The sequence below is a fragment of the Xanthomonas melonis genome (genome assembly GCF_020783655.1).
Classification (GTDB): Bacteria; Pseudomonadota; Gammaproteobacteria; order Xanthomonadales; family Xanthomonadaceae; genus Xanthomonas; species Xanthomonas melonis.
This window is the reverse complement of the sequence record NZ_JAJGQH010000022.1, coordinates 1-57298: the sequence shown is the minus strand read 5'-3', so window position 1 is coordinate 57298 and position 57298 is coordinate 1. Positions and strand designations below refer to the sequence as shown.

The window sequence follows — 57298 nt, the reverse complement described above, 5'->3', positions numbered from 1 at the left end:
CGGATCTCGTCCAGCGGCACCTTGGAGACGGCAGCTTCGTTGGCTTGCGGATCGTCTGCGGCGGCCTGGGTGGCAGCGGCGGCAGGACGGTCGGTCTGCGCCCAACCAGGCGACGCGAACAAAGCCAGCGACAGGGCAACGGACAGGACGGCTACGCGCATGAAGCACTCCGACAAAGAGACGAGATGCTCCGCAGCGCGGAGCCGAGCGATTATGCGCGAAGCGGCGGTAAATCCGCGTTGAATCGCCGCCGTGCGCCGTGGCGACGATCGAGCGTCGATCCGCGGTCGGGCGATCGCGCATGCCGCCGCAGGCCGGCCTGGCTTGCGGGCACGGAGACGCCGCTCATGCCACGGCGCCGATGACAGACAGCGCCGCATCCGCGGCCGTGGCGCCGGGCAGCTGCCGAAGCTGCGCGCCCATGCGCCCGGCATGCGTGGACTAGCGCCGCTGCAACCAGCTCGATGGATCCACCGGCTGCCCGTTGCGGCGCAGTTCGAAATACAGCGCAGGCACGCCCTGCCCGCCAGAGCTGCCGACCTTGGCCACCGCGTCGCCGCGCTTGATCGACGCGCCGGCATCGCGCAACAAGGTGTCGTTGTGCGCGTACAGGCTCATGTAGCCGTTGCCGTGATCGACGATCAGGATCATGCCGTAGCCGGTCATCCAGTCGGAGAACACCACGGTGCCGTCGGCCACCGCGGTGACCGTGCTGCCCTTGGGCGCGCCGATCAGCACGCCCTTGCTGGTGTGGCCATCGGGCAAGGTGGCGTTGAAGCGTGCCAGCAGATTGCCGGCCACCGGCCAGCTGAGTCCGCCCACCTTGGGCGCTGGCGCGCTGGCGACGACCTTGGGCGGGGTCTTGCCGGCGCGCTCGGGGCGCTCGGACTTGCCGCGCTTGGCCTGCGCGGCGGCTTCGGCGGCGGCGTGTCTGGCGGCAGCACGGCGTTCGGCTTCGGCCTTGGCAGCGGCGGCGCGCAAGTTGGCCAGTAGCTGCTCCAGTGCCTTGGCGTCCTGGCCCAGGGCTTTCTCGCGTTCGGCGCGTTGCTTGTAGCGGTCGTCCAGCTGGGCGACGGTGGCGGCCTGTTGCGAGCGATCCTTCTGCAGGGTTGCCGCCTGCGCCTTCTGCTGCGCGCGTGCGGCATCCAGCGCCTGACGGCGGCTAGCGATGTCCTGTTCCACCTTCGCCAACGCATCCAGCTGGGTGGTGAGCGCGTGGATCTGTTGTGCACGGGCGTTCTGCACATAGCGGTGATCGGCCAGCATGCGCGTGGCATCGCCAACCGTGTCCTGCGACAGCAAGACCTTCAGCGGCGCGTTGCGGCCGACCTGGTCGGCGGCGCGCAGCAGAGCTGCCAGCTGCGCGCGCTGGCGCTGCAGGCCCTGCTGCAGGCGCGCACGATCCTGCTGCAGCGTGGACAGGTGCTGTTCCTGCGTGCGCATCGCCGCTTCGGTCTCGCTGAGCGCGCGCGCGGTCCTGGCGACCTTTTCGTCGGCCTGCCGCAGTTGTTTGGCGGCGGTGCCGCGCTTGCCTTCCAGCTCGCGTCGATCGGCGCTGATGGTCTTCAGCTCATCGCGCAGCTGCTGCAGCTTGCGTTCGGTCTCGCGCTGGCTTTGCGCCGTGACAGCGGCGCTGCCCAGCAGCAGGCAGGCCAGCACGGCCGCCGACAACCACCGGCGGCCATGGCCAGTGGCACGGACGAGCGGCAGGTGCGGCAGCGGTGCGGGCGAAGGGGGCAACGAAAGGTCCAGTGACTTCAGGCAGATGCGCGATTGTAGCCAAGCGTGATGTGATCGCCGCCACGTCCCCGAACGCCACTGCCGCACGAGGTTCAGCATGAAGTCCCCGCATCTTCTCCTGGCGTTGTCCCTGGTCTGCACGAGCGCCTGGGCCGACGACGACATCAGCAAGGTCAACGGCCGCATCGGCGCCGAGGCCGGCAAGGTCTACGGCAACCTGGAAACGGTCAACGGCTCCATCGAGGTCGCCGCCGGCGCGCAGACCAAGGATGTGGAAACGGTGAACGGCGGCATCCAGATCGGCAACGGTGCACGCACTGGTGGCGTGTCCACGGTCAACGGCGGGATTTCCGTCGGCCAGAAAGTGATCGTGTCCGGCGGGCTGGAAACGGTCAACGGCAGCGTGCTGGTGGAGCGCGGCAGCCGAATCAGTGGCGGCGTGGAAACGGTCAATGGTGGTATCGGGCTGGTGGGTACCGACCTCGGCAAAGGCATCGAGACGGTCAACGGCGACATCACCGTGGGCGTCGATTCGCACGTCCACGGTGGTATCCAGGTCGAAAAACCGAACTTCAGTTTCGCATTCAAGCCGGCGCGCAAGCCGCGGGTGGTGATCGGCCCGAATGCCGTCGTCGACGGGCCGCTGCAGTTCGAACGCGAGGTGAGCCTGTACGTGCACCGCACCGCCAAGATCGGTGCGGTCAGCGGCGCCACCGCGCGCAGCTTCGACAGCGACGTGGCACCGCAGGACTGAAGCCCTCGCCCGCGCATGCGGGCAACGGTGCCCGGCATGCACGCTACGCAGGGCCCATCGTGGCGTGCGGCGCCCAGACAGGCGCCAGCGCCGCCCTGCGTGCGCGTCGCCAGCCGGCCGCCGGCCAGCGCCGTAATGGCCGGGCTGCCCTGCCCGACCGCGCGTCCAGCCGGTGATCGGCGGTACGTCCGGGGCGGCCAATCCCATGCTCACCTCGCCCTCCGTCGCACGTTCTAAGATCGGGGCCTGGTTGCACGAGGAATTCCGATGCCCCGCAAGATCCTGTTGTGCCTGTCCGCGAGCCTGGCCCTGGCCGGCTGCCAGCGCGACGCTGCCGATGCGCCGGCTGCACCGACGGCGCAGACGCCGGCCGAGACCGCGCCCAGCGCACCGCCGAGTCGGCATGCGTTCTCGCCCGAGCTGACCCAAGGCGACTTCGCCGAGCTGGTCAAGACACTGGCTTCGGACGATTTCGAAGGCCGCGGTCCGGGCACTGCCGGCGAAGAAAAGACCGTCACCTATATTCGCGACCAGATGCAGCGCATCGGCCTGCAGCCGGGCAATGGCGACAGCTGGTACCAGGAAGTGCCGATGGTGGAGACCACTGCCGATGCCGCCACCGCGCCCAGCCTGCGCAGCGGTGAGCGGACCCGCACGCTGGCCTTCGGTCCCGACATCGTGGTGGGCACCCGCACCGGGCAGCCCGAGGTCAAGCTGGACAACAGCGAGCTGGTGTTCGTCGGCTATGGCGTGGATGCGCCCGAGCAGCAATGGAACGATTACGCCGGCCAGGACTGGAAGGGCAAGACGGTGGTGATGTTCGTCAACGACCCGGGCTTCCACAGCAATGATGCCAAGCTGTTCGACGGCAAGCGCATGACCTACTACGGGCGCTGGACCTACAAGTTCGAAGAAGCTGCGCGCAAGGGCGCGGCGGCGGCGTTGATCGTGCACGACACCCCTGGCGCCAGCTATGGCTGGGACGTGGTGAAGAACTCCTGGTCCGGTCCCCAGTACGACCTGCCAGCCAAGGAGGATCCGGATCCGCGGTTGCCGGTGCAGGGCTGGATCAGCGCCGAGACGGCCAAGCAGCTGTTCGCCGATGCCGGGCTGGATCTGGCGCAGGCTTACAAGGACGCCGGCAAGCGCGGCTTCAAGCCGGTGCCGTTGAAGGCCAGCTGGTCGGTGGATCTGAAGAGCAGCATCGCCGAAAAGACCTCGCGCAACGTGGTCGGCGTGCTACCCGGCACCACCCATGCCGACGAGGCGGTGCTGTACATGGCGCACTGGGATCACCTGGGCAAGCATCCGGGCGAAAGCGGCGACAACATCTACAACGGCGCGGTCGACAACGCCACCGGCGTGGCCGGGATCCTGGAGATCGCCGACGCCTTCGCCCATCAGGAGCCCAAGCCGGAACGCTCGGTGGTGTTCGTGGCGGTCACGTTGGAGGAATCGGGCCTGCTCGGTTCCAAGTACTACGTCGCCAATCCGAGCTTTCCGCTGGACAAGATCGCCGCGGTGATCAATCTGGACGCGATGTCGGTGGCGGGGCGCGCGCGCGATGTGACCGTGGTGGGCATGGGCAGCTCGGAGCTGGAAGACATCCTCAAGCCGATCGCCGCGATGCAGGGCCGCAGCCTGCATGCCGAAGCCACGCCGGAAAGCGGCTCGTACTTTCGTTCGGACCACTTCAATTTCGCCAAGGCCGGTGTGCCGGCGCTGTATGCCGACGGCGGCGAGGACCTGCGCGAAGGCGGCACCGCTGCCGGACGCGCGGCGGCGCAGGACTATGGACGCCACCGTTACCACGCACCCGGCGATCAGTACGATGCGGCCACCTGGAAACTCGACGGCACCATCGAAGACCTGCAGGCCATGTATGGCGTGGGCAAGGAAGTGGCGGTCGGCGGTCGTTGGCCGAACTGGTATGCGGGCAACCCGTTCAAGGCGGCACGCGATCGCATGATGGCCGGCAAGCCGGGAACGGGCGCACATGCCGCGTCGCAGCCAAGCGGGACGGACAACGCAGCGCAGCGTAGCGCTCCGGCAAAAAGATCTGTGCCGCAGACTCGCTGAGCGAATCGATCGCCCAGCTTCGCCCTGCGGCGGAGCAGCCGGTGAGCGTTACGGTACGACGGCAGGGCGATGACACAGCGGGCCTCCCTGGGAGGCCCGCTGTGTTCGTGCGTTGCGCCGCCTGCCATCCAATGCCCGGCAGCAGGTTATGTGCGCTGCCACCAGGCCGACAGCGACCGGCCGGGCAAACAGTGGCAGCACCGCCTCGGAGGCTTTCGCCAATGGCACGCGCCGTCACGCAGGACAGCACGCACCCGCGCATCAATCCTGTTCGGCGCTGACCACGTGGCCGTCTTCCGGGTCCACATGCAGTTCCACCTTCCGCCCGTCGCGCTTGGCATCGGCCTTCCACAGACCGTCCTTGAACTCCAGGTCGTGCACCTCGGAATAGCCGCCGGTGGAGAGGGCGGCGCGTACGTCCGCTTCGGTCAGGCGCGAGGTGGTCTGATCGCCATAGATGCGGCCGGTGACCGGATCGATGTGCACGTCGACATCCTTGCCATCTCCGCTGCGTGCGTCTGCCGTCCACACGCCGTGTTCGAACTTGACGTCGTGCACCTTGGTGTAGCCCTTGGCGGTCAGCATGCGGGTGACCTCGTTGCTGGTCAGCGCTTTGGCCGGCTTGTCGGCCGCCTGCGCGACCATCGCGTACGAGGCCAGCGCCAGCGCCCCGACCAAGGCGGTTTTCATCAATCGCTGCGTCATCGTCGTGCTCCTCACAGTGAAGTGCGCCGATGCTGAGCCCGCCGTAATCGATGGCAGGTGAAAAACGCAGAACGGCTGCAGAGGAAGTTCATGCACCTGAAATCGGCGTGATCCTCGCTGTCGTCCTCTGCGTGGTGATGACATGCAGGTCCAGGCATCCAAACCGGTACCGCCAGTTTGTCCTGCGCCTGCAGGGATGGGCCACCGCTGCGTGGCCACGACCGAAGAGCCGCCTTGCGGCGGCTCTCCTCGTTCTGCATCACTTGTCCTCAGCGCTTGGAACGCATGACGCCGGCTGCGCGTGTCGTTCGCGTCGCCTGCGGCGACAGGATCGACATCTGCGGCTTGGCGGTCCCGTCCTTGTTGGGGTGCACGTTGTAGGCGTAGGAAAGATTCCACCACGAGCCGGCCGCCCACCAGGTCCAGCCCAACCACACATCGGCGTTGGTCTCCAGGAAGGCGAGCATGCCCTGCAGTGCCTGGTTGCACACTGCATTGTTGGCGGTACCGAACTCGGCCAGAAAACCGCGCTTGTTGTGGATGCGCAGCCACTGGGTGAAGTTGCGCAGGCGATCGGCACCGATGGTGGGGCTGACGCAAACGCTGCTGGTACCGCTGGAATCGGCGTCCAGATACTGATGCACTTCGAAGGCGTACCGATTGAGCGGGTCGTAGATGGAGGCCAGTGCAACGGCGTTGGAGTACCCATCGCTGGTCGGCGAGTACCAGCTGTGCGCACCGGTCCACGACGCCCCCGGCACCAGGATCAGATTGTCGGCACCGGTGGCACGGATGGTGTCGATGGCTGCCTGTGCGGCGCCGGCCCACTGACTGGACGAGATGTTGTAAGGCTCGTTCATCAGCCCGAAGATCACAGCGTTGTCGCCTTTGAACACCAGCGCCAGGCGACGCCACAGATCGGTGAAGGTGGCAACCGGAACTTCCGGCCCGCCGATCAGGTAGCCGTAGTACTTGGCGTAGTTATGGATATCCAGCACCAGGTACATGCCCGATGCCTTGGCGCGTGCCACCGCCTGTTGCACCAGCGCCAGTTGCGCCGGATCCAGCTCGCCGCGCGCGCTGGGCTGCAGGCGTTCCCACAGGATGGGAAGGCGCACGGTATTCATGCCGACGCCGGCGAAATAACTGTAATCGCTGGCCGAGGCGTACATGTAATCCTTGTTGAGGACCCCGGGTTTTTTCGAGGAAGCGAACTCCGCGCCGGACAGATTGACGCCGGCATACGTGAGCGCGCGGGTTTGTGCCTGCACCTGCGGCAACATGCCGAGCAGAAGCAGCAACAGGACGCAGCGAACGATGCCGCGTGGCGGGACAGAAACGACAGACATGGAAAGACTCCTGGCGACGAGGTGGGGGATGCGTCGCAGCTGATTGCGTACGATCTGCGCGCAGTGCGGCGCATCGATGCACAGCAGTGCATCGGCCGTGCCTAAACGCCGTCTTCACTGAACGCGGCTGAATGTGTGGATTCATCCGCAGTCATGAAGTGCGTAGAGCACGCTTGTCGTAAGGCGCTGGTACGCTCGAGGCGAATGGCGCGATGCCACGTCAGCGGCATCGCGGCAAAGGCCGTACCTGCGTCAGCAACCGGGCGTATGGATGCGCCTGCTGTCGGTGCGGTGACGCCGGCCTACCGACGCGCGGCGCAGGCGACCATCGGCGACCGCCGCATGCGACAGGCGCGGTGGTCACCGCGCCTGCGTGTCCCCGGAACGTGTCGTCTACTTGGCGCGTCGCGCGGCGCGCGCGCTCAGCAGTGCCATCTGCGGTTTGTCGCGCCCCTGGGCGTCGGGATGCACGTTGAACGGATAACGTGCCCTCCACCATGCGCCAGCAGCCCACCATGTCCAGCCCAACCAGACATCGCCATTGCCCTCCAGATACCCCAACATGCCTTCCAGTGCGCGATTGCAGGTGACGTTGTTGGCGGTGCCGAATTCGCCCAGAAAGCCGCGCTTGCGGTGGATGCGCAGCCATTGGGTAAAACTGCGCAAGCGCTCCACGCCGACGGTGGCGCTGACGCAGCCGGCGGTGGTGCCGCTGGAATCGGCATCCAGATACTGATGCACCTCGATGGCATAGCGGTTCAGCGGATCGTTGATGGACGCCATGGCCACCGCGTTGGATTGGCCGGCAACGGTCGAGTACCAACTGTGCGCCCCGCTCCACAGCGCGCCCGGTACCAGGATCAGGTTATTGGCGCCGGTCTTGCGAATCGTGTCGATGGATGCCTGTGCGGCGCCGGCCCAGGCGCGTGGATCGATACCGTAAGGCTCGTTCATCAGGCCGAAGATCACGCTGTTGTCGTTCTTGAAGGCGAGGGCCAGCCGCCGCCATAGATCGGCGAAGGTGGCGATCGGTACGCGCGTGCTGCCGATCTTCTGCCCGTAGTACCTGGCGTAATTGTGCACGTCCAGGATCAAGTACATCTTGGACGCCTTGGCGTTGGCGACGGCCTGCCGGATCGCGGCCAGCTGCGCTGGATCCAGTGCACCGCCGGCTCTGGGCTGCAGGCGCTCCCACAGGATGGGCAAGCGGATCGTGTTCATCTGCTTGCCGGCGAAGTAGTCGTACTCATCGGCGTCGGGATAGCGGTAGTCGACGCCGGCGATGCCGGGTTTTTGCGAGGATTTGATCTCTGCGCCAGAGAGATTGACGCCGACGAACTTCAGCCGGTTGCCGCTCTGTGCCTGCGCCAACGGCATGAGGACGAGCAACAGCAGCAGCAACGACATGCGCGCGCAGCTAAGCAGCCGGCGCAACCGGGTGGGGGAAGAGAACATGGGCACTCCTGATACACGCGGGGGGAGATGCAGCGCCGTGGCCTGGATCTGCACTCGGCATCGCGACGCCGCACTACCGCTCAGCCTAAGCGCACGCGCATCGGCAAACTACGCATGCGAGGTATCGCAGCGGCAAGCTGTGCAGCACTTCTCAGTCGAACTGCCGACGCCGTGCGGTGATGCATGCAGGCCGCGCATGGCAATACCCGATGCGCGCAGCAAGTCTGGAGTCGATCGCAGGTCGCGGCGCCGTGGCGGATACCGCTGGCTCGATAAGGCGTGTGTCGGTGCGCAGATGCGCGGTGCGTAGATGTGCCGTCGCGTCCTGCCACTGGCCGCGTGTCGCCCGTCGCAGCCGCAGCGGCTAGGCTGCGGCCAGTCAGACGGGCAAGGCGACGGGTTATCTGGCGGCGCGCTGCGCGTACTTGCTCAGGATCTTCATCTGCGGCTTGTCGCTGCCGTCCTTGCCCGGCTGTACGGTGAAGGGGTAGTCGGGCTTCCACCACGCGCCGGCCGCCCACCAGGTCCAGCCCAGCCACACATCGCTGTTCTTTTCCATGTAGGTCAGCATGGCTTCCAGCGCCTTGTTGCAGACCGGATTGTCGGCAGTGGCGAATTCGCCCAGGAAGCCCTTCTGCTTGTTCTCGCGCAGCCAGGCGGTGAAGCCACGCAGTTTCTCCTCGCCCACGGTCTCGCTGGTGCACACCGGCTTGGTGCCGCTGTAGTCGCCATCCAGGTACTGGTGCGCCTCGAATGCCAGATGATTGCCGGGATCCTTGAGTACCTGCAGCGCCTTGGCGTTGGAGACGCCATAACTGGTGCTGCGCCAGCTATGCGCACCGGTGTAGGCGGTGCCGGGCACCAGGATCAGGTTGTTCGCGCCGGTCTTGCGGATGGCGTTGATCGCCGCCTGCGCGGCGTTGGCCCAGTCCGGCGCGGAAATGCCATTGGGCTCGTTCATCAGCCCGAAGATCACCGCCTTCTCGCCCTTGAATTCCAGCGCCAGCCGTCGCCACAGGTCCGCCACGGCGGTCGCCGGCGCCTCGTCGCTGCCGATGCGCTTGCCGTTGTACTTGGCGTAGTTGTGCAGATCCAGGATCAGCACCTGCTTGTTGGCCTTGGCGGCGGCGAGCGATTTCCTGATCAGCCCGAGCTGGGTCTGATCCAGCGGGCCGTTGAGCGTGGGCTGCACGCGTTCCCACAGAAATGGCAGGCGAATCGTGTTCATGCCCTTGCCGGCGAAATAGCTGAAATCCGCGGCGCTGGGGTAGGTGTAGTCCTTGAACAGGGTGCCGGGCTTCTTGCGCGAATTGAATTCCGCACCGGACAGGTTGACGCCAACATATTTCAGGCCGGTAGACGCCTTGTGCGGGCTATCGGGCTCCTTGGCGTGGACCAGCGGCACCGCCGCCAGCAGCGAGAGCGCCAGTGCAGCAAGACGCAGGCGGGCAAGGTGTGGGGGAGCGCGGAACATGGAAGCCTCCTTCGGCATCGACGTGGGGCCGCGGGGGGAGGGCACGGCCAGGGGGGATGGTGCAGCGCGAACCGCACCTTCGTCAGCCTAGAAGCTCCGGCGTTAGCGCGTCATTCACGCGGGCGTGCCTGCATCGGGTCGTGCGCGCCCTGCACACGCCGTGTCATGCCGCTACGCTAGCGTTCGCAAGAGGATGCGCAAAACGCACTGTCGCAGGAGTGCGACGCCAGCGTGCTCTAACCTAGCGTGTCCTAACGTATCGCCCTTCGTCATCTTGCCGTGCGTGGCGTTTGCAGCTGCTGCCCACGGCCCTCATCCCGGAGTCTCCCATGAGCCAAGCCCACGCATACGCCGCCCAGGCCGCAGACCAGCCGCTTGCCCCGTTCGTGTTCGAGCGGCGCGCGCCCGGCCCCAACGACGTGCAGATCGACATCGCTTATTGCGGTGTCTGTCACTCGGACCTGCACACCGCACGCAACGAATGGCACAACACGCTGTACCCGTCCGTTCCCGGCCACGAAATCGTCGGCCGTGTGACGGCGGTCGGCAACGCGGTGACCGGCTTCAAGGTCGGCGACCTGGCCGGCGTTGGTTGCATGGTCGACAGCTGCCGCAGCTGTGCCTCCTGCCAGGAAGGCGAGGAGCAGTACTGCGAAGCCGGCTTCACCGGCACCTACAACGGCCCGATGTTCGGTGGCGGCGAGAACACCTACGGCGGTTACTCCGACCATATCGTGGTCGACCAGAAATATGTGCTGCGTATTTCGCACACCGACAACCTGGCCGCGGTGGCGCCGCTGCTGTGCGCCGGCATCACCACCTACTCGCCGCTGGCACACTGGAAGGTGGGCCCGGGCCAGAAGGTGGGTGTGGTCGGTCTCGGCGGCCTGGGCCACATGGGAGTCAAGATCGCCAAGGCGATGGGCGCCACGGTGGTGCTGTTCACCACCTCCGAAAGCAAGCGCGCCGATGCGCTGCGCCTGGGCGCCAGCGAAGTGGTGATCTCCAAGGACGAGGCGCAGATGGCGGCGCAGTACAACACCCTGGATTTCATCCTCAACACCGTGGCCGCGCCGCACAACCTGGACCCGTTCCTCAACGCGCTCAAGCGTGACGGCGCGATGGTGCTGGTGGGCGTACCCGAGCAGTCGCACCCGTCGCCGGCGGTGTTCAACCTGGTGATGAAGCGCCGCACCCTGGCCGGCTCGCTGATCGGCGGCATCCGCCAGACCCAGGAAATGCTGGATTTCTGCGCCAAGCACAACATCGTCTCGGACATCGAAACCATCCGCGCCGACCAGATCAACGACGCCTACGAGCGCATGCTCAAGAGCGACGTGAAATACCGCTTCGTGATCGATATGGCGACGTTGGATAAGGCGGCTTGATTAGTTAGCGCATCAGCCGTGCTGCCATTGCCTGTGTCGCTGTCGGACATAGGCGATGGCGCGCGGCGCGCAGCAATGTGTGACACACGCAGCCAACCAAATTTGTGCATGTCAACGTTAACCGGATGCTTGCTGGATGACCTCTTTACAGAGCACCACCCACTCACCTGAGAAATTCGCGTAGTTGGTCAGGGCATCATAGAAGGCTCGCAAATCCATCTCTGAGAACGTATTGAGATGTGCAACAAACGAGGGGTCGTAGTGATGACCAACCTTATTGCGGAAGTCCGCAAAGGCTTCGATGCCGTCTAATGGATAGCTTCTCTTAAGAGCCTTAATCTTAGCTAGGAGTGTGGATGTGTTTGCGCCGCTCGAGGCTGCGATGCTCCGCAAGTTTGCGTTGCCAGTGTTATAGAACCATGTCCTGGCTTCATAAAGCATAGAGACGATATCACCCATCCAAAGCAAACGAACCAGCCCTTCTCTGGTTGAGTTTTCGAAGGTGACGACATACCGAAGAATGTCACAGTGAAGAATTGCAGCTGCGGCCCATGTGTGTCGCTGAACTTCTGGATAGTGAGCATTTTTAGCAGACACCGCAGCCTTAAAAGCTCGTTCGGCGTTGATTGATGCCGTCGTAATTCCTTCGAAGTGGCGAGTTGACTGATTCAAGGCCTAGCATCCCCTCACGCCGCGGCCGGCTCCTTGACCTGCGCTTTCACGCCCAGCAGCTGCACGATGCTGCCGGCCGCGTCGCGGCCTTCGGCCACTGCGGTCACCACCAGGTCGGCACCGCGCACGCAGTCGCCGCCGGCGAACAGGCGAGGGTTGCTGGTCTGGTAGGGCAGGCGGCCATTGCCGTCGGCCGGGGCGACGATGCGGCCATTGCTGCCGGCTTCCACGCCTTGCGATGACAGCCAGTCGGGCAGGGTGGGCGAGAAGCCGAAGGCGATGATCACCACGTCCGCTTCCAGCAGCGATTCGCTGCCTTCCACCGGCACCGCGTTGCGGCGGCCACTGGCGTCGGGCTCGCCGAGTTTGGTTTCCACCACGGTCACGCCGATGGCTTCGTCGTCGGCGCCGGATTCGATCGACAGCGGCTGGCGGTTGAAGAGGAAGCGCACGCCTTCTTCGCGCGCGTTGGCCACCTCACGCGCCGAGCCGGGCATGCTGGCTTCGTCGCGGCGGTAGGCGCAGGTGACTTTGGCCGCGCCCAGGCGAATGGCGCTGCGCACGCAGTCCATGCCGGTGTCGCCGCCGCCCAGCACCACCACGCGCTTGCCGCTGAGGTCGGGCAGGGCGAGCTGGTCTTCCCAGCCGGCGATCGGCCGGCCGTGCGGGTCGTTGCCGCTGACGATGCGGCTGTTCTGCACCAGGAACGGCAGCGCCGGTAGCACGTTCTTCAGATCCTGCCCGGGCAGGCCGCCGTCGGTGTAGCGGTAGGCGCCGGTGCCCAGGAACACCGCATCGTATTCGCCCAGCAATTGTTCGATGCCGATGTCGCGGCCCACTTCCACGCCCAGGCGGAACTGCACGCCCATGCCTTCGAGGATCTCGCGGCGCTTGCCGATCACCGACTTGTCCAGCTTGAAGCTGGGAATGCCGAACTGCAGCAGCCCGCCGATCTGCTCATAGCGGTCGTACACCACCGCTTCGACACCGGCACGCGCCAAGCGATCGGCGCAGGCCAGACCTGCAGGACCGGCGCCGATGACCGCGACGCGGTGGCCGGTCGGCTGCACGTTGCCCAGGTCCGGGCGCCAGCCCATCTTGAAGGCGGTGTCGACGATGTATTTTTCCACCGCACCGATGGTGACCGCGCCGAATTCCTCCAGTGTGCAGCTGCCTTCGCACAGGCGGTCCTGCGGACACACGCGCCCGCACACTTCCGGCAGCGGATTGGTGGAGTGGCACAGCGCGGCGGCTTCGGTGATGCGGTTTTCCTGCACCAGCTGCAGCCACTGCGGGATGGCGTTATGCACAGGGCACTTCCAGCTGCAGTACGGATTGCCGCAGTCCAGGCAGCGGCCGGCCTGATACTGCGCATCGGCCTTGTCGAACTTGCCGTACAACTCGCCCCAGTCGCCGGACGTGCGCAGCTCCACCGGAATGCGCGTGGGCATGGTCCGGGGCAGGTCGAGGAATTGGAAGGCTTGCTTGCGGCTCATAAGAAAATCCGTGGCTGATTCCCTTCTCCCGCGTGCGGGAGAAGGTGCCCCGAAGGGGCGGATGAGGGGGGCAGGCCACTGCCCTCACCCCCAGCCCCTCTCCCGCGCGCGGGAGAGGGGGGCAAAAACTCAGGCGGCCCGCCTGAGCGACTCCGTCAGCGACTCGATACTGGCGGCCTTGGGTTTGACCAGCCAGAACTTGCCGATGTAGTCGCGGAACTCGTCCAGGATCTGCTGCGCCCAGATGCTGCCGGTCAGCTCGCGGTGGCGGCTGATCAGGGTGTGCAGGTGCTGGCGATGGTTCTCGAAGCCTTCGGCCGAGACGCGGTGGATGTCGATCAGCTCGTGGTTGTAGCGGTCCACGAAGTCGCGTTCGATATCCAGCACATAGGCCAGGCCACCGGTGAAACCGGCGCCGAAGTTCAGGCCCACCTTGCCCAGCACCAGCACCACGCCGTCGGTCATGTATTCGCAGCAGTGGTCGCCGGCGCCTTCCACCACCGCCAGCGCGCCGGAGTTGCGCACCGCAAAGCGCTCGCCGGCGCGCCCGGCCGCGAACAGCTCGCCGCCGGTGGCGCCGTACAGGCAGGTATTGCCCACGATCGGCGTGTTGCGCGCCTCGAAGCGCGCGCCGCGCGGTGGGCGTACCACCAGCCGGCCGCCGGCCATGCCCTTGCCGACGTAGTCGTTGGCTTCGCCTTCCAGTTCCAGCTGCAGGCCACCGGCGTTGAACGCGCCGAAGCTCTGCCCGGCGGTGCCGCGAAAGCGCAGGTTCAACGGCGCATCGCTCATGCCGTGGTTGCCATGCACGCGCGCGATGGCGCCGGACAGGCGTGCACCGATCGAGCGGTCGGTGTTGTGGATCAGGAAGCGATGATCGCCGCCGGTCTTGTTGGCGATGGCATCGGCGAGCAAGCCATCCATCTGCGTGGCCAGGCTGTCCGGCGATTCGTACAGGCGCTGGGCGGCGCAGTGGCTGCCGTCGTACTGCGCATGGGTGAGCAGGCGCGAGAGGTCGACCTTGACGCCCGGACGCGGGGAGACGTCCAGCTGTTCGAGCAGGTCGGTGCGGCCGACGATCTCGTCCAGCGAGCGCACCCCCAGGTAGGACAGCCACTGCCGCACTTCTTCGGCCAGCAGGCGGAAGAAATGCTCCACCCGTTCCGGCAGGCCGGTGAAGTAGCCGGCACGCAGGCGCTCGTCCTGGGTGGCCACGCCGGTGGCGCAGTTGTTGAGGTGGCAGATGCGCAGGTACTTGCAGCCCAGCACGATCATCGGCGCGGTGCCGAAGCCGAAACTGTCGGCGCCGAGCAATGCGGCCTTGACCACGTCCAGGCCGGTCTTCAGGCCGCCATCGGTCTGCAGGATGGTGCGCGCCCGCAGGTCGTTGGCCACCAATGCCTGGTGCGACTCGGCCACGCCCAGTTCCCACGGCACGCCGGCATAGCGGATCGAGCTGACCGGGCTGGCACCGGTGCCGCCGTCATGGCCGGACACGGTGATCAGGTCGGCGCCGGCCTTGACCACGCCAGCGGCAATCGTGCCGACACCGGCATGGGCCACCAGCTTCACCGACACCAGCGCGCTCGGGTTGACCTGCTTGAGGTCGTAGATCAGCTGGGCCAGGTCTTCGATCGAATAGATGTCGTGATGCGGCGGCGGCGAGATCAGGCCGATGCCGGGCTTGGCGTAACGCAGCCGGGCGATCAGCTCGTTGACCTTGTGGCCGGGCAACTGGCCGCCTTCGCCGGGCTTGGCGCCCTGGGCGACCTTGATCTGCAGCACTTCGGCATTGACCAGGTACTCCGGGGTCACGCCGAAGCGGCCGGAGGCCACCTGCTTGATCTTGGAGCGCTTCTCGGTGCCGTAGCGGGCCGGGTCTTCGCCGCCTTCGCCGGAGTTGCTGCGTCCGCCCAGGCGGTTCATCGCAATGGCCAGCGCCTCGTGCGCCTCGGGCGACAACGCGCCCAGGCTGATCGCGGCGCTGTCGAAGCGGCGCAGCACGTCCGATGCAGGCGCCACCTCGTCCAGCGGGGTCGGGGTGGTGGCACGCTTGAGCTGCACCAGGTCGCGCAGCGTGGAAGCCGGGCGCGCATGCACCGCGTCCACGTACTTCTGCCAGTCGCCGGCGTCGCCGGTGCGGGTGGCGCGCTGCAGCGTCATGACCACGTCGGGGTTGTACATGTGGTACTCGCCGCCGTGCACGTACTTGAGCAGGCCGCCCACTTCCGGCTTGAGCTGGTCGTTCCAGGCGCGTGCGGTGAGCTCGCGCGCCTCGGTGTCCAGCCGCGCCAGGCTCACGCCGCCGATGCGCGCGGGCGTCTCGGCAAAGCACAGTTCCACCACGTCCGGGTCCAGCCCGACGATTTCGAACAGCTGCGCGCCGCGGTAGCTGGCGATGGTGCAGATGCCCATCTTGGAGATGATCTTGGACAGGCCCTTGTAGATACCCTTGCGGTAGCGGCGGCCGATCTGCGACTGCTCGCCGCCCTTGCTCAGCTGCAGGATGCCGCGCCGGCCCAGGTCGAACAGGGTCTGGTAGGCCAGGTACGGATACACCGCGGTGGCGCCGACACCGAGCAGGCAGGCCATGTGGTGGGCATCGCGCGCGGTGCCGGTCTCGATGATCAGGTTGACGTCGCAGCGCAGGCCCACCTTGCACAGATGGTGATGCACCGCGCCGGTGGCCAGCAGCGCATGCGCCATCGGCCGGTCCGGCACCGGGTAACGGTCGGACAGCAGCAGCATGACCGCGCCATCGCGCGCGGCGGCCTCCACTTCCTGGCAGATGCGTTCCAGCCCGGCCTTGAGCCCTTCCTCCACGCTGTAGGACAGGTCGATCAGGCGGTTGCGCTCGACGTACTGCTCCATCTTGAGCAGCTGGCGCAGTTTGCGCTGGCTGAGTACCGGCGAGTTGAGGATGACGTGGTTCACCGTCTCCGCGCCGGCATGGAAGATGTTGGTCTCCTTGCCGAGCTGGGTGGTGAGCGACATCGCGATGCCTTCGCGCAGCGGGTCGATCGGCGGGTTGGTGACCTGCGCGAACGCCTGGCGGAAGTAGTCGTACAGCGGCCGGGTCTGGCGGCTGAGTACCGCCATCGGGGTGTCGTCGCCCATCGAGCCGGTGGCTTCCTGCTCGGTTTCGGCCAGCGGACGCAGCACCTGCTCCACTTCCTCGGTGCTGAGCTGGAACAGTTTGTGATAGCTGCGCAGGGTCTGCTCGCTGAAGGGCTCTTCCACCAGCGAGGGGTCGATCAGTTCGGTCTGCAGATAGGTCACGCCCTGCTGCAGCCATTGCTTGTATGGCGCGCGCGCGCGGTTGATGCGGTCGATGGCGTCCGAGTCCAGCAGGTCGCCGCGCTTGAGGTCGATCGCCATCATCTCGCCCGGGCCGAGCTTGCCCTTGCGGGTGATGCGCTCGGCCGGCAGTTCCCACACACCGGCCTCGGAGGCGACCAGGAAATGGCGGTCGGAGGTCAGCATCCAGCGCGCCGGGCGCAGGCCGTTGCGGTCGAGCATGCAGGCCGCATAGCGGCTGTCGCAGGCCACGATGCCGGCCGGGCCGTCCCACGGCTCGGTGTTGAGGCCATAGAACTCGTAGAACGCGGCCAGGTCGGCGTCCTTGAACTCCAGCGACTGAGTGGCCGGCGGCACCAGGATGCGCAGCGCCTGCAGCAGGTCCATGCCGCCGGCGATCAGCAGCTCGAGCATGTTGTCCAGGCTCTGCGAGTCCGAGCCATGCATGGAGATCACCGGATCGAACTGCGCGATATCGAAGCGCGGGGTCTGCCACACCTTGCTGCGCGCCTGCGCCCAGCGGCGGTTGCCTTCGATGGTATTGATCTCGCCGTTGTGGGCGAGCAGGCGGAACGGATGCGCCAGCGGCCAGCGCGGCAGCGTGTTGGTGGAAAAACGCTGGTGGAAGACAATTGCGCTGGAGGACAGGTCGCTGCGCTGCAGGTCCGGGTAGAACGTGCTCAGTTTGTCCGGCAGCACCATGCCCTTGTAGCTGATGCCATTGGGCGACAGCGTGGTGACGTAGAAGTCCTGCACGTCCTGCAGCTGCTGTTCGGCGCGGCGGCGCGCCAGGAACAATGCCAGGGTGAAGGCGTCTTCGGTCTGTTCCGCACCGGCGTCGACGAAGACCTGCTCGATGCGGGGCAAGGTATCGCGCGCCAGCTGGCCGCACACGCTGTCGTCGGTGGGCACCACACGCCAGCCACGCAGCTGCGCGCCGGCGCTGAGCAACTGGCTTTCCAGCTCGGCGCGGCAACGCGCGGCCTCGGCGGCGTCCAGCGGCAGGAACACCACACCGGCCGCGTAGCGCGTGCCCACAGGGATGCCGGCATCGCGGGCCAGCCCGCGCAGGAACGCATCGGGTTTGCGGATCAGCAGGCCGCAGCCGTCGCCGGTGAGCCCGTCGGCGGCCACGCCGCCGCGGTGGGTCATGCGCGAAAGCGCTGCAATCGCGGTGTCCACCAGCGAGCGGGAAGGCTGGTCGTCCAACTGGGCGACCATGCCGAAACCACAGGCGTCGCGCTCGTCGCGTACGCCGTTGTAGAGACCGTAGTCGTTGAGCCCTTGGCGAGTGCGGGGGGCCATGTCTGCCTCGTTGCGATCTTGGGAGAGCGGCGACGACGTTGCACCGCTCGATCCGTGGAGCGTTTCGAAGAGGTCACCGGACGATCGACTAGACCACAGTTGATGCGGTGCCGCAATACACCGTTACAGCTGCAACGAGACCTGCCTGAATCCCTTGTGCCAGCTGGCTTGGCGCCGCTCCGGCGAGCGACGCCAGGCGGTGCCTAGCCGCAGCGAACCGAGGTGACGATGTTCTTGGCATCCACTTCCAAGTTGAGCCGTTCGCCATTGAATTCCATGGTCACCATCTGGCCGGGTTTGAGCACGCGCACCGACTTGGCGCCGGCATCGTTGCGCGCCTGTTCGCCCACGGCGTCGGTCATGGGCTGGCCCACCAGCGACTGCACCTGGGTGGCATCGCAGCTGCCGATCGGCGGCGCTTCGGGTGCGGTGGCCGGTGCCGGTGCGGAGGCCTGCTCGGCAGCCTGCTGCGCCTTGGCGGTGACGGCTTCCTGCTCGTCCGGCTGCGGCTTGTTGCAGGCACTCAATGCGGCCAGTGCGAGCAAGCTGCAGGCCACGCGGGCGATAGGCGGGACAGTGCGCATCGATGACTCCAGCGAAGGGGAATGGCCAAGCATAAGCACAATTCGCACCACCGGCATGGCTTGCCCACACGGCGTTGGCGTTACGTTGACGCAGCCTAGTCCTGCCGCGCCCAACAATCGGGCCAACGCCTTCGACCCAGATGCAATGAAAGCCAAACGTGTTCTTCGCAATGCCGCCGCAACGGCCACCACCGCCGGCAAACTCGCTGGCGCCGCCACCGGTGCGGCAGTGGCCACGGCTGCAGTTGCGAGCGCTGCGGCGGTGGCGCAGGCCAAGGCCACCGCGCGTGCAGCGGGATTGACCTATGTCAACGACCAACAGCCGGGCATCAGCCGGCGCCGCGCCGGGAAGAGCTTCAGCTACCGCAGCGCGGACGGCCAACGCATCGCCGACGCCGACACCCTGCAACGCATTCGCGCGCTGGCGATCCCGCCGGCCTATACCGAGGTGTGGATCTGCGCCAAGCCCAATGGCCACCTGCAGGCGACCGGCCGCGATGCGCGGCGGCGCAAGCAGTACCGTTACCACCCGGATTGGGCGCAGGTGCGCGGCGAAGGCAAGTTCGAACGCGTGATCGCTTTCGGTACCGCGTTGCCAACACTGCGCAGGCGGCTGCGCCGCGATCTGGCGCTGCCCGGTTTCCCACGCGAGAAGGTGCTGGGCATCGTGGTGGCGTTGCTGGCCGACACCCTGGTGCGCGTGGGCAATGCCGAGTACGCGCGCAGCAACCGTTCCTACGGGCTGACCACGCTACGCAACCGGCACATGGAGTTTCTCAAGGGCGGGCGTGCACGGCTCAAGTTCCGCGGCAAGAGCGGGCAGGAGCACGATATCGAGGTGGACGACAAGCAGCTGGTCAAACTGATCCGCCAATGTCAGCAGCTGCCCGGGCAATCCCTGTTCCAGTATCGCGATGACGATGGTCAGCTGCAGCCGGTGGATTCGGGCGAGGTCAACGACTACCTGCGCGAGGCGATGGGCGAGGACTTCACGGCCAAGGATTTCCGTACCTGGGGCGGCACCCTGGCCGCCCTGCAACGCCTGGCCCGGCTGCCGTTGCCCGAGCGCAGCAGCGAACGTGCGCTCAAGCAGGTGCAGAACGATGTCATTCGCGAAGTGGCCGACGCCCTGGGCAACACGCCCTCGGTGTGCCGCAAGGCCTATATCGACCCTTGCGTGTTCGAGGGCTGGCGCGCCGGCGAGCTGCAGGCCATGGCAACCGGCGTGCGCGGCGAGCGGCAATGGGAGGCGGCCACGCTGAAATTTCTCACCGCCTCGCGTGCCAAGCTCAAGACAGCGGCGAAGGGAACTTCCAGACGCAAGTGAGTGCGGGAGCCGGGATCGAGCAGCCGCGACGCTTTCGATTCCCGATTCCCGATTCCCGATTCCCGATTCTCAGCCGCAATAGACCGCAGTGATGTTGTTGGTGGGGCCGGTTTCGATGCTGAGATGGTCGCCGCCACTTTCGCTGGCGCCCTGCGCCGGATCGGCCAGCCCGCTGGCGGTGGTACCGCCGGTGGCGCGTTCGCCGCGACGCACGCTGACCTGCAGGCTGTCGCTGTCCACGCGCGCGCGTTCGATGGTCTGTTTTGCCGCAGCGAGGCCGACGATGCCGCGCACTTTTTCGATGTGGCACTGGCCGGAGATGACGCCGTCGATCGGCTGCACCTGTGCTACCTGGTTGGAGGCGCAGGCCGAGAGCAACAACACGGCAGCGAGCGGAACAAGAGTGCGGATCATCGGGGATCTCCAGCGGAAGAATGGGGCAAGCGTGAAGAACCCGTTGTTGGTGTGGCATGAAGACATGGCGGCATGTGGGCCGCACCGGGGGCGGCAACGCGGCCGATGTTCTGACGGACACAAGTGGTGACTATCCTAGAACCCATGTGTCGAGCCGGGATTCGGCCGATGTGGCCGCCATTCGTTCTGCGCGCCCGGGGTTCCGCTGCACACCAGCGTGGGCAGCGCAGGCCCGGCATGCTGTTCCCAGGTGCATGCGTGAGCATGGCGCGCACCACGCGTATGCATGGCGAACGTGGCCGATCGGAGGCGCCGAGTGTCGGCATCGTGGTCGCCGCCATCGCTCACCTTCCAACGCGGCGGCTTCATCCAGCGCATCACCGCAGTCATCCACCAGGATCGTCCCGCATGTTCGCTGCTTCGTTACGGCTGGCCTGGAGTGTCGTCATCGGCTCGCTCGCGTTCGCCAGTGCCGCCACCGAACCACCCCGTACCACACTGACGGTGCCCGGCCTGCAACAACCGGCGCAGATCCGCGTGGACCGCTGGGGTGTGGCGCATATCTACGCCAGGACCGATGACGATGCCTTTTTCGTGCAGGGGTTCAACGTCGCGCGCGACCGCTTGTTCCAGCTGGACTTGCTGCGTCGCAAGGGCCTGGGTCACCTGTCCGCCGCGTTCGGCCCGGGCTATGTCGACCAGGACCGTGCATCGCGGCTGTTCCTGTATCGCGGCGACATGGCCGCCGAATGGGCCAGCTACGGGCCAGACACGCGCCGCGATGTCGGCCGCTTCGTCGCCGGCATCAACGCCTACATCGCGTGGCTGGACAGCCACCCGCAGGCGCTGCCCTACGAATTCCGCACGCTCGCCTACCGTCCGGAACGCTGGGCGCCGGAAGACGTGCTGCGCATCCGCACCACGGGGCTGAGCCGCAACGTCAAGAGCGAAGTGGCGCGCGCGCAGGTGGCGTGCAAGGCGTCGTTGAAAACCGATGCGATCCGCGTGATGTTGCAGCCGGCCTGGACGCCCGCGCTGCCGGACGGGCTGGATCCCTGTCTGCCGGAGCAGGTGTTGAAGGTCTACGAACTGGCCACGCAGTCTCCCAGGCTCACCGCCGAGACACCGCTGGCGGCGCGCGAGCCGACGCGCGCTGCCAGCGACGACGAGGCCAGCGCCGAAGGCAGCAATAACTGGGTGATCGCACCGTGGAAATCGGCCACCGGCCACGCGGTGCTGGCCAACGATCCGCATCGGGCCTACACCGTGCCCAGCCTGCGCTACTTCGTGCACCTCAGCAGTCCCGGCCTGGACATCATCGGCGCCGGTGAACCCACCGCGCCGGGCATCGCGATCGGGCATAACCGCACCAGTGCCTTCGGTCTGACCATCTTCAACATCGACCAGGAGGACCTGTACGTCTATCGGCTCAATCCCGACGACGATGCGGCGTACTGGTACCAGGGCAGGTGGGAGCCGCTGCGCACCGAACGCGAACGCATCGCCGTGCGGGATGCGGCGCCGGTGGAGGCGACGCTGCAGTTCACCCGCCACGGGCCGGTGGTGTACGTCGATCGCGACAGGCACCTGGCCTATGCGATCCGCTCGGCATGGAGCCAACCCGGCACCGCGCCGTACCTGGACTCGCTGCGCTATCTGCGCAGCGCCACGTTCGCCCAGTTCCGGCAGGCGCTTGCGCATTGGGGCGCGCCCTCGGTCAATCAGGTGTATGCGGACGTGCACGGCACCGTCGGCTGGGCCACCGCAGGCATGGCCCCGCGCCGCGACCACGGCGATGGCCTGTTGCCGGTGCCGGGCGATGGTCGCTACGAATGGAATGGATTCTGGAATAGCGCCGCACTGCCGTGGTCGACCAATCCCGCGGCCGGTTTCATCACCACCTCCAACGAAATGAATCTACCGAAGGACTATCCCTACGCGCAGCGCAAGCTCGGCTTCGAGTGGGCCAACGGCGCGCGCCATGCACGCATCACCCAGGTCCTGTCGCAGCTGCCCAAGGTGAGTCTGCAGGATTCGGAGAACCTGCAGAACGACCAGGTGTCGCTGCCGGCCCAACGCCTGCTGGCCCTGCTCGAGCCGCTGCAGGCGCAGGATGCCGACACACGCGCCGCGCTCGACCTGCTGCGCGCGTGGAATGGCGAGGTGGCCGCAGGTTCTGCCGCCGCCGCACTGGAAGAAGTCTGGTTCACCCGCTATCTGGGCGCCGCCTACAAGGCACTGGCGCTGCAGCCGGCCGAGGCAGCCAGCTTCGGTGCACCCGACGCCGAAGTGCTGTTGCAGGCGCTGGAACGACCCGGCGCCGTCTTCGGTGCCGCGCCGGCGGCGCGCCGCGACCAGTTGCTGCGCGAGTCGCTGCGCAGCGCCTACCAGGCGCTGGTGGCCCTGCAGGGGCCCGATCCGGCGCACTGGCAGTGGGGCAGGCTGCACACCAACACCGTTGCGCATGCGATGAGCGCGGTGGCCGGCGCCGATCGCGCGCTGCTGGATGTGGGCCCACTCGCCAAGGGCGGCAGCCCCTACACGCCCAATCAATCCAGCTACGCCCCGTCCAGCTTCCGGCAGACCATCGGCCCCTCGGCACGCCTGATCATCGACCTGGGCAACTGGGACAACTCGCGCGCGATGAATCATCCAGGCCAGTCCGGCGACCCTGCCAGCCCGCATTACCGCGATCTCGCACCGTCGTGGCTGCAGGGCAGCTACTTCCCGCTGCTGTATACGCGCGCTGCGGTCGAAGCGGCCACCGAGCAGGTGTTCGATCTACTGCCCGCTGCGGCGCATTAGCTGTCGCGCGGTGCGGCAGCTGGGTGCAACCTGCGTCTTGAGTGACGTCGAACCCCCTGGCGTATCGGACCCTAGGGGACGCCCCCCCCTGCCATCCGACCTATTGACTACAGCTGTCGTCACGCCTACGTTAGCGACAACTGTAGTCATGGAGGTCGATATGCGCGGCAAGACGATCGGGGACCAGGAGCTGGCCCTGCTGCAATACATCGAAGAACACGGCACCGCCAGCGTCGGCGAGGTGGCCGCGGTGTTCGGCGAGGCGCGCGGATTGGCGCGCTCGACCGTGCTGACCATGATGGAGCGCCTGCGCACCAAGGGGTTCCTGCGACGCAAGCAGGTCGCGGGGATGTACCGCTACAGCGCCACGACCGGTCAGGACGATGTGGTGCGCTCGGCAGTGGGGCAGTTCGTGGAGAAGACCCTGCAGGGCTCGGTGTCGCCGTTCGTGGCCTGGATGTCGCAACGTGCCGAGGTCAGCGATACCGAGCTGGCCGAACTGGAAGCGTTGGTTGCCAAGCTGCAGTCGCAGCGCAAGGAGGATTGAGCCATGTTCCCCTCGATCGAAGCGGTGTTATGGACGCTCGGCGCCACCAGTCTGCAGACCGCCGTCCTGGTGCTGGCGGTGTGGGGCCTGTGCCGGGGCGTGCGGCGGTTGCCTGCCGCTACCCAGGCGTGGCTATGGTGGCTGGTGGGCGTGCAGGCGGTGGTCGGCCTGGTGTGGCGCAACCCGGTGCAGCTGCCGGTACTGCCGGCGCACGCGGTGACTTCGGCGCTTGGCTCGACCGACAGTCTGGCGCCGATGGCGACCGCCACCGCTGCGGCGGCCACGGCGGCGCATGCCGGCGCCAATGCGCAGGCCATGCAGGTCTCCTCCTGGCCCACCTGGTCTGCGGCCCTGCTGGCGCTATGGGCGGCGGGTGTGGTGTTGCTGGCGACCGGCACGGTGCGCGCGTATCTACGCAGCCGTGCCCTGGCGCGTTCGGCGCAGCCCTGCACCGATCGCGGCCTGGTGCAGGCCCTGCAACTGGCGTCCGAAGCGCATGGCCTGGCCCGCGCGCCTGCGTTACGCGTCTCGTCGCAGATCGATTCGCCGCAGTTGATCGGCCCGTGGCGGCCGGTGCTGTTGTTGCCTGCCGCGCGCTTGCCGCACATGGCCGACGACGATCTGGACATGGCGCTGACCCACGAGCTGATCCACCTGCGGCGCCGCGATCTGTGGTGGGGATTGTTGCCGGCGCTGGCCCAGCACCTGTTCTTCTTCCATCCGCTGGTGCATCTGGCCGCGCGCGAGTACGCCATTGCCCGCGAAGCGGCCTGCGATGCGGCGGTGGTCGCCGGACACCGGCACTGTCGTCATGACTACGGGCGGCTGCTGCTGCAACTGGGTGTGGCCAAGCGCCCGCATGGCGGCGTGGCAAGCGCCTCGCCCTCGTTCCTCAGCCTCAAGCGGCGGTTGTCGATGTTGCAGGACACCGGCACGTTTCCGCAGCTGGGCGCGGCCATGATCCTGGCACTGGTGGCGGTCTGCGGTGTGCTGCCGTTGCGCCTGGTCGCCATGCCGGTGCCGTCGTCGCCTCCCAGCCTGCGGCCGACCGTGGTGAGTGCGCCGGCACTGCCGGCACGCGTGCAGGCTGATGCGGCCATGGCCGATCCGATGCGCGTGGTGCCTGCACCGGCGCAGCCGGCCATGCCGGCGGCCGCGCCGGCTCCGGCGACGCAGGGCATCGTCGCCACGGTGCTCGATACGGCGCCACTCCATGGCGACGCTGCAGACCTCTTGCCTGCGGACTGGGATGCCTATGTGGAGCGGGTCACGCGCGAGGCGCTCGCCTCTGCCATGCCGCAGGCGCGCGCCGCGTTGCACGAGGCGTTCGACGCCAGCAACCGTGATGTCGAGCTGCAGCAGGACCGCATGCAGGAGGCGCAGGACGCGCTGCAGGAAGCACGCGAACAACTCGCCGCGCTCGGTCCCGAACTGGCGCAGGCCAGGCAGGACGCGCAACAGCAGACGCGTAACGCCGAGCAACAGGTTCGCGAGGCGGCGCAGCAGCAGCGCGCGGCGCAATACGCGTATGCCGCAGCAGTACGCCAGGCCGCCGAACTGACCCGGCACCAGGCCGAACTCGACAAAGAGGCGGCGCGGCAGGAGGCACGGCAGGCACGCATCGAGGCAGCGCGCGCGCGGCACGAGGCGGCGCAGGAGCAACAGGACGCCGCCGACATGCAGAACGACTAGACGGCTGCCTCCGGCGCGCCGGCTGCGCTGCGTCCAAGCCCAGGCAGCGCCGCTGGTGTCGGTAGCCACCCACTGCGTCCAGCAGGCCGGCATCGCGGGCTGGACGTCATGCAGTCAGGTCTGGCCGTGCACGGCCGGCCGGCTGGATAGACGCCGCCGCTCGCCGCGCAGCTGATCCCGCGCGAGTGTGTCCGCTCGCGGACAGCCGCTGGCATGGCAGCGCGGCCCACCCAAACTCCTTGTGTTCGCGGACAGACGACGCCAGCGGCGTCGGCAACGCCGTGGCCGTGTGACTGCTGTTTCCCTCCGCCTGCACGTCCTGCGCAGGCGGCAACCACCGTCCTGTGCCTCTTTGTGGAGATCTCCGATGATCCAGACCACGTCGTCGTTGTCATGCCCGCGTCAGCCGCTGTTGCTGGCGCTTGCTGCCGTCGCTATTCCACTCTCGAGCCTCGCTGCCTGCGCTTGGGCGGCTACGGTGCCGCCGCTGGCGCCGTTGCCGCCGACAACGGCTGCTTCACCGATCGCGCCTGCAACGCCGTCGGCGCCGGGCGTGTTCGATCTGGCTGGTGCATCGACCGCGCCACGTCGCCATTGCGGTGTGGCCGCTGCCTCCGGCGCCGACGCCTCTGCTGCAGCCCAGGGCGATGCCTATGTGCTGGTCTACGGCGACCGCCAGACGATGCATGGCTCGCTCGACGACCTGCAGACCGCGCGCAGCTATCAGCGGCACGGGGAGCGACTATTGTGGTTCCGCGCCGATGGGGTGGACTATCTGGTACGCAATCCCACGCTGTTGTATCGCATGGCGGCTGCGCACGCGCCCGTCCGCCAACTGGACCAGGCGCAGGCCGCACTGGACGCACGTCGGCAGGCGCTGAGCGAGCAACAGGCCGCCTTGGCCGCACAGCTGTCTGCGCAGGCGCGGCCGCGCCTTTTGCACGCCTCGACCGGCACGTTGCCCGCGCCGGTCGCTGCGGACGAACAAGCAGCCATGGCGCCGGCCGCACTGCAGGGATTGGCGCGACAGCAACGCACCCTGGCCGACCGCCAGGCCCGCCTGGCCGCCAGGCAAGCCGCCGCTTCCACACGGGCAACACGCCAGGCGCTGCAGGTGCTGCGTGATGCATTGAAGAGCGGCCTGGCCACGCGGGTCGCCGGCCAGTCGTAGTGACCGGTTTCATCATGGCAGGGCGCTGATGCCGCCGCGCTCGCCGATACTGTGCGGCAGGCAGACGGTGAGCAGGCATGACGTACCGGGTGGTGGTGTTGGGAGGGTTCGGGCATTTCGGCGCGCGTATCGTGCGGGCGTTGGCGGCCACGCCGACGATCCATGTGATCGCCGCTGGCCGGCATCCGGGGGAGGTTGCCGTGCACTGGCCCGATGCCGCACCCGGACGTATTTCGACGTGCCGGCTGGATATCGATGCCGGGGATTTCATGACGCGGCTGGCGGCCACCGGCGCCGATGCGCTGGTGCACACGGCCGGACCATTCCAGGGACAGGCCTATGCGGTGGCACGTCGCTGCCTGCAGGCCGGCATGCATTACATCGATCTGGCCGATGGCCGCGCCTTCGTGCGTGATTTTGCCGCGGCGCTGGATGCGCCCGCGCGTCAGGCGCAACGGGTCGCCATCAGTGGCGCCAGTACCCTGCCCGCGCTCTCCAGCGCAGTGGTCGATGCCTTGCTGCCGCAGTTTTCGGCCCTGCACGAGATTCGCATGGTGATCGCGCCTGCGCAGGCGACGCCGCTGGGGCTGGCCACCGTGCGCGCGGTGCTGTCGTACTGCGGCATGCCGTTCTCGTGGTGGCACGATGGCCGTTGGCAACAGGTGGTGGGCTGGGCGCAACCGGAGCGGGTGCGCTTTGCGCACCTGGCCGGGCGGCTGGCCGCGCCCTGCGATGTGCCCGACCACGATCTGCTGCCGCAGCGCTATCCCGGCGTGCGCACCGTGCAATTCCGTGCCGCGCTGGAAGTGGCATTCCTGCAGCGTTGCCTGGCTGCCATCGCCTGGCTGCGGCAGCACGGCATGCCCTTGCCGATGGAGCGGCTGGCCGCAGCGCTTGCCCGCGCCGGACGCTGCTTCGATCGCTTCGGCACCGAGCTGGGTGGCATGCGCGTGCGCTTGCGCGGCGTCGGACAGCAGGGGCTGCCGCTGCAGCTTGACTGGGACCTCACCGCGCCGATGTTGCATGGCCCGGAGATCCCGTGCTTCGCCGCCATCCTGCTGATCCGCAAACTTGCCGCCGGGCAGCCGCTGCCGGTGGGCGCACATGCCTGCATGGGGTTGTTGACGCTGGACGACTTCGAAGGCGCCTTCTCGGCCTGGCAGATGACCACCGCGGTGACACGCACGCCCGAATGAGCGCGCAGCGTACGGCGTGACGACGGCGCGCGCACGATCTCGACGCCATGCCGCCATGCCGAGGGAAGCTGCCTGCGCGACATGCGCCGCCATCCCGGCCTGCATGCCGGCGGCGTTTCACCCAGGCGCCGGATCCGACGACCGCCGCGCCCCGGCCGATGGCATGCGCGGCGGCGGCGCGTTGGCACGTATGGCGTCCGAAAACAGGGTGTGACGCAGGCCGATCAAACCCAGCAGCGCCGCATCGTGTTGCGGCCCGGGCGGCAGTGTGCCCATGCGTGCCAGTGCACTGTCCAGCCGTTCGCGCAAGGCCACCGGGCCGGGTAGCGCGCGTCTGTGCAGCGCCTGCTGCCGGTAATGCGCCGCCACATCGGCCAGGATCGCATCGATCGCTTCCACGCGCGCGTGCGGCAGGCCGTGGCGGGCACCGCGCAGCTGCAGGATGTTCAAGCCCACGCGCACTTCGCCGAGCATGTCCAGCGCCGCCAGTGCGCTGCCCTGCGGCGCCAGGGCCAGTCGCGGCGCGAGCAGGTCGAGCATGCGCGCGGCGAACTGGTGGCGGTTCTGCGTACCGTGTCCGTCTGCGGCATCGGCCAGCGTGCGCCAGGTTTGCCGTACCAGACGGCGGGCGCTCCATTCGGCGCCGACCGAGCGAAACAGGCGCGTTAGCACCACCGCGAAGACCACCCCGAGCACCGTGCCCACCGCCGCGTTGACGAAGCCCTGGAAGTCGGCGCTGTAGGTGTTCTGCAGGTTCAGCAGGATGGGGATGTTCACCACCAGCGGCAGCGCGATCATGGTGGTGGCCGGCCGCTGCAGCAAGGCGCCCAACGGCAGCAGCACCACCGCCAGCAGCAGGACCAGCACCGGGAAGTCGTGGACCGCGGGGAAGATGCCGAACAGGTAGATGCCGGCGATCGCGCTGGCCACCACCGACCACAGCAGGAACGACAACATGCCGGGGGCGGGGTCGTCGTGCGAGGCGAAGAAGGCGGCGGTGACCGCGGCCATCATGGCGCCGCTGCCACCGCCTTCCCAGCCGATGCCGATCCACAGCACGCAGTAGGCCAGCAACGCGACCCCTGCGCTCGCCGCCGCGAACGCGATCATGCCCAGGTCGACATGCCGTGCGGACGGGTCGGGCTTCGCACGCGCTCCGCTGCGCCGCCGCGCCCAGCCGATGTGCTGCAGCAGCGGCCGGCGCGCCTGCGTCCGCTGCGTGGCGGGCTGCGTCGGTTCCGGCGAGGCGGTGCCGATGTCAGCGATCGCATGCAGCGCCGGGGGCGTGCCGCCGCTCACGACCGCCTGTTCCAGCGCACGGCAGTCCTGCCAGAGATCGAGCAGCTGCTCCAGGCGCAACAGCAGGCTGGTAAGCAGCAGATGCTGCAGGCGATCGTCCACCACCGGGCGGAATGCGGCCATGCGCGCGCGCAGCTCGGCCAGCGCGGCAGCCTCGTCGGCCGGTCCGGGCCGTTCCACCCACGTGCCCAGATCGCGCAGCAATTGCGTCAGCGCAGGCGTGGCGGCAGCCGTGGACGCCTGCAGCGCGTCCAGCCGGTCGGTGATGGAGGACAGCACCGGCAACAGCATCAGCAGGCGCGCGCGCAGCTGTTCCAGCAGTGGGGTCACCTCGGCATGGCGCGGGTCGTCGTGGTCCACGAATGCGATCAGCGCGTCGAACTGCATCAGGCTGGCCGCCAGCCGGTCACGCGGTGCCTGCGCCGGCCCGCGTTGCAGCACCTGGCGGCACCATTGCGCGGCGTCGAGCATCCAGCTGCCCACGCGCGCATCCAGCATCGGACGCACCGAGGCGGGAAACACCACCGACGCGAACAGCACCGCCATCGCCGTGCCCAGCACGATCTCTTCGCTGCGCGCCACGACCGTGTCGAAGATGCCCTCCGGTGCCGTCACCGCCGGAAAGCCGATGAAGGCGACGGTGTAGCCGGCCAGCAGGAACGCATAGCCGCGCGGGCCGCGGTCGCGCAGGGCCAGGAACAGGCACGCCGACAGCCACAGCGCCATGGCCGCGCTCAGCAACAGCGGTGTCTGCACCAGGTTGGGCAGCATCACCAGGGTCGCCGCGCCGGCCAGCAAGGTACCGAGTACGCGATACACGCCTTTGGCGCGGGTGGGGCCGAGCAGCGGTTGCGACACGATGTAGACCGTGGCCACGGCCCAGTACGGCCGCGACAGATTGCCGGCCAGTGCGATGTACAACGTCGCGATGGCCGCGGCGAAGGTCTTGACCGAGAACAGCCAGGCCTGACGGTCGCGCAACAAGGCGGTCATGGTGCAGCGGTGGGGGCAATGGTGGCGCCCTCCCACCCCCCGCCCAGGGCCAGGAACAGCTGGACCTGATCCTGCGCGACCTGCGCCTGGATCTGCGCCAGGCTGATCTCGGCTACGGCCAGGCTGCGCTCGGCATCCAGGCTGGACAGATACGGCGCCCGCCCACCCTGATACAGCTGGCGGTTCTGCGCCGCTGCCAGCGCGGCCTGCTGCTGCGCCTGCTGCAGCAGATGCAGGCGATCCAGATCCTGCGCGTAACGCGACAGCGCGGTCTGCACCTCGCGCAACGCCTGCAGTACCGCGCCATCGAACTGCGCCAGTGCGGCATCGGCACCGGCTTCGCTGGCGCGCACGCGCGCATGCGCGCCGCAGGAGGGCAGCGTCCACGCGAGCAGCGGCCCGAACGACCAGGCGCGCGTGGCGGCTTCGCCGATGTCGGCCAATTGGCCGGTGGCCCCGATCGAGCCACCCAGGCGGATCTCCGGGTACAGCTCGGCGGTCGCCACGCCGATGCGCGCGGTGGCCGCGGCCAGACGGCGCTCGGCCTGGCGGACATCCGGGCGACGCGCCAGCAACGCGCGGCCGTCGCCGATGGGAATCGGCTGCTGCGGGCTGGGCGCGTGCGCGCAGCGGTCCACTCCAGGTGGTACTTCACCCGGCGTCTTTCCGAGCAGTGCCGCCAATTGGTAGCCGGCTGCCTGGCGGCGCGCGCGCAATGGCGGCAACGCCGCTTCCAGCGTGGCCACCTGCGCGGTGGCGCGCGCCAGATCCGGCGGCGTTGCGCGGCCGGCGGCGATCATGCGTTGGGCCACCGTGCGGCTGCGCTGCTGCACCTGCAGCGCATGCTCGGCCACCCCCAGTTCATGGTTGGCGTTGCAGATCTCCACATAGCTGGCGGCGACCTGCGCAGCCACGTTGACGCGCGCCAGGTCGATCGCCGCCTGTGCCGCCTCGGTGTCTGCATGCGCGGCTTCGGCGCCGCGCTGCAGCTTGCCGAACAGGTCGAGCTGGTACGACACCCCGAACTTGCCATCGGCGAGGTCGAGCACGGGCAGCTGCTCCCGTTGCAGGAACGCCTGGGCGGAAAGCTGCGCGCGGCTGGCCCCGGCATCGGCCGTGTACTCGACGCCGCCGGCGTCCAGCGCCTGTTCGTACACCGCCGCCGCGCGCCGCAGGTTGGCGCCGGCCACCTTCAGGTCGCTGTTGTCGCGCAGCGCCTGTTCGATCAGGCCATCCAGCAACGGATCCTGGTACAGCGCCCACCAGCGTGCCGGCAGCGGTGCACCGGGCTGCACCCGGTCGTTGCCGGTGTCCACGAAGCCGGCATTGGCGGCCGGGCGCCTGGCGGCGGCGTGGTCGGGCACGGCGTAGTCCGGACCGACCGTGCTGCAGGCGGCAAGGCCGGCGATGACAGCGCTCAGGACAACCGGGCGCAGGCGGTTCACGGCGTCGCCCCGGCCGGCGCATGCCCCGGTGCCGCCACCGGCGCGCCGTGCGCGGCGTCGGGCAGGATCGACACCGTCGCCGTGCGCCCGGCGATCAGACGGACCTGGTCCGGTACCGCGTCCAGTGCGATGCGCACCGGAATGCGTTGCGCCAGGCGCACCCAGTCGAAGGCCGGAGTGACATTGGGCAGCGCACCGGCATCGCCGCTGCGGTAGCGATCCTCGATCCCGGCGGCGATGCTCTGCACGTGGCCGTGCAACGCCGCCGATTCGCCCATCAGGTGCACCTCCACGCGCTGGCCAGGATGCACCCCGCGCAAGCGGGTTTCTTCGAAATAGCCATCCACGCGGAACGCGCCGGTCTCCAGCACCGCCAGCACCGGGCGCCCGGCGCTGACGTAGTCGCCCACGCGCACGGTGCGATCGCTGACATGGCCGTCGGTGGGGCTGCGCACCTGCGTGCGATCGAGGTTGAGCTGGGCCAGCGCGAGCGCCGACTGCGCGGCGGCCACCGCGGCTTCGGCCTTGCGCACCTCGGAGCGGCGCATCTCGGCGTCCTCGGCGGCCACCAGATCCTGCAGGTGGCGATCGCGTGCGCTCTCGCGGCGCAGCTGGGTCAGCGTGGCCTGCCGTTCGGCCAGCGCGGCGCGGGCCTGCTGCAGCGCGATCGCATAGCGCGCGCGGTCGACCACGAACAGTACCTGCCCGCGCGCGATCGGCTGGTTGTCGGCCACTGCCACCGATTCCACCAGCCCCGACACATCCGGCGCCACCTGTACCACATCGGCGGCCACGTGCGCATCGCGCGTCCACGGCGCTTCCATGTAGTAGCGCCATAGCTGCTGCAGCACCCATCCCGCCACCGCCACCATCGCCAGCGTCAGCACGGCCGGCGCGGCGGCCTTGATCCACTTGTTCACCATTGCATCCACCGCATCAGAGAAAACAGGCCACCCAGCAACACCACATACAGCGACAGGTTGAACAGCGCCGGATGCCAGATGTGGCGATACGCACCGGCCCGGGCCAGCAGCGCGCCGATGGCGCTGTTGAGCAGATAGGCCAGCGTCATCAAGGCCAGCAGGGTGGGAACGAACACACCATGGAGATCGAATTCGCCGTACATCGGTGACTTCCTGGAAAAGAAAAACGACGGTGCCGGCCTGCGCAGCGTCCGCCTGGTTCCGCACGCCGCCGGACACGGCGGCGCCTGCCGCCCAGGTCTATTCGGTGCGGCTCAACTGCGCATGCGCCTGCGCGAGCTGTTCCCACAGGCTCAGCACCACCTGGATCTGTTCTTCGCTGAGCGCGCCGAACACCTGCGCACGCAGCGCATCCAGGCGTGCCTCGATGCGCCCGACCAGCGCCTGGCCGGCGTCGGTGAGCCACAGTTGGTTGGCGCGGCGATCGCTGCTGTCGGCCTCGCGCCTGACCAGGCCCATGATCGCCAGCCGGTCCAGCAGCCGCACCAGCGATGGGCTCTCCATGCCCAGGCGCTGCGCCAGTGCGACCTGGCGGATGCCGCCACCGCAGCGGCCGATCATCAGCAGCGGCGTGGTACAGGCGCCGGAGAGGCCGAATTCCTCCAGCGCCTGATCGGCCAGCCGCTGCCACTGCCGCGCGGCGACCAGCAGGCCGGAACTGAGCCGGGAACGGGATTCGGGAAGGCTGCTCGTCATAATAGTTAGGATCCTAACAATTGGAGCATGAATCGATTCGCACCGAACCGGGCGCGGCCGCAGCCATCGGCGCTGGGGCCACCGGCCTGTCCTCGGGTACCATGCTCGCCCCCTTTGGGTGCACTTGCATGAGCCAGTCCGACCAGCCCGATTCCCCCGTCACCCAGGCCCAGGCCGAAGACGCCGTGCGCACCCTGCTGCGCTGGGCCGGCGAGGACCCTGCCCGCGAAGGCCTGCTGGACACGCCGCGCCGGGTCGCCGAGGCCTATGGCGACTGGTTCAGCGGCTACCGCGAGGAACCGCGCGAGTACCTGGAGCGCACCTTCGAGGAAGTGGCCGGCTACGACGAGCTGATCGTGCTGCGCGACATCTCCTACGAAAGCCATTGCGAACACCACATGGCGCCGATCATCGGCAAGGTGCATGTCGGCTACCTGCCGCGCGGCAAGGTCGTGGGCATCAGCAAGCTGGCCCGGGTAGTGGAAAGCTATGCGCGCCGTTTCCAGGTGCAGGAAAAGATGACCGCCCAGATCGCCCAGTGCATCCAGGACGTGCTGCAGCCGCGCGGCGTGGGCGTGGTGGTGGAGGGTGCGCACGAATGCATGACCACCCGCGGCATCCACAAGCGCGGCGTCAGCATGGTGACTTCCAAGATGCTGGGCAGCTTTCGCGAAGACGCGCGCACGCGCGCCGAATTCCTGCAGTTCATCGAAGTGGGCGGGAAGCGTTGAGCGAACGTGGGCATTGATGGCTGGTAGAATGAATCTCCACATGCCGGCGACAGCGCGCCCACGCGACGCGGTGGCCCAGGCATCGGCCGAAGGCGCACCTGCACTCTGCCGTCGGCAGGGCTGGCCGGCCCACTCCGCGCGTCGCAAGCGCAGCCAGGCACGACCGATCGCCGGACGCCCGCACGAGGCGAACGGTTGCTCGCCAGGCTTTCATGCCCTCATCGATGGAGTCCGCCACGTGGCACTCGATCCCGGTTACCGGCTACCTGCATGAAACACCTCGCCCGGATCGCCCGCTATCGCACCTTGCGCGATAGTCCGCTGTGGAAACTTCTGGCGGCCGACCACGCGCCGGAAGTGATCGGTCTGCTGCAGTCGCTGCTGCTGGACGGGGAGCGTCTGCTTCCGGCGGCGGTCCTGCACGAGCGCCTGCAGCGCATGCTCGACGAACTCAATGCCGAACATCTGGCGCGCGACCTGCCGCGTACCGCCCAGGCCTATGTCGCGCACTGGCTGGCGCAAGGTTGGCTGGAACGCCATCTGCCCGAAGGTGCGCAGCAGGAGCAGTTCGAATTGTCGACGCTGGCCACGCAGGCGATCCGCTTCGTCGACGGCCTCGAGCACAGCCGTGGCGCCGCCACCGAAAGCCGGCTGGCGCTGGTGATGCAACAGCTTGCCCAGCTGGCGGCATTGACCGAAACCAACCCGGATGCGCGGCTGTCGGCGCTGCGCGACGAGCGTGACCGCATCGATGCGGAAATCGCCCGCGTCTCGGCCGGCAAGGTGGCCTCGCTGGACGGCAAGCGCGCGCTCGAACGCGCCCGTCAGGTGATCGCCCTGGCCGATGAGCTGACCGAGGATTTCCGTCGCGTGCGCGACGATTTCGAGCAGCTCAACCGGCAGTTCCGCGAACGCATCATCGACGACGAGGGCGAGCGCGGCGACGTGCTGACCCGCCTGTTCGAAGGCGTGGACGTGATCGGCGACAGCGAGGCCGGGCGCAGTTTCCAAGCGTTCTGGGCGCTGCTCAACGACGCCGAACAGAGCGCGCAGTTGGATGCGGCGCTGGAGTCGGTGTTGGGGCGGGCGTTCGCTCGCAAGCTCGACCGGCGCGAACGCAGCTTCCTGCGTGGGCTGACCGGCACCATGCTCGAGCGCGGCGGCCAGGTGCACGATGTGATGCAGCATTTCGCGCGCAGCCTGCGTGGCTTCGTGCAGAGCCGCGGCTATCTGGAACAGCGTCGGCTCAATCGGCTGCTCAAGCAGGCGCAGGCCGATGCGCTCAGCCTGCGCGAGCAGGTGCCGGCACAGCGGCCGATCGGCCGCGATCTGATGCTGACCACCAGCCGTCTGCGCTCGCTGGCGCAATGGCGCCTGCACGACCCGCGCCAGCAGCAGGTCGATGGCGACATCCAGCGCAACGAGGCGGCGGCGATCTCGCTGGACAGCGTGGGCGATCTGGTCGCGCAATCGGAGATCGATTTCCGCAGCCTGCGCCGCGATCTGTTCGAACTGCTCGGCAACCAGCCGCAGGTGTCCATCGCCCAGGCGCTGGCGCAACGTCAGGCCGCCCAGGGCCTGGGCAGCGTGATCGGCTATCTGTCCCTGGGCACGCGCCATGGGGTGGTCGATGCCGGGCAGTACGAACTGGCCCATTGGTGCGGTGGCGATGGCCAATGGCGTCGCGCCCGTATTCCGTTGATCTGGTTCACCCAGGAGAAGCGCCATGAACTGGCCTGAGCACGACCACGCACACGATGCGGACGACAGCGATATCGCTGCCGACAATGGCGGGGCCGCCGACACCGGCCCGACGACAGGCACAGGGCTGTTCCTGGGCGATACCGGGCAGTTGCCGGTCGAGGCGCGGCGCGCGCTGTGCCAGCTGCTCAGCGGCCCCAGCGTGGACGCGCAGCGGCATGGCCGCCTGTGGCCGGCGCTGCTGCGCAGCGAGGCGGGCATCCGCAGTGCGCTGTCGGAGCTGTTCCTGGAGTTGGTGCTCGATCGCGAGGCCGGCATCGCCTTCACCCGCCAGGCCGACACCGGCGAGCTGGAAACCCCGGTCCTGCTGCGCTCCTCGCCGCTGACCTTCATCGACTCGGTGCTGCTGCTGCATCTGCGTCAGCAGCTGGCCGATGCCGACGCGCGCGGCGTACGTGCGGTGGTGGAAGACGCAGAGCTGGGCGATGCGTTGGCCGTGTACGAGAAGAACCTGTCCACCGACCGCGCCGGCTTCCTGCGCCGGGTGGCGACGGCAGTCCAGAAGATGAAGGACAATCATGTGCTGACCCGGTTGCGTGGCGAAGAGACGCGTTATGAAGTCTCGCCCGCGCTCAAGTTGCTGTTCTCGGCCGAAGACGTCGCTGCACTGGGGCAGGTCTATCGCCAGCTGCGCGAGAGTCCGGCCGAAGGCGACGATGCCACGGCGAGCGCGCACGCGTAGCGCGACGGGCACCGCGTCGATACAGCACACCGCTGCGCTTTTCCCGTCTTTCCTGGACCGTCCCGATGACCTCCGCCGCTTCTTCCAACCTGTTCGGCAACGATCTGCCCGACCCGCGTCTGCAGCAGTTCCGCATGCGCCGGTTGCAGGTCCATAACTGGGGCACGTTCTCCGGCCTGACCGAAGTGCCGATCGCCGAGCGCGGCTTCCTGTTCGTGGGCCGTTCCGGCTCGGGCAAATCGACCCTGCTCGATGCGATGTCGGCGTTGCTCACTCCACCGAGCATCGTCGACTTCAATGCCGCCGCACGCGAAGCCGAACGCAGCGGCCGCGATCGCAACCTGGTGTCGTACGTACGCGGCGCCTGGGCCGACCAGCAGGACAGCAGCTCCGGCGAGATCGCCACCCAGTACCTGCGCAAGGGCGCCACCTGGACCGCGTTGGTGCTGGAATACCGCAACGGCGAAGACCGCGTGGTGAGCCTGATCCGGCTGTTCTGGATCGCCGGCAGCAGCACGGCCACAGCCGATGTACGCAAGCACTACATGGTGGCCGAGCGCAGCTTCGACGTGGCCCAGGACCTGGCCGGCTTCGACCTGGATCTGCGCAAGCTCAAGCAGCGCCTGCACGATGTGCATCATTTCGACAGCTTCGCCGGTTACGCCGAGCGCTTTCGCCATCAGCTGGGCATCGGCAACGAGATGGCGCTGCGCCTGCTGCACAAGACCCAGTCGGCCAAGAACCTGGGCGACCTCAACGCCTTCCTGCGCGGCTTCATGCTCGAAGAGCCCAAGACCTTCGACGCCGCCGAGCGGCTGGTCGGCGACTTCGCCGAGCTCGACGGCGCCCACCACGCCGTCGTCACCGCCCGCCGGCAGGTGGAGACCCTGCTGCCGGCACGCGCCCAGCATGCCGAGCTGCTGCAGCTGCGCAGCCAACGCAGCGAGCTGGAAGAACTCAAGCTCGGCATCGACGCCTATCGCGAACAGCGCCGGCTGGCGCTGCTGGACGCGCGCCTGCAGGAGCTGGACGTGCAGGACCGCGGTCTGGCCGGCGAAGAGGGCCAGCGCCGTGCCGCACTGGATAATCACACCCGGCATTTGGAGGACCTGGAAGCGCAACGGCGCGCGCAGGGCGGCGAGCGCATCGATGCGCTGGAGCGCGAACAGCTGCAGCTGCAGGCCGAGCGCGATCGCCGTGCCGCCAAGCGCGCACAGGCCGAACAGGCCTGCCGCGCGCTCGAACAGGCCCTGGCCGGTAGCGCGCAGGGATTCGCCGAACAGCTCGCGCAGGCGCGCGTGGCGCTGGAAGACGGGCAGCGCCTTGCTGCAGAACGCGACGAGGCGATCAGCGCGCGCATCGCTGCCAAGCACGACGACAGCAAGCGCTTCGCCGAGGTGCGTGCCGAGATCGAGTCGCTCACCCGCAATCCCTCCAATATCCCTGCGCCGATGCAGAGCCTGCGCGCACGCCTGAGCGCCGATACCGGCGTACCCGAGGCTGCGCTGCCGTTCGTCGGCGAACTGATCCAGGTGCGTGAGGAGGCAGCGGCCTGGCGTGGCGCCATCGAGCGCGTACTGCACGGGTTTGCGCAATCGCTGCTGGTGGACGAGCGGCATTACGCCGAGGTCGCCGACTGGGTCAACCGCACCCATCTGGGTGCACGACTGGTGTACTACCGCGTGCGCAGCAACGAGTCGGCATTGGGCGGACGCGAACTGGGCGGCGCCTCGCTGCTGCACAAGCTGCAACTGCGCGAACATGCCTTCGCCGGCTGGCTGCGCCGCGAGCTGGGCAAGCGCTTCGACTACGACTGTGTGGACAGCGCCAAGGCCCTGCGCCACGCCGAGCGCGCGATCACCCGCGAAGGCCAGGTCAAGCATCCTGGCGAGCGTTACGAAAAGGACGACCGTCACCCGATCGGCGACCGCCGGCGCTGGCTGCTGGGCTTCGACAACCGCGACAAGCTGGCCTTGTTCGAGCGCGAAGGCCAGGAGCTGGCCCAGCGCATCGCCGCCTGCGATGCCGAGGTGGCGGCTCTGCGCGCCGAGCGCGAGCGCGATGGCGCGCGCCGCCTGGCCCAGAACACGTTGGTGAATCTGAGCTGGGAGGAGATCGACGTGGCTGCCTCGCTGCAGCGGCTGAGCCAGATCGCCGAGACCCTGCAGCAGTTGCGCGAAGGCGATGCCAACCTGCGTGCGCTGGGCGAAGCCATCGACCGCACGCGTGCAGACATCGTCCAGGCCACGCGCACGTACGAGGGCGTGCGCGCAGAGCGCATCGGCCTGGCCACCGAGCGCACGCGGCTGGAGAAGCAGCAGCACGAATGCGCCGACGCACACAGCCGTGTGGTCACCCCGCTGCAGCAGCGGGGCCTGGCCGAGCGCCTGCAGACGCTCGGCGAGCTGAGCCTGGACACGCTGCAGGAACGCTTCCGCCATCTCGAACGCGGGCTGGATGCGCAGCTGGGGCTGAGCAAGGACGAGCTCACCCGTCTGGAGCAATTGCTGCTGGGCTGCTTCCGTCGCTATTGCCAGCAGTGGCCCGAAGACAGCGGCGACTTCACCGTCAGCCTCGGCAGCGCCGACGATTTCCTCGCCCGCCTGCAGCGCCTGGAGCGCGACGGCCTGCCGCAGCACGAAGCGCGGTTCTTCGATCTGCTGCAGAGCCAGAGCAAGAACAACCTGCTGGCCTTGCAGCGCCACACCGCCGAAGCACGCAAGTCCATCGCGCAGCGGCTGGACGAGGTCAATGCCAGTCTGGAACAGGTGCCGTTCAACCACGGCACCTTGCTGACCATCGAACTGAGCGACCGCCGCCTGCCGGAGGTGATCGAGTTCCATCAACGCCTGCGCGATGTCCTGGGCCATCATCAGACCGAACAGCGCGAGGTGGCCGAGCAACAATTCGCGGTGCTGCGCGAGCTGGTGGGCAAACTGGGTTCGCAGGAGGGCGAGGACAAGCGTTGGCGCGAAGTGGTGCTGGACGTCCGCCTGCATGTGGAATTCGTCGGCGTCGAGCTGGACGCGGCCACGCGGCAGCAGGTGGAGATCTACCGCAGCGGCGCCGGCAAGTCCGGTGGTCAACGGCAGAAGCTGGCCACCACGTGTCTGGCGGCCGCCTTGCGTTACCAGCTCGGCGGCGAAGACGGCGAACTGCCGCGCTATGCGGCGGTGGTGCTGGACGAAGCCTTCGACAAGGCCGACAACGAGTTCACCGCACTGGCGATGAACATCTTCGAGAACTTCGGCTTCCAGATGGTGGTGGCCACTCCGCTGAAGTCGGTGATGACGCTGGAGCCCTTCATCGGCGGCGCCTGCTTCGTGGAGATCAGCGGCCGCCACGATTCGGGCGTGCTGTTGATCGAGTACGACGAACAATCGCGTCGTCTCAAGCTGCCCGAGCGCTCCCGCAGCGCCGCGGCGGTGGCCGAGCAGGCCTGAGCCGGTGGCTCGCACGGCCAGCATGCTGCTGCCGTCCATGGCCATCCAGGCGTTGCGCGGGCAGTGGCAACGCCACCGCGGCGAGTGGCTGATCGGTGCCGCAGCGCCGCGGCCGGTTGCCCTGCACCCACCCACCCAGGCCCAGGCCAGCGCGCAATTCGCTGCCTTCGGTGCCTGGCTGCGGGCCTGGCAGCGCGTCGACCTGCCGGGGTGGGTGGAGACCCGCGAGGTGTCCTGGTCGCAATTGGGGCCACAACGGCTGCCGCAGACCTGGGTCTGCGAGACCCCGGAGGACGCGGCCATTGCGCTGCAGGAACACCACCGCTGGCAGCGCGCCAGCTCGCGCTGCGCCAGCCTGCTGGCGCGATGGCCGGAAGCGATCGGCCTGGCCGCGCGCCTGCGCCGCCAGTTCGATCTGTTGGCCGATGGCGAGCAGGCCGAGATCGAGCGGATGGCCGATGTGGTCGATTGGCTGCACCGGCATCGCGACAGCGGCCTGTTCCTGCGCCAGCTCCCCATTGCCGGCATCGACAGCAAATGGGTGTACTCCCGTCGCGGCGTCATCGCCGACTGGCTGGCCGGGTTGCGCGGCCTGGCCGAACCGCGCAGCTTCGACAGCCTGTCCGGCCTGCGCCGGGCGCCGGACCGCGTGCGTCTGCGCCTGCTGGACCCCGCGCTGTGCCGGCACGTCGGCGGCCTGAGCGATCTGACCGTTCCGATCGAGCAGCTCGCCGCGCTGCGCCTGCCGGTCGCGCGCCTGCTGATCGTCGAGAACCTCGACACCGGCCTGGCCTGCGAACCGTTGCCGGGTACTGCGGTGCTGATGGCGCGCGGTTACGCGGTCGATTACCTGCGCTCCATTGCCTGGCTGCGCACGTTGCCGTTGTTCTATTGGGGCGACATCGACACCCATGGCCTGGCGATCCTGCACCGGCTGCGCACGTATGCGCCGCAGACCATCGCCGTCCTGATGGACGAAGCCACCCTGCATGCCACCCCGCGCGTGCTGTGGGGCCACGAGCCGCGGCAGCACCGTGCGCACCGTCTCGGCGCGCTAACCGCGGAAGAGCAGCGCCTCTACGCCGGCTTGCGCAATGGCAGTTTCGGCGCCGCGCCCCGATTGGAGCAGGAGCGTATCGACTGGAGCTACGCCTGGCCACGCGTGCAGGCGGCGCTGGCCCCGCCAACGCCGCCATAGCTGCTGCGCAACCTGCACGATCGCGGCGCATCATCCGTGCGGTGCCGTGTTCAGTGCAGCACATCCCAGCCCATCTTGCCGATCAGCACCACCACCAACACCAGGAACAGTTGCCGGATCAGCGGCGTGCCGCCGCGTAGCGCCATCCGCGTGCCGGCCATTGCACCGGCCACGTTCGCCATTGCCATCGGGATGCCCACCGCCAGCATGACCTGTCCGCTGGGCAGGAAGAACGACAGTGCCGCCAGGTTGGTGGCCAGGTTCACCACCTTGGCCGCCGCCGAAGCGCGCAGGAAGTCCAGCCCGAAGAAGCGGATGAACAGAAAGATCAGAAAGCTGCCGGTGCCCGGGCCGAAGAAGCCGTCGTAGAAGCCGATCGCCGCGCCCATCGCCAGGGCGGTGGCCAGTTCGCGGCGACCGATGTTGCGCGGCCGATGCAGCGCGCCGAAATCCTTCTTGATCAGGGTATAGACCAGCATCGCCACCAGCAGCACCAGGATCACCGGGCGTACCGCCTGCCGGGGCATCAGGCTCACTGCCGTCGCCCCCAGGAACGAACACGTGAATGCCGCCGCGGTTGCGTACAGCACCGGCCGCCATGGGAAGCGCACGTTGCGCGCATAGCGCCATGCCGACGCTGCGGTACCGAACATCGCGCTGAACTTGTTGGTGCCCAGCAGCAGCGATGGCGCCTGCTGCGGCAGGGTCGCAAACAGCCCCGGCAGCTGGATCAGCCCGCCCCCACCAACCGCCGCGTCCACCAATCCCGCCACGAACGCGATGCACAACAACCACGGCAACTCGGTGGGAATCAGGTCCAGCAAGGCAGCGCTCCGCACGACGGGATGGCAGCATAGCCGCTGCCATCCGGCAGTGCGCTTGGTCCCACGCGCGCGCCACGCACGCGTGACGATGGCCGTCGAACGCCGCTGCTTCTGGACGCCCGGATTCCCACTTCCGCCACACGCCCGCACAATGCCGCCATGCCGACGTCCACACTGATCGATCCCTGCCCCTGCGGCCGCCCTGCCGACTACGCGCGCTGCTGCGGGCCCTATCACGCCGGCGCCTTGGCCGCCGATGCCGAGACCTTGATGCGTGCGCGCTATAGCGCCTATGTGCGCCGCGATGTCGCCTACCTGCTGGCCAGCTGGCATCCCTCCACGCGCCCGGCCGAGCTGACGCTGGATGGAGGTGGCCGCACCACCTGGCTCGGTCTGACCGTCCAGCGCGTCCTGGTCACCGCCGACGACCGCGCCGAGGTTGTGTTCCTGGCGCGCTATCGCATCGGCGGCGGCAGCGCGGTACGCATGGTCGAACACAGTCGCTTCGTCCGCGAAGACGGCCGCTGGTACTACCTCGACGCCCGCTGACTTCTCTGCGCGCGAAGCGTGCCTGCTGCGTCCTTGGTCGGGCACGACGGCCTGAAAGAGGGCGCAACACGCGTTTGGACAGCGTCAGCCTGGGGTGTCCCTGGCTGCGCCTTCGGCAGTCCGGAGGCTGGGTGCAGCACTCCTCACCCAAGCTGTCGCCGGCCCGGGCGCCAGCTCGGCGGCCGAGGACGGCAGGCGCACCGGTGCGATGGGTCAACCCGACGGCAACCATCATCTGCAACCGCGGCATGCGGCTTCCAGCGGCAGGTGCCCATCGCCCACCCTGCATCCGACCAACGGCATGGGGGTGGGAGACTTTGTCGACACGGCGTTCGCGGCCGATCCGCGAAGCTTGCCGCGCCGGCGGAGCTCGCCGTGGGGGTGCACACGATCATGGGAATCTTCAATTTCTGGCAGTGGGCGCTTCTGGCCATCGTGGTCTTCGCAATCGTGCTGCCGGCGCTGCTGGCCACCGTGATGGTCCGTTTCGGGCCGCGCCATGACGCACCGCGGCGCAGACGCAGCCTCCGCGCCGCCGATGGCAACGCCTCCGGCCCGGCGCTTTCGCTGCTGACCGGCATCACCGGCGACGGCAACTGACGCGGCAGCGCGGCAACCTCGGCACCCGGCAGGGCGCTCGGTCACCCGGGAAGGGCTGCAGCACGCATTCGTAGCGTCGGCCGCGCGATGCCGGTGCCCGATGGCATCTTCCGTCGATGGGGCAGGCCGTCTTGTGGTGCGGCCGCGCGGCCGCACCGGTCGGTGCGGTGGCAACCGTGCGGATGCCAGGCGCCAGGTTCGGTCATGCCGGTGGCCGCACGCACCCAGCTCCACCACCGCGTCGCAGATGGCTGGCTACGGATCGACCCTGCCGGCTCTCGCCTCGCGCAGGTGCTGGCTGATGTAGGTGCTCAACCCGCGCCCGGAACGCGCCAGGCACTGCATCCTCGCCACCGCGTCCGCGCCAGCGCTGTCCACGGTGTACACATAGGTCTGGCCGCTGCGAAAGCGCACGGCAATGGCGCCATCGGCCAGCGCGTACGCCACCACCCCGGACTGGCCATGGCGATTGCCATAGCGCTGCATGACGAGCGGGCCGTGCGGTGTCATGCGGGCAGGCTAGAACGGCCGTGGTGACGGGGACTTCAACGCAGGCGCCATTGCGTTCGGCAGTGCGAGTCGTCGCAGCTGCCTCGTCGTCCATCACGTGGAGACGGGCGGGCTGCCGTCCATCGCGTCTTGGATGCGGTGTGGCAATCGCCCACAGCGCGTTGCGGACCGTACCGACGCAGCGTCTGCGACCGGCGCCGTTACACTGCACGCATGTCATCCGAATCCCTGATCCTGCTCGGGCTGCTGTGCGCAGTCTTCGTGCTGCAGCTGGCCCTGCTGCTGCGGCGTTCTTCCACTGGCGGGCTGGAGCAGGCGCTGCGTGCCGAGCAGCGCGAGGGCCGCGGCGAACTGCGCGAGCAACTCGAAGGCCTGGCCAGGCAGCAGGACGCGCGCCTGGAAACCTTTGCGCGCAACCTCACCGAGCTGTCCACCCGCACCGACCAACGTCTGGACCTGCTGCGTGAGGCATTGGGCGAAGACGCACGCAAGGCCCGTGAAGAGGGCGGGTTGGCGCAGCAGCGCACCGGCGAGCTGCTGACCGCGCGCCTGACCGAACTGCGAGCCCAGCTGGACGGATTCGGCCAGCAGCAGGAAACCCGCATCCGTGTGTTCGGCCAGCAGTTGACCGACTTGATCGCACGCACCGACACGCACATGGCCGCGCTGCGCGAGGCGCTGGCCGAGGATTCGCGCAAGGGCCGCCAGGAGGCCGGTGAATCGCAACAACGCTTCACTGAAGCGCTGGGCCAGCGTTTGAACGACCTCACCCAGCGCAACGAGCTGCGCCTGGGCGAGCTGCGCGCCACCCTGGAGCAGCAGCTGACCAATCTGCAGAGCGACAACGCCAGCAAGCTGGAGCTGATGCGCGCCACCGTCGACGAAAAACTGCAGACCACCCTCAATACGAGGCTGGATGCATCGTTCAAACTGGTCTCCGAACGGTTGGAGCAGGTGCAGCGCGGCCTGGGCGAAATGCAGCAGCTGGCCACCGGGGTGGGCGACCTCAAACGCGTGCTGACCAACGTCAAGAATCGCGGCGGCTGGGGCGAAGTCCAGCTGGACAACATCCTCGAGCAGACGCTCACTGCCGAACAATATGCACGCAGCGTGCGGGTACGCCCGGACACCAATGAAGCGGTGGATTTCGCGGTGCGCCTGCCTGGGCGCGATCATGCGGACACGCCGGTGTGGCTGCCGATCGATTCCAAGTTCCCGCGCGAAGATTACGAGCGCTTGCTGGACGCGCAGGAAACCGGCGACGGCGAACAGATCCGCCTGCTCGGCAATCAGCTCGAACGCGCCATTCGTATCCAGGCCAGGTCGATCGGCGACAAGTACATCTGCCCGCCGCATACCACCGACTTCGCAGTGATGTTCCTGCCCACCGAAGGGCTGTATGCCGAAACTATCCGCCGGCCCGGCCTGGTCGATGTGTTGCAGCGCGAACACCGGGTGGTGATCGCCGGGCCCACCACGGTCACGGCCCTGCTCAACAGCTTGCAGATGGGATTTCGCACGCTGGCGATCGAAAAGCGTTCCAGCGAGGTATGGGGGCTGCTGGGCGCGGTCAAGAGCGAGTTCGGCAAGTTCGCCGGCATCCTGGAGAAGGCGGAAAAGCAGATCAGCACCGTGGGCCGCAGCCTGGGCGAAGCCAGCCGCAAGACCCGCACCATCGAACGCCGTCTGCGCGGCGTGGAAACCCTGTCCACCGAGCAGTCGCAAGCCCTGCTCGATGACGCCGGCCCCGACGACCCCGGCAGCAGTGACGACCCGGCCGGTGACGAGCAGGAGTAAGGTGCAGGAGTGAGGAGCGCAACGGTGCACTCGCAAAACGCTGGTTCGGCTTCGACAGCCTCCACGACGTCGAACCCGGGGCACGTCAGCGGGTGCCCGACGCAGTGTGTCTCGACACCGCTGCCGGAACACAGCCGGGCGCGACGGGCCTTCCCGGGAAAGCCTCATCGCCCAGCTGCGCCTCCTACGTATCCGCACCGCTTTTTGCGCGCAGCGGCGGTGTTAAGCAGTAGAAGGCATCTCGCTCCTGCCCGCTGGATGACAAGCGCTCCCGGCCGAGGACGCCATGCTGACGCAGCGGCCGCGATGCTTATCGCACCCTTGGTCAGGAGAAGTTCCGCATGTCGAACCGCTGGATGTACGCACTATCGTCTGCACTGCTGCTGGCCGCCTGCAGCAATACGCCAACCACCCAGCCGGCACAGGCGGGGGTTACATCTGCACCATCGACATCGACAGACGCCGCTGCCTGCGCTGCCAAGGGTGGCCAGCTGCGCCCGGTGGGGCGCATGCAGCTGACGCGTTGCGTCGTGCCTTATGCCGATGCCGGCAAGACCTGCAACGACAATGCCGAGTGCGGCGGCGACTGCCTGGCCACCAGCATCGTGCCTGCCGGCGCGGCCACCACCGGCACCTGTCAGCGCGATAGCGATCGCTTCGGCTGCCGTCAGGAAGTGGTCGGCGGCAAGGGTCAGGCGGCGTTGTGCATCGATTGATCGGCTGGCAGGCGCGTGCTGCATCGCTCCGGCGCGCAGGGCGGTTTATGCTCTGGCGCCATGTCCAGTCAGGGCGCACCGATGAGCCAGAGCATCCATGACATTCCCGTGACCCGCATCGATGGCGCCCGCGCCACCCTGGCCGACTACCGCGGCAAGGTGCTGCTGGTGGTCAACGTCGCTTCCAAGTGCGGCCTGACCCCGCAATACGAAGGTCTGGAAGCGCTGTATCGCGATAAACAGGCGCAGGGCCTGGAAGTGCTGGCGTTTCCGGCCAACGACTTCAACGGCCAGGAGCCCGGCAGCGACGCGGAGATCGCGCAGTTCTGCCAGCTGACCTATGACGTCACCTTCCCGATGTTCTCCAAGATCGCCGTCACCGGCGCCGACACGCATCCGCTGTATCAAGCGCTGACCAGCGCCCGCCCGCAGGCCACCGGCGACGGCCCGATGCGCGACAAGCTCGCCGGCTACGGCATCGCACCCAACCCCGCGCCCGGCGTGTTGTGGAACTTCGAAAAGTTCCTGATCGGCCGCGACGGCCAGGTCATCGCGCGCTTCGCCCCGGACGTCCCTGCCGACGATGCACGCCTGCGTAGCGCAGTGGATGCGGCGCTGGCTGTGTAGTCAGTGGCGGAGTCAGTGCCAATGTTGGCGTCACTGCTGCAGTCGCTGACGCCTGGCGAAGTGCGCTTCGTTGCGCAGCGCGATTACGGCCATGATGCAGAGCGGCACTCACAGGCGCTTGCATCCGTGATCGCGCGCGGTGGCAGGTTCGAGCAGGGCGAGGAGTGGTACCCATATGAGGTCGTCGAGTTGGGCGCCCACACCCTTGTGCCGGGCCATGCGCGTGAGTTTGCGATCTGCACGCTATTGGTGATCGCCGCGGTGGCGGACGGATTTGATCTGTCCACCGCACTCGCGGACAAGTTCCAGGACCGTGCTGACGACTATGCAAAGCTGCAGCCGCAGCTACAGCAGGCGATTCTGGCGGCGTACGCCGCCGCGTAATTGCCGGCAGGACGCTAGTTCAGCCGCACTGGCCGCTACCACGGGCCAGTAGGCTCGTAAGAGAGCAGCAACAAAAAAGCCCGGGAGCGATCCCGGGCTTTCTCTTCCTATCTTCAGTCAGACACGCAAACCCGACCGCTTAACGCACCCAGCTCGGGATCGGCATCGCGTTACCCGGCACGGTATTGTCCTTGTCGTCGCGCAGGTATTCCGGCAGCTCGTTGTTCTGTTCGCGATGGCTGCGCAGATCGCGGGTGATCTGGTAGTTGCGCCGCTGCATCCACGCGTCGCGGGTCAGTGCGTATTCGTCCGGCGCCTGGTCGCGCAGCGAGTCCAGCGACATCAGCTGCGAGCGGGTATCCACCAGCTGCAGGCCCTGCAGGGCGAAGCGTGCGCCGCTGTCGTCGAGATGACGGATCCACGACAGCGGGATATCGCCGCCCAGGCCCAGGGTGTCGCGCACGGTACGCGGCCCGAACAGCGGCAGTTCGAAGTAGCGTGAATTGCGCCAGCCCCAGGCGCCCAGGGTCTGACCGAAGTCCTCGCTACGACGCGGAATGCCGGCGGCCGTGGCCGGATCGAACAGGCCACCCACACCCAGGGTGGTGTTCATCACGAAGCGTCCCAGCGACTGCACCGCATAGACCGGGTGGCCCTGCAGCAGCTGGTTGATCATGGTCAGCGGCGTGCCGAGGTTGTCGAAGAAATTGGTCACGCCCAGGCGTGCCGGACCGGGTACCACCTTGGTGTAGGCGGTCGCCAGCGGACGCGCCACGCCACGGTCCACCGCCATGTTGAAGCGGTGCATGCCGCGGTTGTAGCGCTCCCATGGGTCGTAGGCCGGTGCCGCACCCGGTTGCGCGGTCGCGCCGCTGGTTCCGGCCTGTGCGGTGCTCGTGCCGTACAGCGCGGCAAAGTCGTCTTCGGCAGCGGTAGGCGCGCCCGTGGTCGTCGATGTCGCACCGGCATCGGTGCCGGCCTGCTGGTCGGCAGGGGAGGCGCTGACCGTGGCCGGCAAGGTGTCGGGCGCAGCGAAGCCGGCGGCGGCCGGTTGCGCGATCACGCCGGCATCGTCGCGGGCAGGCGCCTGGCTGCTCGCGGCAGGCGCGGCATCGGCCGCCGGGGGCGTGGACTTCGGCGCGTGGCTGGCGCAGGCGCCCAGCAGCAGGCAGGCCAGTAAGGGAACGGAACGGAACTGGGTCATGGGGTGGCGCTCAGGCCTGGAAATCGAGAGTGGGAGACAGGCGATAGGCGGCGCGCAGGTCGTCCAGTGCGGACGTCCCGCCCACCACCGCCACCGCGTCGGTGCCGCGCGCACGCGCAGCCAGTTCGGCCAGCATCGCCACGCCGGCGCTGTCCAGGCGTTGTACACCCGACAGGTCCAGCGTGCGAATGCCGTCCAGCTGCGCCAGCGCCTGCGGCCATATCGCCGTCACCGCTGCGCGGTCGAGCACGCCGGTGAGCACCAGCGCGTCGCCGCTGCGTTGTATGGCGCCGTTACTTGCCATTGGCCGGTGCCGCACCGACCTGCAGGCTGCCGCTGCGCAGGTCTGCGGCGACCTTGGCGATGCCCTTCTCGCGCAGCGGGCCATCGAACTGGCCCTTGAAGGTCTGCACGTAGGAGATGCCTTCGATCATCACGTCGAAGATCTTCCACTGGCCGCCGACATTGCGCATCAGGTAGTCGACCGGGGTCGGGTCGTTGCCGGCACGCAGCAGGTCGGTGGACACCTTGACGCCACGGTTGCCCGGCAGCGCGCTCTCGGACTTGGCGCGGAAGGTCGGCTTGCCTTCGAAATTGAGCAGGGCGGTGCCATAACGCTGCATCAGGTTGTCGGCCATCGCGTCGGCGAACAGCTTGATGTCGGCATCGGAAGCGCCGCGGCCATGCACGCCCAGCACCAGACGCGCGGCGTAATCGCGGTCGAAGGCCTTGTTCAGTTCGCCGTCGATGTACTGGCGCAGCGCCGCCGGGTTGCTGCGGAATTCGGCGCGGCGCTGTTCCAGCGTGCCCAGGATGCGGGTGCTGCTGTCGATGACGGTCTTGGTGGCCGCGCCTTGCGCAGGTGCGCTGGCGGCGGCCGGCTGCGCCAGCACGGTGGCCGGTGCGCACACCAGCAGGGTCGAGGCCAGGACGGCGGAGAGCAGGGTGGTCTTCATTGGTGCGGTTCCGTAGAGGGAGAAGCGGGCTGGGCAGGCGGGGCGGCCTGGCCGTCTGCAGCGGATTTATCACCGCCGCCACTGAACATGTACTTGCCGACCAGCTGCAGCAGATCCACCGCCGGCTGGGTGAAGCCGATTTCTTCGCCCGGCTTGAGCGTTTCCGGATCGCCGCCCGGCTGCAATCCGATATAACTCTCGCCCAGCAGGCCGCTGGTGAAGATCCCGGCCGAGGTGTCGGCAGGCAGGTCCTTGTACTTGGTGTCCAGCGACAGGGTCACCACCGAATCGAACTTGGTCGGATCCAGGCTGATGTCGGACACCTTGCCGATGGTCACGCCACCGATCTTCACCGGCGCCTGCGCGCGCAGCTGGCCGATCTGGCTGAAGCGCGCGATCAGGGTGTACTGGCTGGAGCCGAAGCCCCAGCGCTGGTTGGTCGAGGCCACCGCCAGCACCAGCAGCGAGGCCAGGGTCAGCAGCAAAAAGGCGCCGACAGCGAATTCGAGTCGTGGTCCACGCATGGCCATGGGCTATCTCACCTAAACAACATTGCAGAAAGGACGAAGTTGAACATCAGCACCAGCAGCGAGGCATTCACCACCGCGCGGGTGGTGGCGATCGAGGTGCCCTCGATGGTCGGCTCGGCATGGAACCCCACATAGGCGGCCACCAGCGCGGCGGTGCCCCCGAAGATTGCCGACTTGAGCATCGCCACGCCGAAGTCGTCCCAGAAATCGACGCTGTTGCTCAGCCCCGACCAGAACGTGCCGTTGTCGATGCCCAGCACGTGCACGGCTTCGAAATAGCCGCCGGTGATGGCCAGCGAACAGAACACCCCGGTCAGCAGCGGCACCGTCAGCACCGCCGCCCAGAAGCGCGGCGCCACCGCCTTGGCCACCGGGTCGATGGCCATCAGCTCCAGCGCCTTGATCTGGTCGGTGGCGCGCATCAGGCCGAGCTCGGCGGCAATCGAGCTGCCGGCGCGGCCGATGAACAACAAGGCGGTCAGCACCGGCGCCAGTTCGCGATACAGCGACAGCCCCAGCAGGGTGGACAACGCGTCGGAGGCACCATAGGTGGTGAGCGTGCGGTAGCCCTGCAGGGTCAGCACCAGGCCGACGAAGGCGCCACCCACCGCGATGATCGGCAGCGAGCGCGCGCCGACCTTGTAGATCTCGCGCACCAGTTCGCCCAGGAAGTCGCCGCTGGGCAGCGAGCCGCGCAACACCGTCAGCGAGAACAGGCCGGCGCGGCCGAGGCTGCGGATCGATTCGACGAAGGCCATCAGGCAGCGCTCCGTGCGCGCCGCGGCGCGGCGTCGAAGGCGATCGGGCCGTCCGGCTGTCCGTGCAGGAATTGCCGCACCAGCGGGTCGCCACTGTCCTGCAGCTGCGCCGGCGTGCCGGCGAACACGATCCCGCCGTTGGCGATCACCACCGCCTGATCGCAGATCGGCAGCGTCTCGTGCACATGGTGGCTGACGATGATGCTGGTCAGGCCCAGGCTGTCGTTGAGGCGTTGGATCAGGCTCATGATCACGCCCGAGGCGATCGGGTCCAGCCCGGTCAGCGGCTCGTCGTAGATCATCAGCGGTGGATCCAGCGCCAGCGCACGCGCCAGCGCCACGCGTCGGGCCATGCCGCCGGACAGTTCGCGCGGCCATGCATCGGCTGCGGCCAGCAAACCCACTGCATGCAGCTTCATCTGCACCAGGCGGTCAATCACCGGACGTGGCAGGCGGGTGTGGGTGCGCAGGGGCAGGGCGACGTTCTCGGCCACGCTGAGGTCGGTCAGCAAGCCATTGCCCTGCAACAGCACGCCGACATTGCGGCGCATCTCCAGCAGCGCGCGACTCCCGTGTGGGATGGCATCGCCGAACAAGGTGACGGTACCCGCCACCGGGCGTAGTTCGCCGGTCAACGCGGCCAGCAGTGTGGACTTGCCGCTGCCCGATGGCCCGAGGACGGCGGTGATGCTGCCGCGCGGCACCTGCAGCGAAACGTCGCGCAGGATCGCACGCCCGCCGCGATCGATACGGACATCGGACAATTGCACGACAGGGGAGGCGGACGCCGTCATCGAGGCCTTTAACAGAATTCCAACGCGATAGAGTAGCGGTCACACGGCTGAACATAACCGAACCGCCGCGTGCAGTATTGTCGCATTCGCCGCACCCACGATGTGGGCATCGATGACGCGATCTGCGTAACAGCGTGTCCTGCAACGCAGCAAACCCCGGCCACGCGCGCAACGTACGCTGCAGTAGGGAGCATCGCGTGTCCGTGCGGCGCCTTGGGTCGGTGGCGCGCATGGATGTCGGTGCGCGTGAGCTGTCGCGTGTCGCTCGCTGGTCCGTGCCGATCTGTCGAATGCGTCGCGTTGCCGGTGCCGACATCTTGTCGGACCAGCGACAAGACGCGAGGATTCACGCTACCTCGTCGCTGCAGGAGTGCTCCATGGAGTTGTTGACGCTTGAACATTTCGCCGGCAGCGTCAACGAGACCTTTGCCGCTGCATTGAACGACGGCGAGGTGCCGTTCGTGCTGGTGGAGGCGCGGCCCTTGCAGGCCACGCGCACTTCGCAGCGTGCGCCGTTCTCGTTGCTGTTCCGCAACGGGTCGGCCTTCCTGTTCCCGCAGCAGACCTACCAGATGCGTCACGCGCGGCTGGGCGAGATCGGCATCTTCCTGGTCCCGGTGGCGCGTGAGCGCGACGGGTTTCTGTATCAGGCCGTCTTCAACTGAAGTGCCGTCGACCGAACATGTTCAATCCAGCCGGTGATCGTGCGGATGCCAGTGCATCTGCAGATGGGTCTGGTTGCTGGGCCCGGCGACGAAACCATGGCGGGCATACAGGCGCTGCGCGGCCGGGTTGGCGTGCAGCACGTGCAACGACAGCACGCATCCGGCATCGCGCGCCATCGCCTGCGCATGGCCGATCAGTTGCGAGCCGATGCCCTGGCCACGCCACTGCGGCAGCAGGCTGATATCCACCAGCGTGTGATGCGTGGCAGGGCGGTGCAGGTACAGGCGGCCGATGCGCAGGTCCCCCATCTGCACGATCGAAAAATCGGCACCGGCAAAGTGCTGCCGGTAATGCGCGTGCTGCAGGGCGAACTGCTGCTGCAGGAAGGCGCGCTTGGTCGCCTCTGGCCACGGCACCGGTGCCAGCTCGTCGCTGCGGGTGCTGGCGTACAGATCCTGTAACCAGGCCAGATCGTCGGCCTGCTCCGGCCGCAGCTTGAGATCCGCTGCGGCCGGTGCGTTTGCACAGAGCGGCGACTGAGTTCTGGCCTGCGTCACGCGCCCGGGCATTGGCATTGCTAGTTGAACACCGGGTAGTTGCCCTGCAGCGCGATGCAGAAATTCATCGCCAGGTAGGGTTGCCGGTTCTCGTGCGCCAGGCCGGTGCCGGTGGGCTGCAGCATGGTTGGCGAAAACTGACTGCTGGGCGCGACCGCCAGGAACGGACGTTCGGTGTTCACGCTCAATGTCGACAAGGCGACACCGCTTGCAGGCGTCCCCGTTCTCTTCGTCGCATCGGATTGCGAGGCGGCGTTGATCGTGTGCTGGTGCATCGGGATTTGCGTGCTCAACAGGCTGACATCGGCGGAGCCGAAGTTGCTGCCCAGCGCATGCTGGGTCAGACCTGGGCCCGGACCCTGCTGGCAGCCGGCGCGCGCGGTGAAGTTCGGTAACTGGAACGTGCTGGAGCCATTGCCACCGTAGGCGATGCCGAGCAGCGAATACAGCGTGGTGTTCTGCGTGATCGGCAGGACGGCGCCATTGCACAGTGCCCAGCCATACGGGTTGTAGTCGAAGCCGAACAGCTGGATTTCGCCGATATAGGGTTCGGTCATGAGCGGGTTCCTTCGCTGGAGCGGATGCATGCCGTCGCCAAGTCGGCGCGGCGCAGAAGATCATGCCTGTTGCGGGAAAATGCCGGTGGTGGCGATGCAGTACTGCACCGTCAGTGTCGGCATGAGATTGTCATGCGGTTGGCTGCCACCGGCGAAGGATGTGCTCTGCGCGGACATCGCCAAGGTACTGGCGCCGGTGAGATCGCTTGTGTAGAACAAGCCGCCGTTGACGGCGGCCGGCAGCAGGCCGGTGGGCGCGGCGGCTGTGGCCGGCGCGGTCGTGGCCTGTGCGGTATGTGTGTGCGCCGGCATCTGCAGCTCGGTCAACGTCACCGTTTCGGTGCCGGCACGCTGGGCGAGCACATAGTTGCTGAGTCCTGGTCCCTGTCCTTGGTGGACCGGCAGGCGGCCGCGCAGATCCGGCACCGCGAAGGTGCTGGTGCCGTTGCCGCCGTAGGCGGTGCCCAACAACACGTACAGCGGCTCGTACTCGGCGATCTGCAGCAGCGTGCCGTCGCAGGCCTGCCAGCCGTCGGGCGTGCGGCCGAAGCCGAACATGCGGATTTCGCCGATGAAGGGAGTGCCCATGAGATTCTTCCTGGTCGATGAGGCGCCATCGCGCATCGCTGCGCGTTGCACGCCTGGATGCGGATGCGCCTAGCTGCGCGAGGGGAAGATGCCGGACAGCGCGATGCAGAAATTGATCGCGGTGTACGGCTGCAGGTTCGGATGCGCCTGGCTGCCACCGCTGTCGGCGACGGTGGACTGCGCCAGCGGCACCACCGCGCCGGGCGCGGCATACAGCGCGTGCGCGGTTCCGGTGGTGGCAACGTTGTTGGCGAACAGGCGGCCGGTGGGCAGACGGTTGTCGCCGTTGGCGCTGCTGCACTCCATCAGATGGGTATGCGGGGGCAGGTTATCGGTTACCAACGTCACCGTCTCAGCGCCGGCGGCTTGACCGATGGGCATTGCCGGCGGCTGCCATGCCGGGTCGGCCGAGGGCCCGTAGCCCATCGGCGTGCGCCCACGCAGGTCCGGCAGGGCAAAGTTGGTCCTGCCGTCCCCCCCATAGCGGGTGCTGAGCAGACTGAACAATGCCTGGTTCTGATTGATCGGAAGCAGCTGTCCGTTGCACTGCGCGAAATACTTCGGGGCGAAGGCGAAACCGGTCAGCATGACCTGACCAATGAAGAACTCGCTCATCCAGATCTCCCTGCGTAGGTAACCCACCGACCGTGTGTCGGGGACATTCGTACACATACCTGCCCAGCCTGCATGCGGCAAGCCGCGCTGCATCAGAACTGGAATGAAGTATTAATTTTTTGTTCTTTAACTTGCAGTCAGTTCCTGTTTCAATGCGCTCGCGATGCCAGGGGTGTTCTCCATGGCGGCATTGCCTTCAGGCACGAGGAACGTGCCAGCGCCGGGGTGGCGCTCTCAAGGGGTTGAACGTGAAAAAGTCCTGGACGCGTAGAACGCACGGCGCTGCATCGCTGCGGTGGGTGTTGACGCTGGTGATGTTCGCATGGGCGGTCCTGCTGTCCGGCCAAGCCATGGCTCAGCAGGGGACCTCGGTCTATTGCCCGAGTCCCCTCACGGCAACCATCAATCAAGGCGGGTCGCACACGTTCGATGTCAGCAACTGCGATGGACCTGCCGACATCGGCATGGGCGAAGGCAATGGCACGATCGAACCCGCCAACGGCACCCGGGTCGTCAATCCGCAGTCACCAAGCGGGCAGACGGTGACCTATACGCACAACGGGAACTCCGCCACATCGGACACGTTCCAGTTGAACGATGAGGATGAAAACCTCGTCACCTTCAACATCACCATCAATCCCTCGCGCACCGCCAGCATCGCGGTCACCCCGGCCAGCCGCAACGAGGACAGCGGCGCGTCGTTCGTCTACACGGTGACGCTGAGCCAGACCAACAGCTCGGCCACCACGGTGAACCTGACCCGCAGCGGCACCGCTACCAGCGGCACCGACTACACCGGTGCGATGAGCAGCATCGTGGTGCCGGCCAACGCCACCTCCGCCAGCTTCAGCGTCACGCCGGTCGCCGATACCACGGTGGAGCCGGACGAAACGGTGACCTTCACCGTCGCTTCCGGTACCGGTTATTCACCGGGCAACCCCGGCAATGCCACCGCCACCATCGTCAACGACGATTTCCCGGTCGCCAGCATAGGCGTGTCTCCGGCCAGCGTCAGCGAAGATGGCGCCACCAATCTGGTCTATACCGTCAACCTGAGCCAGGCACCCGTATCGCCCGTGTCGATCGGTTTCAGCGTGGGCGGCACCGCGACCTCGGGCACCGACTACGCGGCGGTCAGCTCGCCGCTGGTGATTCCGGCCGGGCAGACCAGCGGCACGATCACGATCAATCCAACCGCCGACAGCACGGCCGAGCCCGACGAAACCGTGGTGCTGACGCTCGCCGCAGGCAGCGGCTACAGCATCGGCTCGCCGGCCAGCGCCATCGGCACCATCCTCAACGACGACCTGCCTGCGTTGAGCATCGACGATGTGTCGGTGAACGAGGGCAACGCCGGCACCACCAACGCGACCTTCACCGTTTCGCTGAGCAGCCCGGCGCCGGCCGGTGGGGTTAGCTTCGATATCGCCACTGCCAACGGCACCGCCAGCGCGGGGGTGGATTACGTGGCCTCCAGCCAGAGCGGGTTGCTCATCTCCCCTGGCAGCAGCAGCGCGACCTTCACCGTGCTGATCAACGGCGACACGCTCAACGAGCCGGACGAAACCTATTTCGTCAATGTCAGCAATGTCAGCGGCGCCAACGTGGCCGATGCGCAGGGCCTGGGCACCATCGTCAACGACGATGCGGTGCCGGCGCTGTCGGTCGGCGACATCAGCGTGGCCGAAGGCAATAGCGGAACCACCACGGCGACCTTCGCGGTCAGCCTCAGCGCCGCCAGCGGCCAGACGGTCACGGTCAACTACGCCACTGCCGACGGCAGCGCCAGCGCCGGCAGCGACTACGTCGCCGGTTCCGGTACGCTGACTTTCGCTCCCGGAGTCACCGCGCAAAACGTCACGGTCACCGTCAACGGCGACACCACGGTGGAACCGGACGAGACCTTCTCGCTGGGGTTGTCCGGTGCCAGCGGCGCAACCATCGCCCGTGCCACCGGCACGGCGACCATCCTCAACGACGACGCGATGGTCACGGTCGCGCCCGCCTCGCTGCCGGCAGCCACCGCTGGCACGGCGTATAGCCAGAACCTGCTCGCCAGTGGCGGCACCGCCCCGTACAGCTTCGCGATCACCGCTGGTGCGTTGCCGGCAGGGCTGACCCTGAGCAGCACCGGCGTGCTGTCGGGGACGCCGACCGCCAGTGGCGCCTTCAACTTCACCGTGACCGCGACCGACAGTGGCACGCCGACCTCCGGCAGCCGTGCCTACACCTTGACGGTGGCCGGGCCGACCGTGACCCTGCCGGCGACCGCCCTGCCGGCCGGCACCGCAGGCCAGGCCTATGCCAGCGCGATCAATCCGGCCACCGGCGGCATTGCGCCCTACACCTACGCGATCACCGCCGGCGCGCTGCCGGCAGGGATGACGTTCTCGGCCAGCACGGGTGCGCTGAACGGCACGCCGACCATTGTGGGCACCTTCAATTTCAGCGTCACCGCGACCGACAGCACCGGCGGCACACCGTCGCAGGCCACGCGCAGCTATTCGCTGAGCATCGCCGCCCCGCAGGTCGTGATCGCGCCGACCACCGTGCCCGGCGCCACGCGCGGCACCGCCTACAGCCAGGCACTGAGCGCCAGCGGCGGCACGGCGCCGTACACCTATGCGCTCAGCGGCGGCGTGCTGCCGGCTGGCCTGACCCTGGCCAGCACCGGCAACTTGTCCGGCACGGCAACGGTGGAAGGCACCTTCAACTTCACCGTGGAAGCCACCGACGCGAACGGCTTCACCGGGACCCAGGCCTATGCGCTGACGGTGGCCGGGCCGAACCTGGTGCTGCCGGCCTCCACCCTGCCGGCCGGCACCGCCGGGCAGGCCTACACGGCCGCGATCACGCCGGCCAGCGGCGGCACGGCGCCGTACAGCTATGCGCTGAGCGCGGGCGCGCTGCCTGCGGGCGTCACGCTGGATCCGGCCAGCGGCGGGCTGAGCGGCACGCCGACGGTGGCGGGGACCTTCAACTTCACGCTCACCGTGTCCGACAGCACGCCCAGCCCGGCCGCGCAGGCATCGCGCAGCTATTCGCTGAGCATCGCCGCCCCGCAGGTCGTGATCGCGCCGACCACCGTGCCCGGCGCCACGCGCGGCACCGCCTACAGCCAGGCACTGAGCGCCAGCGGCGGCACGGCGCCGTACACCTATGCGCTCAGCGGCGGCGTGCTGCCGGCCGGCCTGACCCTGGCCGGCACCGGCAGCTTGTCCGGCACGGCAACGGTGGAAGGCACCTTCAACTTCACCGTGGAAGCCACCGACGCGAACGGCTTCACCGGGGCGCAGGCCTATGCGCTGACGGTGGCCGGGCCGAACCTGGTGCTGCCGGCCTCCACCCTGCCGGCCGGCACCGCCGGGCAGGCCTACACGGCCGC

50 protein-coding genes (1 of these 50 cut by a window edge) are annotated in these 57298 nt (G+C 67.8%); 22 read left to right on the top strand and 28 right to left on the bottom strand.

What is annotated here, in order from left to right; translation table 11 throughout:
- Both LL964_RS19095 and LL964_RS19090 read right to left on the bottom strand, forming a co-directional pair.
- Positions 1-161, bottom strand: the 5' portion of a protein-coding gene (locus LL964_RS19095; RefSeq protein ID WP_104588185.1) for a S41 family peptidase. Its footprint begins 1354 nt before the window's first position; only the first 161 of its 1515 coding nucleotides appear in the window; it begins with the start codon at positions 159-161; the stop codon falls past the left edge of the window.
- A gap of 280 nt (positions 162-441) precedes the next feature.
- Positions 442-1740 carry a murein hydrolase activator EnvC family protein gene (locus tag LL964_RS19090; RefSeq protein ID WP_208621471.1) on the bottom strand — a complete coding sequence of 433 codons (1299 nt, stop codon included), beginning with the start codon at positions 1738-1740 and terminating at the stop codon, positions 442-444.
- 97 nt (positions 1741-1837) lie between these two features.
- Between LL964_RS19090 and LL964_RS19085 the strand changes: the two genes are divergently transcribed.
- A complete protein-coding gene (locus LL964_RS19085; protein WP_104588184.1) occupies positions 1838-2494 on the top strand; it encodes a DUF4097 family beta strand repeat-containing protein in 657 nt (218 codons plus the stop codon).
- A 267-nt stretch (positions 2495-2761) separates the two neighbouring features.
- Positions 2762-4573: a M28 family metallopeptidase gene (locus LL964_RS19080; RefSeq protein ID WP_104588183.1), complete on the top strand. Its 1812-nt coding sequence runs from the start codon at positions 2762-2764 to the stop codon at positions 4571-4573.
- A gap of 261 nt (positions 4574-4834) precedes the next feature.
- Here the strand turns inward: LL964_RS19080 and LL964_RS19075 are convergent, their stop codons facing one another.
- The 4 genes from LL964_RS19075 to LL964_RS19060 all read right to left on the bottom strand — a co-directional run bounded on the left by LL964_RS19075 (position 4835) and on the right by LL964_RS19060 (position 9556).
- Entirely contained in the window at positions 4835-5278 is a 444-nt protein-coding gene (locus LL964_RS19075; protein WP_146092402.1) for a PepSY domain-containing protein, read from the bottom strand.
- Between the two features lie 269 nt (positions 5279-5547).
- Positions 5548-6627, bottom strand: coding sequence for a glycoside hydrolase family 5 protein (locus LL964_RS19070; protein WP_104588182.1), 1080 nt, complete (start codon positions 6625-6627; stop codon positions 5548-5550).
- Between the two features lie 393 nt (positions 6628-7020).
- Entirely contained in the window at positions 7021-8016 is a 996-nt protein-coding gene (locus LL964_RS19065; RefSeq protein WP_228329506.1) for a glycoside hydrolase family 5 protein, read from the bottom strand.
- Between the two features lie 466 nt (positions 8017-8482).
- A complete protein-coding gene (locus tag LL964_RS19060; protein ID WP_104588180.1) occupies positions 8483-9556 on the bottom strand; it encodes a glycoside hydrolase family 5 protein in 1074 nt (357 codons plus the stop codon).
- Positions 9557-9885: 329 nt separating this feature from the next.
- Here LL964_RS19060 and LL964_RS19055 point away from each other — a divergent pair, with 329 nt between their 5' ends.
- Entirely contained in the window at positions 9886-10944 is a 1059-nt protein-coding gene (locus LL964_RS19055; protein ID WP_104588179.1) for an NAD(P)-dependent alcohol dehydrogenase, read from the top strand.
- A gap of 117 nt (positions 10945-11061) precedes the next feature.
- Here LL964_RS19055 and LL964_RS19050 read toward each other — a convergent pair whose 3' ends face one another.
- The 4 genes from LL964_RS19050 to LL964_RS19035 all read right to left on the bottom strand — a co-directional run bounded on the left by LL964_RS19050 (position 11062) and on the right by LL964_RS19035 (position 18298).
- Entirely contained in the window at positions 11062-11616 is a 555-nt protein-coding gene (locus LL964_RS19050) for a hypothetical protein (RefSeq protein ID WP_146092401.1), read from the bottom strand.
- Positions 11617-11630: 14 nt separating this feature from the next.
- On the bottom strand, positions 11631-13112 hold the full coding sequence (locus LL964_RS19045) for an FAD-dependent oxidoreductase (protein WP_104588177.1): 1482 nt from the start codon (positions 13110-13112) through the stop codon (positions 11631-11633).
- A gap of 129 nt (positions 13113-13241) precedes the next feature.
- Positions 13242-17714: a glutamate synthase large subunit gene (gene gltB / locus LL964_RS19040; protein ID WP_104588176.1), complete on the bottom strand. Its 4473-nt coding sequence runs from the start codon at positions 17712-17714 to the stop codon at positions 13242-13244.
- A gap of 203 nt (positions 17715-17917) precedes the next feature.
- Positions 17918-18298 carry an I78 family peptidase inhibitor gene (locus tag LL964_RS19035; RefSeq protein ID WP_167395390.1) on the bottom strand — a complete coding sequence of 127 codons (381 nt, stop codon included), beginning with the start codon at positions 18296-18298 and terminating at the stop codon, positions 17918-17920.
- A gap of 55 nt (positions 18299-18353) precedes the next feature.
- On the opposite strand from LL964_RS19035, the gene LL964_RS19030 reads away from it, so the two are divergent.
- Positions 18354-19625, top strand: a complete 1272-nt coding sequence (locus LL964_RS19030; protein WP_167395389.1) for a DNA topoisomerase IB — start codon at positions 18354-18356, stop codon at positions 19623-19625.
- A 69-nt stretch (positions 19626-19694) separates the two neighbouring features.
- Here the strand turns inward: LL964_RS19030 and LL964_RS19025 are convergent, their stop codons facing one another.
- A complete protein-coding gene (locus tag LL964_RS19025) occupies positions 19695-20039 on the bottom strand; it encodes a hypothetical protein (protein ID WP_104588174.1) in 345 nt (114 codons plus the stop codon).
- Between the two features lie 408 nt (positions 20040-20447).
- On the opposite strand from LL964_RS19025, the gene LL964_RS19020 reads away from it, so the two are divergent.
- The 5 genes from LL964_RS19020 to LL964_RS19000 all read left to right on the top strand — a co-directional run bounded on the left by LL964_RS19020 (position 20448) and on the right by LL964_RS19000 (position 27450).
- Positions 20448-22844, top strand: coding sequence for a penicillin acylase family protein (locus LL964_RS19020; protein ID WP_104588172.1), 2397 nt, complete (start codon positions 20448-20450; stop codon positions 22842-22844).
- 148 nt (positions 22845-22992) lie between these two features.
- Positions 22993-23391: a BlaI/MecI/CopY family transcriptional regulator gene (locus LL964_RS19015; RefSeq protein ID WP_208621470.1), complete on the top strand. Its 399-nt coding sequence runs from the start codon at positions 22993-22995 to the stop codon at positions 23389-23391.
- A gap of 3 nt (positions 23392-23394) precedes the next feature.
- Positions 23395-25083 carry a M56 family metallopeptidase gene (locus tag LL964_RS19010; protein ID WP_104588170.1) on the top strand — a complete coding sequence of 563 codons (1689 nt, stop codon included), beginning with the start codon at positions 23395-23397 and terminating at the stop codon, positions 25081-25083.
- A 601-nt stretch (positions 25084-25684) separates the two neighbouring features.
- Entirely contained in the window at positions 25685-26254 is a 570-nt protein-coding gene (locus LL964_RS19005; RefSeq protein ID WP_104588242.1) for a hypothetical protein, read from the top strand.
- Between the two features lie 77 nt (positions 26255-26331).
- The gene (locus LL964_RS19000) at positions 26332-27450 is read left to right on the top strand and encodes a saccharopine dehydrogenase family protein (protein ID WP_104588169.1); all 1119 of its coding nucleotides are present in this window, start codon (positions 26332-26334) and stop codon (positions 27448-27450) included.
- A gap of 117 nt (positions 27451-27567) precedes the next feature.
- Here the strand turns inward: LL964_RS19000 and LL964_RS18995 are convergent, their stop codons facing one another.
- From LL964_RS18995 to LL964_RS18975, 5 genes are all read right to left on the bottom strand, one after another.
- Positions 27568-29742, bottom strand: a complete 2175-nt coding sequence (locus LL964_RS18995; RefSeq protein WP_104588168.1) for an FUSC family protein — start codon at positions 29740-29742, stop codon at positions 27568-27570.
- Positions 29739-31187, bottom strand: a complete 1449-nt coding sequence (locus tag LL964_RS18990; protein ID WP_104588167.1) for an efflux transporter outer membrane subunit — start codon at positions 31185-31187, stop codon at positions 29739-29741. The genes LL964_RS18995 and LL964_RS18990 overlap by 4 nt, the downstream gene beginning before the upstream one ends.
- Positions 31184-32107, bottom strand: coding sequence for an efflux RND transporter periplasmic adaptor subunit (locus LL964_RS18985; RefSeq protein WP_167395388.1), 924 nt, complete (start codon positions 32105-32107; stop codon positions 31184-31186). Before LL964_RS18985 ends, LL964_RS18990 begins: the two co-directional genes overlap by 4 nt.
- Positions 32104-32313: a DUF1656 domain-containing protein gene (locus tag LL964_RS18980; protein ID WP_104588165.1), complete on the bottom strand. Its 210-nt coding sequence runs from the start codon at positions 32311-32313 to the stop codon at positions 32104-32106. The genes LL964_RS18985 and LL964_RS18980 overlap by 4 nt, the downstream gene beginning before the upstream one ends.
- Positions 32314-32410: 97 nt before the next feature.
- Positions 32411-32866 (bottom strand): MarR family winged helix-turn-helix transcriptional regulator, encoded by a 456-nt coding sequence (locus tag LL964_RS18975; protein WP_104588164.1) that lies wholly within the window; start codon positions 32864-32866, stop codon positions 32411-32413.
- Positions 32867-32994: 128 nt separating this feature from the next.
- Here LL964_RS18975 and folE point away from each other — a divergent pair, with 128 nt between their 5' ends.
- From folE to LL964_RS18950, 5 genes are all read left to right on the top strand, one after another.
- Positions 32995-33597: a GTP cyclohydrolase I FolE gene (gene folE, locus LL964_RS18970; RefSeq protein ID WP_104543982.1), complete on the top strand. Its 603-nt coding sequence runs from the start codon at positions 32995-32997 to the stop codon at positions 33595-33597.
- Positions 33598-33867: 270 nt separating this feature from the next.
- Positions 33868-35337, top strand: a complete 1470-nt coding sequence (locus tag LL964_RS18965) for a DUF3375 domain-containing protein (protein WP_104588163.1) — start codon at positions 33868-33870, stop codon at positions 35335-35337.
- Complete coding sequence (locus LL964_RS18960) at positions 35324-36040, top strand: DUF4194 domain-containing protein (protein WP_104588162.1); 717 nt, start codon at positions 35324-35326, stop codon at positions 36038-36040. The genes LL964_RS18965 and LL964_RS18960 overlap by 14 nt, the downstream gene beginning before the upstream one ends.
- 65 nt (positions 36041-36105) lie before the next feature.
- Positions 36106-39483 carry an ATP-binding protein gene (locus LL964_RS18955; RefSeq protein WP_104588161.1) on the top strand — a complete coding sequence of 1126 codons (3378 nt, stop codon included), beginning with the start codon at positions 36106-36108 and terminating at the stop codon, positions 39481-39483.
- 22 nt (positions 39484-39505) lie between these two features.
- Positions 39506-40681: a Wadjet anti-phage system protein JetD domain-containing protein gene (locus LL964_RS18950; RefSeq protein WP_104588160.1), complete on the top strand. Its 1176-nt coding sequence runs from the start codon at positions 39506-39508 to the stop codon at positions 40679-40681.
- A 50-nt stretch (positions 40682-40731) separates the two neighbouring features.
- Here LL964_RS18950 and LL964_RS18945 read toward each other — a convergent pair whose 3' ends face one another.
- Positions 40732-41505: a sulfite exporter TauE/SafE family protein gene (locus tag LL964_RS18945; RefSeq protein ID WP_208621469.1), complete on the bottom strand. Its 774-nt coding sequence runs from the start codon at positions 41503-41505 to the stop codon at positions 40732-40734.
- Positions 41506-41664: 159 nt separating this feature from the next.
- Between LL964_RS18945 and LL964_RS18940 the strand changes: the two genes are divergently transcribed.
- Both LL964_RS18940 and LL964_RS18935 read left to right on the top strand, forming a co-directional pair.
- The gene (locus LL964_RS18940; RefSeq protein WP_104588158.1) at positions 41665-42054 is read left to right on the top strand and encodes a YchJ family protein; all 390 of its coding nucleotides are present in this window, start codon (positions 41665-41667) and stop codon (positions 42052-42054) included.
- Positions 42055-42447: 393 nt separating this feature from the next.
- Positions 42448-42654 carry a hypothetical protein gene (locus LL964_RS18935; protein WP_104588240.1) on the top strand — a complete coding sequence of 69 codons (207 nt, stop codon included), beginning with the start codon at positions 42448-42450 and terminating at the stop codon, positions 42652-42654.
- A gap of 255 nt (positions 42655-42909) precedes the next feature.
- Here LL964_RS18935 and LL964_RS18930 read toward each other — a convergent pair whose 3' ends face one another.
- The gene (locus LL964_RS18930) at positions 42910-43140 is read right to left on the bottom strand and encodes a hypothetical protein (RefSeq protein ID WP_104588157.1); all 231 of its coding nucleotides are present in this window, start codon (positions 43138-43140) and stop codon (positions 42910-42912) included.
- A 285-nt stretch (positions 43141-43425) separates the two neighbouring features.
- On the opposite strand from LL964_RS18930, the gene LL964_RS18925 reads away from it, so the two are divergent.
- From LL964_RS18925 to LL964_RS18910, 4 genes are all read left to right on the top strand, one after another.
- Positions 43426-44961: a DNA recombination protein RmuC gene (locus LL964_RS18925; protein WP_208621472.1), complete on the top strand. Its 1536-nt coding sequence runs from the start codon at positions 43426-43428 to the stop codon at positions 44959-44961.
- A 341-nt stretch (positions 44962-45302) separates the two neighbouring features.
- Positions 45303-45677, top strand: a complete 375-nt coding sequence (locus LL964_RS18920; protein ID WP_167395387.1) for a hypothetical protein — start codon at positions 45303-45305, stop codon at positions 45675-45677.
- Between the two features lie 81 nt (positions 45678-45758).
- A complete protein-coding gene (locus tag LL964_RS18915; RefSeq protein WP_104588155.1) occupies positions 45759-46304 on the top strand; it encodes a glutathione peroxidase in 546 nt (181 codons plus the stop codon).
- Between the two features lie 21 nt (positions 46305-46325).
- Positions 46326-46688 (top strand): hypothetical protein, encoded by a 363-nt coding sequence (locus LL964_RS18910; protein ID WP_228329502.1) that lies wholly within the window; start codon positions 46326-46328, stop codon positions 46686-46688.
- Positions 46689-46827: 139 nt separating this feature from the next.
- Here LL964_RS18910 and LL964_RS18905 read toward each other — a convergent pair whose 3' ends face one another.
- Genes LL964_RS18905 through LL964_RS18880 form a run of 6 tightly spaced genes read right to left on the bottom strand, consistent with a single transcriptional unit; the run spans position 46828 to position 50930 of the window.
- Entirely contained in the window at positions 46828-47892 is a 1065-nt protein-coding gene (locus LL964_RS18905; protein ID WP_104588153.1) for an MlaA family lipoprotein, read from the bottom strand.
- A 10-nt stretch (positions 47893-47902) separates the two neighbouring features.
- On the bottom strand, positions 47903-48196 hold the full coding sequence (locus LL964_RS18900; RefSeq protein ID WP_104588152.1) for an STAS domain-containing protein: 294 nt from the start codon (positions 48194-48196) through the stop codon (positions 47903-47905).
- Entirely contained in the window at positions 48186-48848 is a 663-nt protein-coding gene (locus tag LL964_RS18895; protein WP_104588151.1) for an MlaC/ttg2D family ABC transporter substrate-binding protein, read from the bottom strand. The genes LL964_RS18900 and LL964_RS18895 overlap by 11 nt, the downstream gene beginning before the upstream one ends.
- Positions 48845-49378, bottom strand: a complete 534-nt coding sequence (gene mlaD, locus LL964_RS18890) for an outer membrane lipid asymmetry maintenance protein MlaD (RefSeq protein ID WP_064507882.1) — start codon at positions 49376-49378, stop codon at positions 48845-48847. Before mlaD ends, LL964_RS18895 begins: the two co-directional genes overlap by 4 nt.
- Positions 49379-49386: 8 nt before the next feature.
- Entirely contained in the window at positions 49387-50136 is a 750-nt protein-coding gene (locus LL964_RS18885) for an MlaE family lipid ABC transporter permease subunit (protein ID WP_104588150.1), read from the bottom strand.
- The gene (locus LL964_RS18880; protein ID WP_104588149.1) at positions 50136-50930 is read right to left on the bottom strand and encodes an ABC transporter ATP-binding protein; all 795 of its coding nucleotides are present in this window, start codon (positions 50928-50930) and stop codon (positions 50136-50138) included. Before LL964_RS18880 ends, LL964_RS18885 begins: the two co-directional genes overlap by 1 nt.
- 377 nt (positions 50931-51307) lie before the next feature.
- Here LL964_RS18880 and LL964_RS18875 point away from each other — a divergent pair, with 377 nt between their 5' ends.
- Complete coding sequence (locus LL964_RS18875; protein ID WP_104588148.1) at positions 51308-51595, top strand: DUF6916 family protein; 288 nt, start codon at positions 51308-51310, stop codon at positions 51593-51595.
- Positions 51596-51616: 21 nt separating this feature from the next.
- Here the strand turns inward: LL964_RS18875 and LL964_RS18870 are convergent, their stop codons facing one another.
- The 4 genes from LL964_RS18870 to LL964_RS18855 all read right to left on the bottom strand — a co-directional run bounded on the left by LL964_RS18870 (position 51617) and on the right by LL964_RS18855 (position 53913).
- A complete protein-coding gene (locus LL964_RS18870; protein ID WP_104588147.1) occupies positions 51617-52165 on the bottom strand; it encodes a GNAT family N-acetyltransferase in 549 nt (182 codons plus the stop codon).
- Between the two features lie 8 nt (positions 52166-52173).
- Positions 52174-52710, bottom strand: coding sequence for a phage tail protein (locus LL964_RS18865; RefSeq protein ID WP_104588146.1), 537 nt, complete (start codon positions 52708-52710; stop codon positions 52174-52176).
- Between the two features lie 60 nt (positions 52711-52770).
- Positions 52771-53298 carry a phage tail protein gene (locus LL964_RS18860; protein ID WP_104588145.1) on the bottom strand — a complete coding sequence of 176 codons (528 nt, stop codon included), beginning with the start codon at positions 53296-53298 and terminating at the stop codon, positions 52771-52773.
- A gap of 69 nt (positions 53299-53367) precedes the next feature.
- Positions 53368-53913 (bottom strand): phage tail protein, encoded by a 546-nt coding sequence (locus LL964_RS18855; RefSeq protein ID WP_104588144.1) that lies wholly within the window; start codon positions 53911-53913, stop codon positions 53368-53370.
- Positions 53914-54227: 314 nt separating this feature from the next.
- Between LL964_RS18855 and LL964_RS18850 the strand changes: the two genes are divergently transcribed.
- Positions 54228-57298, top strand: a 3071-nt coding sequence (locus LL964_RS18850; RefSeq protein ID WP_228329505.1) for a beta strand repeat-containing protein, incomplete at its 3' end; no start/stop codon positions are given.

Excerpts from the sequence above, each read along its gene's own strand:
- LL964_RS19085 (WP_104588184.1), top strand. The coding sequence starts at position 1,838 with ATGAAGTCCCCGCATCTTCTCCTGGCGTTGTCCCTGGTCTGCACGAGC.
- LL964_RS19080 (WP_104588183.1), top strand. The coding sequence starts at position 2,762 with ATGCCCCGCAAGATCCTGTTGTGCCTGTCCGCGAGCCTGGCCCTGGCC.
- LL964_RS19075 (WP_146092402.1), bottom strand. The coding sequence starts at position 5,278 with ATGACGCAGCGATTGATGAAAACCGCCTTGGTCGGGGCGCTGGCGCTG.
- LL964_RS19070 (WP_104588182.1), bottom strand. The coding sequence starts at position 6,627 with ATGTCTGTCGTTTCTGTCCCGCCACGCGGCATCGTTCGCTGCGTCCTG.
- LL964_RS19060 (WP_104588180.1), bottom strand. The coding sequence starts at position 9,556 with ATGTTCCGCGCTCCCCCACACCTTGCCCGCCTGCGTCTTGCTGCACTG.
- LL964_RS19055 (WP_104588179.1), top strand. The coding sequence starts at position 9,886 with ATGAGCCAAGCCCACGCATACGCCGCCCAGGCCGCAGACCAGCCGCTT.
- LL964_RS19045 (WP_104588177.1), bottom strand. The coding sequence starts at position 13,112 with ATGAGCCGCAAGCAAGCCTTCCAATTCCTCGACCTGCCCCGGACCATG.
- gltB (WP_104588176.1), bottom strand. The coding sequence starts at position 17,714 with ATGGCCCCCCGCACTCGCCAAGGGCTCAACGACTACGGTCTCTACAAC.
- LL964_RS19035 (WP_167395390.1), bottom strand. The coding sequence starts at position 18,298 with ATGCGCACTGTCCCGCCTATCGCCCGCGTGGCCTGCAGCTTGCTCGCA.
- LL964_RS19030 (WP_167395389.1), top strand. The coding sequence starts at position 18,354 with ATGGCTTGCCCACACGGCGTTGGCGTTACGTTGACGCAGCCTAGTCCT.
- LL964_RS19025 (WP_104588174.1), bottom strand. The coding sequence starts at position 20,039 with ATGATCCGCACTCTTGTTCCGCTCGCTGCCGTGTTGTTGCTCTCGGCC.
- LL964_RS19020 (WP_104588172.1), top strand. The coding sequence starts at position 20,448 with ATGTTCGCTGCTTCGTTACGGCTGGCCTGGAGTGTCGTCATCGGCTCG.
- LL964_RS19015 (WP_208621470.1), top strand. The coding sequence starts at position 22,993 with ATGGAGGTCGATATGCGCGGCAAGACGATCGGGGACCAGGAGCTGGCC.
- LL964_RS19010 (WP_104588170.1), top strand. The coding sequence starts at position 23,395 with ATGTTCCCCTCGATCGAAGCGGTGTTATGGACGCTCGGCGCCACCAGT.
- LL964_RS19000 (WP_104588169.1), top strand. The coding sequence starts at position 26,332 with ATGACGTACCGGGTGGTGGTGTTGGGAGGGTTCGGGCATTTCGGCGCG.
- LL964_RS18995 (WP_104588168.1), bottom strand. The coding sequence starts at position 29,742 with ATGACCGCCTTGTTGCGCGACCGTCAGGCCTGGCTGTTCTCGGTCAAG.
- LL964_RS18980 (WP_104588165.1), bottom strand. The coding sequence starts at position 32,313 with ATGTACGGCGAATTCGATCTCCATGGTGTGTTCGTTCCCACCCTGCTG.
- LL964_RS18975 (WP_104588164.1), bottom strand. The coding sequence starts at position 32,866 with ATGACGAGCAGCCTTCCCGAATCCCGTTCCCGGCTCAGTTCCGGCCTG.
- folE (WP_104543982.1), top strand. The coding sequence starts at position 32,995 with ATGAGCCAGTCCGACCAGCCCGATTCCCCCGTCACCCAGGCCCAGGCC.
- LL964_RS18965 (WP_104588163.1), top strand. The coding sequence starts at position 33,868 with ATGAAACACCTCGCCCGGATCGCCCGCTATCGCACCTTGCGCGATAGT.
- LL964_RS18960 (WP_104588162.1), top strand. The coding sequence starts at position 35,324 with ATGAACTGGCCTGAGCACGACCACGCACACGATGCGGACGACAGCGAT.
- LL964_RS18955 (WP_104588161.1), top strand. The coding sequence starts at position 36,106 with ATGACCTCCGCCGCTTCTTCCAACCTGTTCGGCAACGATCTGCCCGAC.
- LL964_RS18950 (WP_104588160.1), top strand. The coding sequence starts at position 39,506 with ATGCTGCTGCCGTCCATGGCCATCCAGGCGTTGCGCGGGCAGTGGCAA.
- LL964_RS18940 (WP_104588158.1), top strand. The coding sequence starts at position 41,665 with ATGCCGACGTCCACACTGATCGATCCCTGCCCCTGCGGCCGCCCTGCC.
- LL964_RS18935 (WP_104588240.1), top strand. The coding sequence starts at position 42,448 with ATGGGAATCTTCAATTTCTGGCAGTGGGCGCTTCTGGCCATCGTGGTC.
- LL964_RS18930 (WP_104588157.1), bottom strand. The coding sequence starts at position 43,140 with ATGCAGCGCTATGGCAATCGCCATGGCCAGTCCGGGGTGGTGGCGTAC.
- LL964_RS18920 (WP_167395387.1), top strand. The coding sequence starts at position 45,303 with ATGTCGAACCGCTGGATGTACGCACTATCGTCTGCACTGCTGCTGGCC.
- LL964_RS18915 (WP_104588155.1), top strand. The coding sequence starts at position 45,759 with ATGAGCCAGAGCATCCATGACATTCCCGTGACCCGCATCGATGGCGCC.
- LL964_RS18910 (WP_228329502.1), top strand. The coding sequence starts at position 46,326 with ATGTTGGCGTCACTGCTGCAGTCGCTGACGCCTGGCGAAGTGCGCTTC.
- LL964_RS18905 (WP_104588153.1), bottom strand. The coding sequence starts at position 47,892 with ATGACCCAGTTCCGTTCCGTTCCCTTACTGGCCTGCCTGCTGCTGGGC.
- LL964_RS18900 (WP_104588152.1), bottom strand. The coding sequence starts at position 48,196 with ATGGCAAGTAACGGCGCCATACAACGCAGCGGCGACGCGCTGGTGCTC.
- LL964_RS18895 (WP_104588151.1), bottom strand. The coding sequence starts at position 48,848 with ATGAAGACCACCCTGCTCTCCGCCGTCCTGGCCTCGACCCTGCTGGTG.
- mlaD (WP_064507882.1), bottom strand. The coding sequence starts at position 49,378 with ATGGCCATGCGTGGACCACGACTCGAATTCGCTGTCGGCGCCTTTTTG.
- LL964_RS18885 (WP_104588150.1), bottom strand. The coding sequence starts at position 50,136 with ATGGCCTTCGTCGAATCGATCCGCAGCCTCGGCCGCGCCGGCCTGTTC.
- LL964_RS18880 (WP_104588149.1), bottom strand. The coding sequence starts at position 50,930 with ATGACGGCGTCCGCCTCCCCTGTCGTGCAATTGTCCGATGTCCGTATC.
- LL964_RS18875 (WP_104588148.1), top strand. The coding sequence starts at position 51,308 with ATGGAGTTGTTGACGCTTGAACATTTCGCCGGCAGCGTCAACGAGACC.
- LL964_RS18870 (WP_104588147.1), bottom strand. The coding sequence starts at position 52,165 with ATGCCCGGGCGCGTGACGCAGGCCAGAACTCAGTCGCCGCTCTGTGCA.
- LL964_RS18865 (WP_104588146.1), bottom strand. The coding sequence starts at position 52,710 with ATGACCGAACCCTATATCGGCGAAATCCAGCTGTTCGGCTTCGACTAC.
- LL964_RS18860 (WP_104588145.1), bottom strand. The coding sequence starts at position 53,298 with ATGGGCACTCCCTTCATCGGCGAAATCCGCATGTTCGGCTTCGGCCGC.
- LL964_RS18855 (WP_104588144.1), bottom strand. The coding sequence starts at position 53,913 with ATGAGCGAGTTCTTCATTGGTCAGGTCATGCTGACCGGTTTCGCCTTC.